The sequence below is a fragment of the Agrococcus sp. UYP33 genome, from assembly GCF_054060915.1.
Window position 1 is genome coordinate 670,464 of sequence record NZ_JBSSDR010000001.1, and the last position, 55,585, is coordinate 726,048.

Here is a 55,585-nt window from a genome sequence, read left to right on the forward strand (position 1 = left end):
CGGGTGGTCAGGACACGCCGCGCGCGCACGCGCTGCGCGGCGCGTCGTGACCACCCGGCTCACGGGCGGGCGGGTGTCAGCGGACGGCGACCAGGTCGCAGACGAAGATGAGCGTCTCGTTCGGGCCGATCGCGCCGCCGGCGCCGCGCTCGCCGTAGGCGAGGTGGGGCGGGATGACGAGCTGGCGGCGGCCGCCGACGCGCATGCCCTCGATGCCCTGCTCCCAGCCCTTGATGACCATGCCGACGCCGAGCGGGAAGTCGAGCGGGGCGCCGCGGTTGTAGGAGGCGTCGAACTCCTCACCGGTGGAGTGCGTGACGCCGACGTAGTGGACGCTGACCTGCTTGCCGGTCACCGCCTCCTCGCCGTCGCCGACGGTGATGTCGGTGATCTGGAGCTCGGTGGGGGCGGGGCCCTCGGGGGCGTCGATCTGGGGCTTCTCAGTCATGCGCCAATCCTCGCACGTTCGCGCGAAGGCAGGCTCAGTGCTCGTCCTCGTCGGCCTGCAGGCCGATCTCCTCGCGGTCGATGATGCGCTGCGCGACCGCGACGGTGCTCGAGTCGAACCGCCCCGTGCGGCGCACGCGGTCGAGCCAGACGCGCTCCGCCTCGATCGCGACGTGGCGCAGGCGCGAGATCTGCGCGACGTCGGTCGACGGGTCGTCCGGGTCGACCTCGGCGACGTGCGCCGCCCAGTCGCGCCGGGCCAGCATCCGTTCGCTCGCGACCTCGACGATCATCTCGTCGATCCCGTTGACCTCGGCCTCCCGGCGCATCGCCTCGATGCCGGCGTCGATCGCCTCGCCGACGAGCGACTCGAGCTCCGCCCGCCGTCGGTCCGAGGCGTTCTTGCCCACGCCCAGCGCGCGCACGAGGAACGAGAGCGTGCCGCCCTGCACGAGCAGCGTCACGATGGCGACGACGAAGGCGGCGAGCACGAGCTCGGCACGCATCGGGGTGTCGGCCGGCAGCGTCTGCACGGCCGCGACCGTGACGACGCCGCGCATCCCGGCCCAGCCGATCGCGAGCGTGTCGCGCCAGCCGAGCCGCTGGTCGCGCAGCGCCGTGATGTCGTGCCCGCGCACGATGTGGGCGTACCGGAGCCTCGCGCCGCGCTTCGTGCTCGTGTCGACGCTGTCGAGCCGCTCGGCGAGCCGCGCGTGCCCGCGCTGCACGCGGCCGGCGTGGTGGCGCAGCCACGCGAGCAGCGGCGGGAGCGCCGCGAGCCGCACGGCGAGCAGCACCGCGCAGAGCAGCAGGCCGACCGCGACGACCCCGGCGAGGTGCCGCTCCCCCGCGTCGACGGCGGTGATCACGGCGGGCAGCTGCATCCCCATGGTCAGGAACACGCCGTTCTCGACGATGACCGAGAAGGTGCTCCAGGTCGCCGACTCCTGCGCGCGACGCGTGGCGCGGATGCGGATCTGGCTGCGGTTGCCGATCACGAGCCCGGTGACCACGACGGCGACGATGCCCGAGCCGCGCAGCGACTCCGCAGCGAGGAACGAGACGAAGGGGGTCGCGATCGAGATCGCCGTGTCGATGGCGCGGTCGCCCGCGAGCTGGCGCACGAGCACCGTCGCGTAGCCGACGACGACGCCGACGACCAGCGCCACGACGACCGCGAGCGCGAAGTCGCCGACGAGCGCGGCGCCCTCGACCTCGGAGCTGCCCGGCCGCTCGATCGCGGCGACGGCGGTCGTGAGCAGCACGAGCGCGGTCGCGTCGTTGAGGAGCCCCTCGCCCTCGAGGATCGTCACGACGCGCGGCGGCAGCCCGAGCCGCTTGCCGAGCGCGGTGGCTGCGACGGCATCCGGCGGGGCGACGACCGCGCCGAGCGCCAGCGCGGCGGCGAAGCCGATGACCGGCCAGATGGACTGCAGCACGAGCGCGACGGCGAGCGCGCTGAGGGCGACGAGCACGACCGAGAGGTAGCCGATCACGCGCAGGTTCCGGCGGAAGTCGACGGCGGGCACCCGCAGGGCCGCGGTGTAGAGCAGCGGCGGCAGGATGATCGTGAGGAAGACCTCGGGCGGCACGACGATCTCGGGCGAGCCCGGGACGAGTGCGATGACGGCGCCGAGCAGCACGAGGAGCAGCGGCGCGGCCACCCCGATCCGGTTGGCGATCGTGGCCACGGCGCCGATGAGCAGGATGCCGACCACGACGACGAGCGTCACCTCGGTCGCCACGTCGTGCATGGAGAGAGGCTATCGGTCGGCCCTATCACGGCATGGCGCTCCGACGTAGCCTGAGGTCAGCGGCCGCATCCGCGGGCGCGCCGACATCAGGAGGAATCTGCATGGCCATCACCTCGAACGCGAGCACGACCTGGACCGGCGGACTGGGCAGCGGCTCGGGCACGACCACGCTCGGCACCGGATCCACCTTCGACCTCACGTGGCGCGCCCGCGCCGAGGAGGGCGGCGCCTCGACGCCGGAGGAGTTCATCGCCGCGGCGCACGCATCGTGCTTCGCGATGGCCTTCTCGCACACGCTCGAGCAGGCCGGCCACGCGCCGGAATCGCTCGACACCACCGCGAAGGTCTCGTTCGTCGCCGGCACCGGCATCACGACGAGCGTCCTCACCGTCTCGGGCGTCGTGCCCGGCATCGATCAGGACCGGTTCGCGGAGCTCGCCCAGCAGGCGAAGGCCGAGTGCCCGGTGTCGCAGGCCCTCGCGGGCATCGACATCCAGCTCGGTTCGGTAGAACTCCGTTCCTGAAGATTTGCTCAGGGAAAACTTTGCTTCCGCAGAAAACCTGATGCATCGACTATAAAAAGATCAGACGATCTTCCGTCCAACCTGAACCTAGAAGGAGCGTCATGAAGTTCAACAAGCCCAGCCGCCGTGGTGACGACTTCATCATCATGGGCGACCTCGTCATCACCGGTGACGACTTCATCATCATGGGTGGCGGCGACCTCTAAGCAGTCGTCCCCTCAACGGCCGCGGCGCCGACTCCCCGAGTCGGCACCGCGGCCGTCGTCTGTTCCGGGGCGGATGCGCGCCGCGCAGATTCGCTCGCGCCCTCAGTCGAACGGCACGCCCGTGAGGGTCTCCGAGATCTCCCACAGCCTGGCGCCCTCCGTGCTTCGCAGCGGCGGCCAGAGCGCCTGGCGTCCGGGAGGGCCGCCGACGCTGCCGGGCCCCTGCGGGCCGTAGAAGCCGCCGTCCTCCGCCCCCGATGCCGTCGCAGCCATGATCACCGGCAGCTTGGCGCTCTCGACGGTGCCGACGAGCAGCCCGCGCGCCGAGAGCCACCGGATCACCCGCACCTGCGGGGTGTCCTGCGCCCTGCCGACCTCCGGGCGTGCCGCGAGCAGGCTCGTCGGCGCGACGCCCGGATGAGAGAGGTTGCTCGTGATGCCCCAGCCACCGCTGCGGCTGCGGCGGCTCAGCTCGAGCGCGAACAGCCCGACCGCGATCTTCGACTGCTGGTAGGCGCGCATGCCGTCGTAGGAGCGCTCCCACTGCAGGTCCTCCCAATGGATCATGCCGCTGCGGGCAGCGATGCTCGCCTGCGAGGTCACGCGCGCACGACCGGCCTTGAGCAGCGGCAGCAGCTGCCCGGTGAGCGCGAAGTGGCCGAGGTGATTCGTGCCGAGCTGCAGCCCGAAGCCGTCGGCGGTCGTCTGCCGCTCGGGCGGCGTCATGACGCCGGCGTTGTTGATGAGCAGGTGGATCGGCTCCCCCTCGGCGCGCAGCCGCTCGCCGAGCGCGGCGATCGAGGCGAGCGACGCCAGGTCGAGCTCGGCGAGCGTGAGCCGCGCATCAGGCTGCTCGGCGCGGATCCGAGCGACCGCCGCCTCGCCCTTCCGCATGCTCCGCACCGGCATGACGACGTCGGCACCGGCGTTGGCGAGCCGCGTCGCGATGCCGAGCCCCATGCCGTCGCTCGCGCCGGTGACGACCGCGCGCCTGCCGGTCAGGTCGGGGATGGTGATGTCGTACGGCGTGCGTGGCATGGGATGCCTCTCCTCACGTGGATGCGGTGCGCCGGCGGGCGCCCTCGTCGATCGTCGCCGCGGCACGCACCCGTCAGCCACGGCCTGACGATCCGTGGCTGCGGCGTCCCACGGCGGGAGAGGATGCTCGCATGATCGATCGCACCGGGCTCGCCGAGTTCCTCCGCCGTCGCCGGGAGGCGCTGCAGCCCGAGGACGTGGGGCTGCCGCGTGGGCAGCGCCGCCGCACGAGCGGGCTCCGCCGCGAGGAGGTCGCGGCGCTCTGCCACATGTCGACCGACTACTACTCGCGCCTCGAGCGCGAGCGCGGGCCGCGACCCTCCGAGCAGATGCTCGCCTCGATCGCGCAGGGGCTCCGGTTGACCCGTGACGAGCGCGACCACCTCTACCGGCTGGCCGGCCACGAGGCTCCCCCTCGCGGTTCGGGCACGGATCACGTCAGCCCCGGCATGATGCGGATCTTCGACCGACTGGGTGACACCCCCGCCGAGATCGTCACCGAGCTCGGCGAGACCCTGCGGCAGACGCGACTCGGTGCGGCCCTCATGGGCGACTCGACGCTATTCACCGGCCCCGCGCGCAGCATCGGCTACCGGTGGTTCACCGACCCGGCGGCCCGCGCGCTCCATCCGCCCGAGGACCACGACTTCTACTCCCGCCTCTACGTCTCGGGCCTCCGAGGCGTGGCGACGCTCCGCGGGCCTGAGTCGAGGGCCGCGCGCCTCGCGCACGAGCTGCACGCATCGAACGCGGAGTTCCGCGCGCGGTGGGAGCAGCACGAGGTGGGGCTCGCGCCGAAGGACGTGAAGCGCTACCAGCATCCGGCGGTCTGCTACCTCGAGCTGCAGTGCCAGGTGCTGCTCGACCCGGCGCAGGCGCACTCGCTGCTCGTCTTCACCGCGACCCCGGGCAGCGAGAGCCACGAGAAGCTGGAGCTGCTGTCGGTGCTCGACGCGGAGCAGGCTGCAGCACGGTGATCGACCGCGCTCACTCCTTCTTATAGAGCGTGCGCCCGGCGACGATCGTCTCGACCACCTGGGCCTCGAGCAGCGACCGCGCGCCGGCCGTGAAGGGATCGCGGTCGAGCACGACGAGGTCGGCGGCGAACCCGACGGCGAGACGCCCGCGCCATCCGCCGTCGCCCACGGAGGCCGCCGCGTCGCGGGTGGCGTGGCCGATGGCGCGCTCGAGCGGCAGGGCGAAGTGCGGATGCACGGCGGGCACGCTGGGATCCAGGGCCGATGCGCGGGTGGCCGCCACGTACATGTTCGCGAGCGCGCCGTGCGGGGCGGTGGGCGCATCGGTCGAGAACGCCAGCAGCGCCCCGGCATCCTCGTACTCGACCCACGGGAACGCGCGCTCGACCCGCTCGTCGCCGAGCATCTCGGCCCAGTTGGCGAAGATCGCCGGGTCGGCGTGCACCGGCTGCATCGACGCCGTGACGCCGAGCCGCGCCATCCGCTCGGCGGTGCCGGGCGCCGCGTACTCGAGGTGCTCGATGCGGTGCCGGCGCGGACGGTCGCCGTTGCTCGCGACGGCACGCTCGATCGCCGTCAGCGCCACGTCGCTCGCGAGGTCGCCGATTGCGTGCATCGCGACCTGCAGCCCCGCCGCGTCGGCCGCGGCGACGACGGGCTCGAGGTGCTCGGCGGGCCAGATCGGGTCGGCGTTCGAGCCGTCGGCGTAGGGATGCCGCATGGCCGCGGTGCACGCGTCGATCACGCCGTCGAGGATGAGCTTGATGCCGACGACCCGCAGCCACGGGGTCGAGGGGTCGGCCGCGAGCTCGACGGCCCGGGCCACCTGCGCGAGGTTCTGCGCCTCGTCGCCGGTGTTGTCGATGAACCAGTGCGCGGCGACGCGGATCGGCAGGTCGCCCCGCCGCTCCTGCATGCGCCGCAGCGCGGCCAGCCCGAGCTCGTCGAACGCCATGTCGACGACGCCGGTGACGCCGGCGGCGAGGTATGCCTCGATGGCTCGCTCGGCCCCGGCATCCCGGTCAGCGTCGATCGTGACCGCGTCGCGATGGGCCCACGCGTGGTGGGTGGCGGCCGTCTCGAGCAGCAGCCCTGTCGGCTCGCCGTGCTCGTCACGGACGATCTCGCCACCGAGCGGGTCGGGCGTCTCGCGCGTGATGCCCAGCTCGGCGAGCGCCGCCGTGTTGACCCAGCACGAGTGGTAGTCGTTGGCGTCGAGGTAGACGGGGATGTCGGGCACCGCGGCGTCGAGCATCGCCGCGGTCGGCCTGCCGCCCGGGATGGACCCGAAGAGCCAGCCGCGGCCCCAGATGGCGGTCGCGCCCGGGTCGGCGGCGCGCGCGTCGCGGAGCAGCGCCTGGATCTCGTCGAGGCTCTGCGCGTCGGTGAGGCCGACCTGGCCGAGCGCTGCGCCCAGCATCAGGAGGTGGGTGTGCGCATCGGTGAAGCCGGGCAGCACCAGGCGTCCCTCGAGGTCGACCGTCTCGTCGGCCTGCGGCGCGTCGGCGTCGGCGCCGACGAACGCGATGCTGTCGCCGTCGACGACGAGCGCCTCGGCCCAAGCGGCGTTCGGATCGGCGGTGAAGATGCGTCCGTTGCGGTAGAGCGTGGTCACGGTCGTCCCTCCTTCGCGAGCGGTGTGCGGAGCAGCACCGCGTAGATCGTCCCGGCGACGAGCATCCCCACCGGCACGGACAGGTCGACGAACCCCGTCGCCTGCGCGACCGGGCCGACCCAGACATCGGTCGCCAGGCACACCGCCGTCGTCGCGCCTCCGGCGAACAGCGCCGCGAGGCCCGGGATGCTCCATCCGCCGGTGTACCAGAACCGGCCACCCCGACGGTCGTCGAACAGGTCGACGCCGTCGTAGGCGTAGCGGCGCAGCAGCACGTCGACGACGAAGATCGCCATCGCCGGCCCCGAGACGATGACGAGGAACTGCAGCATGAGGTTCGCGGCCTCGAGCAGGCTCGACGACAGCACGAGGTAGATCGTGAGCGCGGTGCCCACGATGCCGACGATGATGGCCGCGGGGATGCGGCGGAGCCGGAACCCGATCGCCTGCAGCGCCATGCTCGACGTGTAGGTGGTCATCGCGTTGAGGGCGATCGTGTTGACGACGACGCCGACGACGAGGATGGGCGCGAGCCAGACCGGCAGCAGCTCGAACAGGGCCGCGTCGAGCCCGATCTCGAACGCCGACTCGCTCAGCCCCGTCGCCAGCAGCACGCCGACGCTCGTGAACACGATGAACGGCACCGCGCCGCCGAGCGCCGTCGCGGCTGCGATGTGCGACGGCTTGGTCGAGCGCGGCAGGTAGCGGGCGATGTCCGGGCTGTTGATGAACGACAGCGGCGTCGACCCGAGGATCGTGAAGCCGATCGACAGCGACGACAGCAGCGCGGTGCCCTCGAGCGGCTCGGGGTTGGCGTACGACCAGTCGACCGTCGGCAGGATGAACGCCGTGACCAGCAGGAAGACGACGAACAGCACCGCGGCCATCGCGGGGTAGGCCCGCAGGATGAGCCCGTGGCCGAAGATCGCCACGACGACCGTCACCGTGGAGACCACGAGCGTCACCCCGATGGGCACCCACACCGGGTCGTCGACGCCGAGCCGCCGGAGCAGGTCGGCGCCCATGAACGACGATGCCAGCCAGGTCAGCGACAGGAACACGGCGCCGATGAACCAGCCGACGAAGGCCACGAAGAGCCGGTTGCCGAGGATCCCGTACATCGCGCGCGTCACGACGGAGCCCGAGGTGCCGGCGGCGGGTCCGCTCGCCGCGATGACGCCGGGCAGGACCCAGAGCAGCGACGCGGCGAGGATCACGCCGATCGCCTGCCAGATCTCGAGCCCGAGCAGGATCAGCGTCGCGCCGATGGTGAAGTTGAGGATGCTGACGCCGGGCGCCGCCCACACCAGCACGAGGTCGCGCGCCCGCCCGTGCCGGGCAGCGTCGCCGATCAGCTCGATGCCGCGGGTCTCCGGTCGGGCGGCGGTGTCGACGAACGCCTCCGGGGTGTTCGAGATCTGGGACATGCGCTTCCTCTCCGGACCGAGCGTCGTTGCTATTGGTCATGCGCCCAATGGACTGTTGGTCACACAGTCAATAGCATGGACGGCATGACGTCAAGCACTGCCCAGCGCAGATCCCGGAAGCGGCCGGAGGAGCGGCGCGAGGAGATCCTGGCGGCCGCCGCGTCGATCGCCATCGACGAGGGCCTCGAGCGGATCACGCTCCGCGCGGTCGCGGAGCGGCTCGGCGTGCGCCCCGGGCTCATCACGCACTACTTCCCCGCCGCGGAGGACCTCGTCGTGGAGGGGTTCGCCCGCGCCGCGATCATCGAGCGCGAGCGGTTCTTCCCGGCGGAGGGCGATGCGCTGCGGCGCCTGGCGCACCTCATCGGCTACATCGAGAGCGGCGCGTCGCTGCCGCTCGCGCGGCTGTGGCTCAACGCGCGGCACCTGTCGCGCTTCAGCCCGACGCTCAACCGCACGCTCGACGAGCAGGACCTGCTCGACCGGGCGCGCCTCACGCAGCTGGTCACGGACGGCATCGCTGCCGGCGAGTTCGCCGAGACGGATGCCGAGGCGGCGAGCGTGCGGATCTGGATCGCCATCGACGGTCGCGGCTCCTCCGTCAACAGCGCGATCGAGGAGGAGCACCCCGCCTCCGCGACCTTCGCGTCGGACGTGGCGGAGTGGGCCCTGGCGCTCCCGCCCGGCACGCTGCGGCGAGCGATCGACGACGCACGAGGCGAGTGATCTCGATACGCGTGCGGGCTGCGCCCGCGCCGCTACTCGATCAGCGGGTGGGGGCGCCGCTCGTCGAGCTGCACGCCCTCACACGCTCGTCGAGTAGCACGCCCGGAGGGCGCGCGTATCGAGACGAACCCGCGGTGATCTCGATGCGCGTGCGGGCTGCGCCCCACCCGCGCGTCGAGTAGCACGCCCGGAGGGCGCGCGTATCGAGACGACTCCGGCTAGGCGAAGGGGTTGGGCATGAGGGTGTACTTCGTCTCGAGGTACTCGTGGATGCCCTCCGCGCCGCCCTCGCGGCCGAGCCCGGACTGCTTCACCCCGCCGAACGGTCCTGCGGCGTTGGAGACGACGCCGACGTTGAGGCCCATCATGCCGGTGTCGATGCGGTCGATCATCCGCTGCCCGCGCTTGGTGTCCTCGGTGAACACGTAGCCGACCAGCCCGTACTCGGTCGCGTTCGCGAGCCGCACCGCGTCGTCCTCGGTCGCGAACCGCTGGATCGCCACCACCGGCCCGAAGATCTCCTCGATCGACACCGCCATCTCCGCCGTCACCCCGTCCAGCACGGTCGGCTGGAAGAACGAGCCGGGCCCGTCGATCGCCTTCCCGCCGGTGACGAGGGTCGCCCCGTTGGCGACCGCCCCGTCGACCAGCCGGACCGCGTTGTCGACCGCCTTGTCCTCCACCAGCGGGCCGATCTGCACGCCCTCCTCGGTGCCGCGGCCGATCTTCATGCCCTTGACCGCCTCGCCGATCCGCTTCGAGAACTCGTCGGCGACGGACTCGTGGACGATGAACCGGTTCGCGGCCGTGCAGGCCTGCCCGATGTTGCGGAACTTCGCCAGCAGCGCCCCCTCCACCGCCTTGTCGAGGTCCGCGTCGTCGAACACCACGAACGGGGCGTTCCCGCCCAGCTCCATCGACGCCTTCAGCACGTTGTCCGCCGCCAGCTTCAGCAGCTGCACCCCCACCGGCGTCGACCCGGTGAACGACACCTTCCGGAGGCGCGGGTCGGCCAGCAGCCGCTCCGAGAGCGCCCCGGTGGACTTGGTGGTGATGACGTTCACGACGCCCTTGGGGAGCCCTGCCTCCTCCAGCAGGCCCACGAGCGCGAGCGTCGTCAGGGGCGTGAGGGTCGCGGGCTTCACGACCGCGGTGCAGCCGGCCGCGAGCGCAGGACCTAGCTTCCGGGTCGCCATCGCGAGCGGGAAGTTCCACGGGGTGATGAGGAAGCAGGGACCCACGGGCCGGTGGGTGACGATCATCTGGCCCGTGCCCTCGGGGGTCATCGTGTAGCGGCCATCGATCCGCACCGCCTCCTCCGAGAACCAGCGCAGGAACTCGCCACCGTAGGCGACCTCGCCCCGGGCCTCGGCGAGCGGCTTCCCCATCTCGAGGGTCATGAGGAGCGCGAACTCCTCCTTCCGCTCCTGCAGCAGATCGAACGCCTTCCGCAGGACCTCCCCCCGCACCCGCGCCGGCGTCCGGCCCCACGCCTCCTGCGCCTCGACGGCAGCGTCGAGCGCGCGCACGCCGTCGTCGACCGAACCGTTCGCGATCTGCTTCAGCACCTCCCCGGTCGCCGGGTCGCGCACGTCGATCGTGCCCTGCTCCCCATCGACCCAGTCGCCGCCGATGAACAGCTGGCCGCGGACGGCATCGAGGACCTCGGCCTCGCGGATGGATGTGTCGGTCGTGGTGCTCACGGGTACAGTCCTCTCAGCTTGTGTGCCTGTGCGACTCGCTCCACGGCGAGGCAGGTCGCGGCGGTGCGCAGCGAGACGCCTCGCCGTCGTGCTTCGTCGAGCACGTCGCCCCATGCTCGGGTCATGCGCTCGCCCAGGCGCTCCTGCACGTCGCGCTCGGTCCACCAGTACGACTGGTTGGCCTGCACCCACTCGAAGTAGGAGACGAGCACGCCGCCGGCGTTCGCCAGGATGTCGGGGACGACCAGCGTCCCTCGCGCCTCGAGGATCGCATCCGCCTCGCTCGTGGTCGGGCCGTTCGCGCCCTCGACGATGACGCGAGCTGTGACGCGCGAGGCGTTGCCGGCGTGGAGCACGCCCTCGACCGCGGCCGGGACCAGCAGGTCGACGTCGAGCTCGAGCACGCGCGCCGGCTCGATCGGGTCACCGCCGGGGAACCCGGCGACCGAACCGGTCCGCGCCGCGTAGGCCGAGAGCGCGGCGATGTCGAGACCCGCTGCGCTCGTGACAGCGCCGTCGGCGTCGCTCACCGCGACGATCCGGCAGCCCGACTCGGCGAGGAAGCGGGCGGCGTCGCGGCCGACCTTGCCGAAGCCCTGCACGCTCGCGGTCGCTCCGCGCACCGGGATGCCGACGTGCTCGAGCGCCGCGCGGGCGATGAGGGCGACGCCCGCCGAGGTGGCGCTCGCTCGTCCGCGGGATCCGCCGAGGCTCAGGGGCTTCCCTGTCACGACGCCCGGCACGGTGTGGCCGACGGCCGTGGAGTAGGTGTCCATCATCCACGCCATCGTGCGCTCGTCGGTGCCGATGTCGGGCGCCGGGATGTCGCGGGTCGGCCCGATGATCGGCAGGATCTCGCTCGTGTAGCGCCGCGTGAGCCGCTCGAGCTCGCCGTCGCTCAGCGCGCGCGGGTCGACGGCGATGCCGCCCTTCGCGCCGCCGTAGGGCACGTCGAGCAGCGCGCACTTCCACGTCATCCACATGGCCAGCGCGCGCACCTCGTCGAGGTCGACGGCGGAGCTGTAGCGGAGGCCGCCCTTCGCGGGGCCGCGCGAGAGGTTGTGCTGCACGCGGTGCCCGATGAAGGTCGTGATCGAGCCGTCGTCGCGCCGCAGTGGCACGGCGACGGTCATCTCGCGCCGCGGCACCGCGAGCATCGCGGCGACGCCGTCGTCGAGGCCCAGGATCTCGACGGCGTCGGCCAGCTGCGCGCGCGCCTCGTCGAGCGGCCCGAGCGGGGCCGTGAGCAGGGCGGTCATCCGCGTGCGATCGCGTCGCTGAGGACGTCGAGGCCCTCGCGCAGCAGGTCGTCGCCGATCGACAGCGGCGGCAGGAGGCGGATGACGTTGCCGTCGGTGCCGCACGTGAGCACGATGACGCCTGCCGCGTGCGACGCGGCAGCGGCGCGAGCGGTGAGTGCGGCGTCGGGCCGGCCGGTCACGGGGTCGACGAGCTCGAGCGCCATCATGGCGCCGTGGCCGCGCACGTCCCCGACGCGGGGATCGGTCGCCCGCAGCGCCTCGAGCCGCTCGCGGATGATGTCGCCGATCTCGCGGGCCCGCTCGACCAGGCCGTCCTCGAACGCGGCGATCGAGGCGAGCGCTGCTGCGCACGCGACGGGGTTGCCGCCGTAGGTGCCGCCGAGGCCGCCGGCGTGCGCGGCGTTCATGAGCTCGGCGCGGCCGGTCACCGCCGAGAGCGGCAGGCCTCCGGCGATGCCCTTCGCCGTGACGATCAGGTCGGGCACGATCCCGGAGTGCGTGGACGCGAACATCTCGCCCGTGCGGGCGAAGCCGGTCTGGATCTCGTCGGCGATGAAGACGATGCCGTGGCTCGCGGCCCAGTCGGCGAGCGCCGGCAGGAAGCCGTCGGCCGGGACGACGAAGCCCCCCTCGCCCTGGATCGGCTCGATGATGACGGCGGCGATCTCGTCGAGCTCGACCTGGCGCTCGATCCGCTCGATCGCGATGCGGGCGGCCTCCTCGCCCGTGCGGCCGTCGCGGAACGGGTACGACATCGGCGCGCGGTGCACGTCGCCGGCGAACGGCCCGAAGCCGCGCTTGTAGGGCATCGACTTCGCCGTGAGCGCCATCGTGAGGTTGGTCCGGCCGTGGTACGCGTGGTCGAAGGCGACGACGGTGCTCCGACCGGTCGAGGCGCGGGCGATCTTGATGGCGTTCTCGACGGCCTCGGCACCCGAGTTGAAGAGCGCGCTGCGCTTGGCGTGGTCGCCGGGCGTGATGCGGTTGAGCGCCTCGCACACGGCGACGTAGCCCTCGTAGCCGGTGATGGTGAAGGCGGTGTGCGTGAAGCGGCCGAGCTGCTCGGCGCTCGCTGCGACGACACCGGGGTGCGCGTTGCCGACCGACGTCACGGCGATGCCGGAGCCCAGGTCGATGAGCGAGTTGCCGTCGATGTCGCGCACGATGCCGCCGCCCGCCGCCTCGACGAAGACCGGCAGGGTGATCCCGACGCCGTCCGCGACCGCCTCGCGCTTGCGCGCGAGCATCTCGGTGGAGCGCGGTCCGGGGATGGGCGTGCGCAGCTCGCGGACCTGCGCCAGTGCGGGTCCTCCGACGACGTCGTCGATCGCGTGCATGGTGGGCTTCCGTTCTCTCGGTGTGCTCGCACGCTACGGCGACTCGCACGCAGGCGGGTGTGCCACTGCGGCACGGATCGCTGCCATGATTGCCGCCATGGCAACCGATGGCACCCCCGGCACTGCGACGATCGTCCGCCTCCTGGGGCAGCGGCAGCTCGACGTGCGGTCGCTCGTCGCGGGCGACGCGCGCCGCGACGCACCGATCGCCTGGATCGCGAGCTCCGACCTCGACGACCCCACGCCGTTCCTCTCCCCCGGGCACGTGCTGCTGACGACCGGGCGCCAGCTGCTCGAGCGCGAGGGTTCGGCCGACGCCTACGTCGACGCCCTGGTGCGCGGCGGCATCCTCGGGCTCGGCTTCGCCACCGGCCTGCACGCGCCGGAGGTGCCGTCGGCGCTCGTGGACGCCTGCGCAGCCGCGGAGCTGCCGCTGTTCGAGGTGCCGCTCGCGACACCGTTCCTCGCGATCATCCACTGGTGCGCCGACCTGCAGCGCGACCGCGAGCGGTGGGCGACGAGCGCCCAGCGAGCGGTCGCCGCCGCCGCGCTCGCCCCGACAGGGCACCGCGCGGTCGTGCGGCGGCTCGCGACGGAGCTCGGCGCCGGCGTGGCGCTCCTCGACAGCACGGGGCGGGAGCGGGCGACGAGCCGGACCGCCGTGCCCCCGGCCGCGCTCGCAGCGGCGCGTGAGACGCTGCGCTCGGCGCGTCGCACGACGTCGACCGTCGTGACGGCCGAGGGATCCGTGACCGTCGCGACGCTCGGGTCGGGCGACCGGTCGCTCGGCTGCGTCTGCATCTGGACGCGCGAGCCGCTCGACACCGCAGCGCAGTCGGTCGCGACCGTCGCCGCGGCGTGGCTCGAGTTCTCGCTCGTCAGCGCGGTCGACGCGACGCGGCGGCTCAACGAGCTCGAGGGCGCGCTCGCCGCGCTCGCGCTCGAGGGGCAGGCCGATGCGGTCGGCGCGCTGCTGCTCAAGACGGGTCGCCGGCTGCCGTCCGAGCCGATCGTGGTGGCGAGCGCCGAGACGGCGCTCGCTCGCTACGCCATGGAGGACGCGCTGCGCGACACCGCGGGCGACGTGCTGTGGACGGCCGACGGCGAGCGGCTGCTCTTCGTCGTCTCGCTCGCGGAGCGCGAGCGGCTCGATGCCTTCCTCGCGCGGCTCGATGCCACCGCGGGCGTCTCGCAGCCGTCGTCCTGGCGGCACGCGCCGGTCGCGGCCTCTGAGGCGGCCGCCGCGCTGCAGCGCGCGAAGCGGACCGGCGCGGCGACCGCGACGTTCGAACGAGCGCTCGACGGGTTGCTCGGGATGCTCGACGACCGCGACGCCCGCGATGCCGCCCGCGCACAGCTCTCGCCGATCGCCGCAGAGGCCGACGGCGCGGAGCGCCTCGCGCTCGTGCACACCTGGTTCGAGCAGGACTGCAGCTGGGACGCGACGGCTCGCATCGTGGGGATGCACCGGCACTCCGTGCGCAGCCGCATCCGGGCGATCGCCGAGCAGCTGCAGCTCGATGCCGACGCGTTCGCCGATCGCGCCACGCTCTGGGCGCTGCTCCGGGCCGCCGACGTGCCGCGCTGGCAGCGGCCCTGATCGAGCAGGCGACGGAGGCCGGCGCGTGACAGGAGCACGCTCAATCGTTTAATGTCAGTCGCGACGCCCGCGTGCCATCCCCGGGCGTCGCCGCGCATCCGCCGGTCGCCGTCGACCGCACGATGACGCCAACACCGATCCGAGGAGGAATCGATGAGCGAGAACCAGCTGAGCCACTACCGCGTGACGGACCCGTACACGGGTCAGGTCGTGAAGGAGTTCCCGACCGCGACGGACGACGAGGTGCGTGCCGCGATCGAGCGCGCGCATGCGGCCTATGAGCCGTGGCGGTCGACGCCGCTGGCGGAGCGGGCGGCGGTCCTCGGCCGGGCGGCGGAGGCGTTCGCGTCGCGCAGCCGTGAGCTGGCGGAGATCATCCGCACCGAGATGGGGAAGCCGCTCGCGCAGGGCGTGTTCGAGGCGGAGTTCTCGGGCGAGATCGTGCAGTACTACGCCGACAACGCGGAAGCGTTCCTCGCCGACGAGGTGCTGCAGGTGCGCTCCGGTGTGGATGCGCGGGTGCGGAAGTCGGCGCAGGGCGTGATCCTCGGCATCATGCCGTGGAACTTCCCCTACTACCAGGTGGCGCGGTTCGCGTTCCCGAACCTGATGCTCGGCAACACGGTGCTGCTGAAGCACGCGCCGCAGTGCCCGTGGTCGGCGACCGTGATCGCCGAGATCCTCGCCGAGGCGGGGCTGCCGGCGGGCGCGTACGAGAACATCTTCGCCACCAACGACCAGATCGGCGACATCGTCATCCCCGACCCGCGGGTCCGCGGCGTGTCCCTCACCGGCTCCGAGCGCGCCGGCGCCACGGTCGCCGAGATCGCCGGCCGCCACCTGAAGAAGGTGGTGCTGGAGCTGGGCGGCTCCGACCCGTTCATCGTCCTCTCCACCGACGACATGGACGCGGTCGTGGAGGCGGCGGTCGAGACGCGGATGGAGAACTCCGGCCAGTCCTGCAACGCCTCGAAGCGGTTCATCGTCATCGACGACCTCTACGACGAGTTCACGCAGAAGCTCGCCGCCGCGATCACCGCCCTCCCGGTCGGCGACGCCGACGACGAGGACGCGCTCGTCGGCCCCCTCTCGTCGCAGGCCGCCGCCGACCGGCTGCGGGAGCAGACGGGCGCCGCGGTCGCCGAGGGCGCGCAGGTGCTCGCCGGCACCATCACCGCGACCGGTGACGCGCGCATCACGCCCGCGCTGCTCGGCGGCGTCACCGACGAGATGGACGCGTTCCGCGAGGAGCTGTTCGGCCCCGTCGGCACCGTCTACCGGGCGACGGACGTCGACGACGCGCTCCGGATCGCGAACGGCACCCCCTTCGGCCTCGGCGCACGCCTGTGGTGCACCGACCCGGAGCTCGCCGCCTCCGTCGCCGACCGCATCGACGCCGGCATGGTCTCCATCAACGGCGCCGGCTCCGAGGACTACGACATGCCCTTCGGCGGCACCAAGAGAAGCGGCTTCGGCCGCGAGCTCGGCCCCCACGGCATGGAGGAGTTCATGAACAAGAAGCTCATCGTCGGCTGACGAGCGCAGCCGCACACGACGATGGCCCCGGATCGCTGGATCCGGGGCCATCCTCATGCGGTCATCGCCGCGCGGTCAGGCGCGCGGCTGCTGCTGCGTGATGCAGTGGATGCCACCGCCACGCGCGAAGATCGGCCGCGCGTCGACCGTGACGACCTCGCGGCCGGGGTAGGCCTCGGCCAGCACCTCGCGCGCCCGTGCGTCGGCCTCCGGCTCGCCGAAGCCGCAGACGACGACGCCGCCGTTCACCACCGAGTGGTTGACGTAGCTCCAGTCGACGAAGCCCTCGTCGTCGCGCAGCGTCGCGGGCGCCGGGAGCGCGATGACCTCGATCGCGCGCCCGCGGGCGTCGGTGCTCGCCTCGAGCACCGCGCGGATCTCCTGGCTCACGGCGTGATCGGGATGCGACGGGTCCTGCTGCTCGTGGAGCAGCACCCGTCCGGGCGACGCGAAGGCGGCGACGATGTCGACGTGCCCGTTGGTGCCGAACTCCTCGTAGTCGCGCGTGAGCCCGCGCGGCAGCCAGATCGCGCGCTCGGCGCCGATCGTGCGCGCGAGCTCCGCCTCCACCCGCGCTCGATCCACGTGCGGATTCCGGCGGGGGTCGAGCTGCACGGTCTCGGTGAGCAGCACCGTGCCCTCGCCGTCGACGTGGATGCCGCCACCTTCGTTCACGAGCAGCGAGCCGATGCGCTCGGCGCCGGCGAGCGCGCCGACGGTCGTCCCGAGGGCTGCCGAGAGCTGCCACTCGGCCCACGCCGGTGCGCCCCAGCCGTTGAAGATCCAGTCCACGGCGCCGAGCCGGCCGCCGTCGTCGAGCACGAAGGTGGGGCCGACGTCGCGCATCCAGAACTCGTCGAGCGGCGCCTCGACGACCTCGATCGCACCGTCGAGCATCCGGCGCGCCCGAGCGACTTCGGACGGGTCGGCGACCATCGTGACCGGCTCGAACCCGGCGACGGCGTTCGCCACCGCAGCCCACGCCTCGTAGCCCTCCTGCCGCTCCTCGGCCGTGCCGCCGAGCGTCACGCCCTCCCTGGGGAACGCCATCCAGGTGCGCTCGTGCTCGGCCGTCTCCGCAGGCATCCGCCATGTCATTGCGATCGTCCCTCTCGCCACCTACTATTGACCAAGCGATCAACAGTTGTAGCGACCGTACTGAGGACGATGGCTCCCGTCAATGCCGACCCGCGCGGCGTCCTCCCACCTGCACGACGAAGGAGACACAGGATGAGCAACCACCAGCTCGACGAGCATCGCGAGTGCGACGTCGTCATCATCGGCGCAGGCGTGGCTGGCCTCTCGGCGGCGACGCGGCTGCGCGAAGCCGGGCACGAGGTCGTCGTGCTCGAGGCCCGCGACCGCGTCGGCGGCAGGCTCTGGACCCGTGAGATCGACGGCGCGATGCTCGAGATCGGCGGCCAGTGGGTCTCCCCCGACCAGTCCGCGCTGCTCGAGACCATCGATGCGCTCGGCCTCGAGACCTTCGCTCGGTACCGCGAAGGCCAGAACGTCTACATCGCCGACGGCGGCGAGCGCGTCGAGTTCCTCGGCGAGCAGCTGCCCGTGCCGGCCGAGACCGAGGCCGAGATGGAGCGCCTGACGGTCGTGCTCGACGAGCTCGCCGCCGCGATGGACCCCGATGCACCGTGGGCGCACCCGCAGGCGCGCGAGCTCGACACCGTGTCGTTCGAGGAGTGGCTCGAGGCGCAGACCGACGACGCGCTCGCCCGCCGCCACATCTCCCTCTTCATCGCCGAGGCGATGCTGACGAAGCCCGCCCACGCCTTCAGCGCGCTGCAGGCGGTGTTCATGGCGGCGTCCGCCGGCTCGTTCTCGAACCTCGTCGACTCGGAGTTCATCCTCGACCGCCGCGTGGTCGGCGGCCTGCAGGGCGTGCCGCTCGCGCTCGCCGCGGCGCTCGGCGACCGCGTCGTGCTCGACGCCCCCGTCCGCCGCATCGAGCACGGGGCCGACGGCGTGACGGTCGTCTCCGACCGTGGCACGGTGCGCGGCAAGCGCGTCATCGTGGCCATGCCGCCGAACCTGTTCTCGCGCATCGACTACCAGCCGCCGCTCCCCCGCCGGCAGCACCAGCTGCACCAGCACCTGTCGCTCGGGCTGGTCATCAAGGTGCACGCCGTCTACGACCGGCCGTTCTGGCGCGACAAGGGGCTCTCGGGCACCGCGTTCAGCCCGTACGAGCTCGTGCACGAGGCATACGACAACTCGAACCACGAGGACGAGAAGGGCACGCTCGTCGGCTTCGTCTCTGACGAGCACGCCGACGAGGTCTTCGCGCTCCCGGCCGAGGAGCGCAAGCAGCGCATCCTCACGAGCCTCGTGCACTACTTCGGCGACGAGGCTGGCGAGCCGATCGTCTACTTCGAGAGCGACTGGGGCACGGAGGAGTGGACGCGCGGCGCCTACGCCGCCTCGTACGACCTCGGTGGGCTGACGCGCTACGGCGCGGACCAGCGCACGCCGGTCGGCCCCATCCACTGGGCGTGCAGCGACTTCGCCGGGCACGGCTTCCAGCACGTCGACGGCGGCATCCGCTCGGGCTGGGCGGCGGCGAAGGACGTCATCGCAGCACTGGCCTAGCAGCACGCGATCGGAGGCCGGCGGCGCTACGGGCGCGGCCGGCCTTCGCGCGTGCTGGCCCGGGCGACGAGCGTCGGGCGCAGCGTGCCGGGCGCGACGTCGGGCGCAGCACCGGGCTCCGCACCGCTGAGCGCATCGATGAGCTCGGCCGCACAGCGGGCGCCGTGCTCCCGCTCATGCAGGTCGAGCGCCGTCACCTGCGGCGTCAGCAGCGAGAGCGCCGGCTCGTCGACGTAGGCCGCGAGCAGCAGGTCGACCCCGACCCGGCGCCCGTCGCGCGCAGCGGCGGCCGCGACCGGGCCGGCGGTGCCGCTCGGCACGGTGAGGATCGCGTCGACCGCGGCGTCCTCGAGCAGCCGGCGGGTCGCCGCCTCCACCTCACGGGCGTCGGGCTCGAAGCCGATGGTCGTCATGAGCGCGGGGAGACCGCGCTGCGCGCACCACGCTCGGTGCGCCTCCGCCACCTCCGCGCCCCACGCCGTGTCGGCGGGTGGCAGCAGGGCGGCGATCCGGGCGGCGCCCGCCCGCGACAGGTGATCGAGCAGCTCGACCGTCGCGGAGGCGTGGTCGGCAGTGACGCTCGCGACGAGCGACGGCGCGGCACGAGCGACGCGCTCGCCGCTCACGACGGGCCTGCCGTCATCGAGCAGCGCATCGACCGCCGCGTCGCCGGCGGCGGCGTCGATGATCACGAATCCGTCGACGTGGGCGGCGGCCGGCGCGTCGGCGGCGGGGCGCGGCAGCAGGATGACCGACCACCCGCGCGCGTGGGCGGCGTCGACGACCCCGAACGCGAACTCCGCGTAGTACGGCGAGGTGCCGCCGGTGCTCGGCAGCAGCAGCCCCATCGTCCGGTAGCTCGCGGTGCGGAGGCTCCGCGCGCTCGCGTTGGGCTCGTACCGCAGCTCGCGCGCGGCCTCGAGCACGCGCTCACGCGTCGCGTCCGAGACGCCGGGCAGGCCGCGCAGGGCCATCGAGGCCGCGGCGACCGACACGCCCGTCGCCGCGGCGACGTCGCGGAGCGTCGGGCGGGCGGTGGTCACGCGTCGAGGCTAACCCACCGGCGGGACCCTTGCGCCGTCACCGCTTAATCGTTTAAGGTGACGACGACACCGCCGTCCGGAAGGTCACGCCATGCTCGCTCATCCCGACTCCGACTCCCCCTCGTCTGCCCGCGCGGTCGAGGTGCACGAGGCATCCATCGCGCAGCTGCGCGACTGGCTGGCATCCGGCGCGACCACGAGCGTCGACCTCGTGGAGGCGTACCTCGCGCGCATCGCGGCCTTCGACGAGCCCGGCAGCGCGACGGCGCTCAACGCGGTCGTCGTCCGCAACGAGCGGGCGCTCGACGAGGCGGCCGAAGCGGATCGCCGCCGGGCGTCCGGCCGCACGCTCGGGCCGCTCGACGGCATCCCCTACACCGCCAAGGACAGCTTCCTCGTGCGCGGGCTCACCGCCGCAGCCGGCAGCCCGGCCTTCGCCGACCTGGTCGCGCAGCGCGACGCGGCGACGATCGAGCGCCTGCGCGCGGCGGGCGCCATCTGCCTCGGCCTCACGAACATGCCGCCGATGGCGAACGGCGGCATGCAGCGCGGGGTCTACGGCCGAGCGGAGAGCCCCTACTCCGCGGCATACCTGACCTCGGCGTTCGCCTCCGGATCGTCGAACGGCTCGGGCACGGCGACGGCCGCGAGCCTCGCGGCCTTCGGGCTCGGCGAGGAGACCTGGTCGAGCGGCCGCGCCCCCGCCTCGTGCAACGCGCTGTGCGCCTACACGCCCTCCCGCGGCGTCATCTCGGTGCGCGGCAACTGGCCGCTCGTGCCGACGATGGACGTCGTGGTGCCGCACGCGCGCACCATGGCCGACCTGCTCGAGATCCTCGACGTGATCGTCGCCGACGACCCGGATGCTCGGGGCGACTTCTGGCGCGGGCAGCCGTGGGTGCCGATCCCGTCGGCCTCGACCGTGCGGCCCGACTCCTACCCGGCGCTCGCACCCGTCGACGCCGACGCCGCGCGGGCCGCCCTCGCGGGCAAGCGCTTCGGCGTGCCCCGCATGTACCTCGGCACCGACCCGGAGGCCGGCGTCGGCGCCACCGGCATCGGCGGTCCGACCGGGCAGCGCATCGAGCCGCGCGCGAGCGTGCTCGCGCTCTGGGAGGCTGCCCGTCGCGACCTCGAGGCCGCCGGCGCGGAGGTCGTGGAGGTCGACTTCCCGCTCATCACGAACTACGAGGGCGACCGCGCCGGCGCTCCCACGATCGCTACCCGTGGGCTCGTCTCCGAGGCGTTCCTGCGGCGCGAGATCCTCGACCTCTCGGCCTGGGCGTGGCAGGACTTCCTCGCCGCGAACGCCGATCCCGCCCTCGACAGCCTCGCCGACGTCGATGGCGCCGCGATCTTCCCGCACCCCGGGGGCGCGCTGCCCGACCGCTACGACGGCTTCGACGACGACATCGCCGACTATCCGCGGCATGTGCGCGAGCACCCGGTCGGGTCGTTCCTCGAGATCCCCGAGCTCGAGCAGGGGGTGCGAGGGCTCGAGGAGACGCGCCGGATCGACCTCGAGGCGTGGATGGACGGGCTCGGACTCGACGCGGTGCTGTTCCCGGCGATGGCGGATGCCGGGCCCGCGGATGCCGACGTCGACCCGGCCTCCGCGGCGCTCGCGTGGCGCAACGGCGTCTGGGTCGCGAACGGCAACCTCGCCATCCGCCACCTCGGCGTGCCGACCGTCACCGTGCCGATGGGGACGATGTCCGACATCGGGATGCCCGTCGGCCTCACCTTCGCCGGCCGCGGCTGGGACGACGAGGCGCTGCTGCGCACCGCAGCCGCGTTCGAGGCGACCGGCGATCGCCGGACGGCGCCGCCGCGGACGCCCGCCCTCGGCTGAGGGCGATCAGGCGCGAGCGCTCGCGCCGTCGGCCGCCGCCTCGAGCGCGCCCGGCGCGAGGCCGAGCAGTCCCTCGGCCGCCCGCTTCGTGATCGCGCCCTGCGCGGCGCCGGCGCCCCAGTGGACCAGCTCGTGCGCGTTGAGCCCGTCGATCATCGCGAGCAGGTGCAGGGCAGTGCCGTCGACGTCGTCGCACCGCAGCGCGCCGGCCTCCGCACCCGCGGTGATCGCGTCGCGGATGATCGACAGCCACTCGTCCATCCGCAGCCGCACGGCGGCGGCGAGCGCGGCGTTGTGCCGGCCGAGCGACCACGCCTGCACCCACAGCGACGTGACGTCTTGCCGCTGGGGGTCGAGCGCCGCATCGATGAGCACCACGAGGCCCGCGGTGGCGCTCGGCTCCGCCGCGACGAGCTCCCGCACCTCGCCGATCTCCTCCGCGACGATCTCCGAGAAGGTGTCGGCGACGAGCGCGTCCATGCTCTCGACGTAGTGCGCGACGAGCGCCGACGCCATCGAGGCGCGACCCGCGACGGCCCGCTGGGTCACCGCGTCGAGGCCCTCCTCGAGCGCGATCACCCGGGCGGTCGCCGCGATCTCGGCTCGCCGGTCGTCGGGCGACTTCCGGGTGCGTCGCGGCTTCGTCTCCATGCTCCCCATCCTCCCGCAGACGACGACGCTCCGGCCGAGGCGCAGCCTCGAGCCCGGAGCACCGTGGGGCGTCAGACGCGCGCGATCGGCTCGTCGTCGGCGGCCGCCGTGCCGTCGTGATGCGCGTCGAGCACCGCGGTGTCGGGCGCATCCGGGTCGTCCACCGCGACGGGCAGCACCTCGCCGCGGAAGAAGGCGGGCGCTCGCCGGGCCTGCAGCAGCATGAGCACGACGCCGAGCACGAGGATGCCGATGCTCGCCACGAAGACGAGGCCGACGCCGTCCTGCGCCATGCCGTCGGCATCCCACCGCGTGGCGAAGATCGCCGAGCCGGAGCCGTACGCGGGGTCGATCGAGTCGATCGCGGTCTTGCAGAAGAGCGCGAGCAGGGCGACGCCGCCGAGCAGCGGCAGCACCAGGCGCGTGAGCGCGCTCCGGACGCTGCGGAACCAGGAGCGGCGGAAGAACCAGACCGCGGCGAGGCCGGTGATGCCGTAGTAGAAGCAGACCATCATGCCGAGCGCGCTGATCGTGTCCCAGAGCGCGTTCTCGGAGAGCACCTTCATGACGGCGTAGAGCGCCATCGCGGTGATCGCCGATGCGAGGGTCGCGACCGACGGCGAGCGGAAGCGCGGGCTCACCGTGCTGAAGGTGCGCGGCATCGCGCCGTAGTGCCCCATCGCGAGGATGGTGCGCGAGGGCGAGATCATCGTCGACTGCAGCGAGGCGGCGGAGCTCAGCAGGATCGCGATCGAGATGAGGATCGCGAACGGGCCCATGATCGGCTCGGCGAGCACCGCGAAGATGGACTCCTGGTTCTCCGGGTTGCCCGCGCCGAGGCCGGTCTCGCCGACGCCCGCGTACGCGAGCGTGGCGATGGTGACGAGCAGGTAGAGCGCCATGGTGACGACGATGGTCACGATGGCGGCGCGGCCCGGCGTGCGCTTCGGGTCCTTCGCCTCCTCGTTCATCGTGACGACGGTGTCCCAGCCCCAGAAGAGGAAGATCGCGAGCGAGACGCCGGCCGACATGGCCGAGAGGCTCGACGCCGCGAGCGGGTTGAACCAGTCAGCGGTGACCGGCTGCGGGTCGAACCCGTTGCCCTGCCCCACCGCGACGAACGCGGCGATCGCGTACCAGACGAGCGCGCCGACCTGGAAGACGACCAGGCCGATCTGCACCTTCTTCGTCGCATCGACGCCCCGGTAGCTGATCCATGCGGCGCCCGCGACGAACAGGCCGGTGATGAGGAGGTTGAGCCAGAGGATGCCGGTGAGGTCGGCGAGCGAGTCGTCGCCCGTTACCTGCGCGAGCAGGATGAAGAGGAAGTCGACGGCGACGGCGGCCAGGTTCGATAGCACCAGGATCGTCGACGCGACGAGCCCCCAGCCGGCCATCCAGCCGATCCACGGGCCGAACGCGCGGGTCGCCCAGGTGAAGCTCGTGCCGGAGTCGGGCATCGCGGCATTCAGCTCGCGGTAGCCGAACAGCACGAAGAGCATCGGCACGAACCCGATGAGCAGCACCGCGGGCACCTGCAGGCCGACCTCGGCGACGACCGGCCCGAGCCCCGAGGTCAGCGTGTACGCGGGTGCGACCGCGGAGACGCCGATGATGGCGCCGCCGATGACGCCGACCTTCCCGATGCCCAGTCCCTTGCGCGTGACGCCGCCCTTCGGGGCGGCCTCAGCCGTGCGCTCGATCGATCTCGTCATGGAGGCTCCTTCGCCTGCTCGTCGCCCGCGCCTCAGCGCAGCGGGCGCTCGCGCCATTGTTGACCATGTGGTCGACAAGCGCAAGTGGAGCTCGCCGGTGAAGATCGGCGGCGTGCCGTGCGAGGATCCACCCGGAGCGACGAGCATCAGCGCGGCCGCCCAAGCCCGCCGCACGAAAGGCCGCCCATGCGCCGCACCCTCGCCTCGCTCACCGTCGCCGCCGCCGCGGCGGTCGCCCTCACCGGATGCGTGATCGCGCCGCCCATCCTCGACCCCTACAGCTTCGGCTTCGTGGGCGGGTACGGCCCCTACGATCCCGCGTACGACGACTTCGACCCGGTCGCCGAGGAGCAGTGGCAGGCCGAGAACCGCGCGATGGAGCTCGACTTCGCTGAGGAGGTCGCGCAGGAGCTGCGCGAGGTCGGCTCAGCGCTGCCCCCTGCCGAGGGCGAGTCGCTCGAGGCGTTCCGTCACCTCGCGATCGGCGTGGGCTACGAGTGGTGCGACCTCCTCTACGTCGACGAGGAGCGGATCGGCGACGCCGACGAGCACGCCGAGCAGGCGCAGCGCTACGGCTGGACCACGGAGGAGTACCGCGTCGTCGTCGAGGAGGCGGAGGGCTGGCTCTGCGGGTACTGACACGGATGGGCCTCATGCGCGCGCAGGAATGTCCGCACGAGCGCCAATACCGTCAGCGCATGACCGCTGCAGACAGCACGGATCCCGGCACCTCCCGTGCCGCCGCGCGTCTCCGTCAACTCCTCGACGAGCTCGAAGGCGCCCCCACCGAGCGCGGCGACGATCCCGGCTCACAGCACCAGCTCGACGTGTGCGCCGAGATCGAAGCGATCGTGCTCGCCCGCATCGGCCCCCGCCGCGCTTGACGAGAACGAGCGGACCCGCCTCTGCGCAGGGCAGGACGCTCGTCTCGCGCGGCAGGACGGACGCGCATCGACGCACTCATCGGGCCGTGATCTACCCGCGCGCGGTGCCGACCGCCGGCCCCTTCGGAGCGGCACGCGGACCGTCGCCGGCGATCACCAGTCGTGGACCGTCCCGTCGAGCAGTCGGTTGTAGGGCAGGTATGCCTGCTCGTACGGGTACTTGCCTGCTTCGTCAACGTTGAGCTCGACGCCGAGCCCCGATGGCGGCGCGCGCCTCCCTGCTCCTCGGCGCGGAGCGCGTTATCGTCATCGACCGCTACCAGGAGCGCCTCGCTCAGGTCGAGCAGGTGATCGGCGCCGAGACGATGAACGACGAGGCGAGCGAGGTGCTCGCGGAGCTGCGGGAGACTACCGGAGGTCGAGGGCCCGACGTGTGCATCGAGGCCGTCGGCATGGAAGCGCACAGCGACCGCATCGACTTCGCCTACGACCAGCTGAAGCAGCGGCTGCGGTTGCAGACCGACCGGCCAACCGCCGTCCGCGAGGCGATCTTCGCGGCGCGGAAGGGCGGGAGCATCTTCGTGCTCGGCGTCTTCGGCGGGTTCGTCGACAAGTTCCCACTCGGCCCGATCATGAACAAGGGGCTGACCCTCCGCTCCGCGCAGCAGCACGGGCACCGCTACATCCCGATGCTCCTTGAGCGGATGGCGCGCGGCGAGCTGACCACCGAGCACCTCGCCACGCACGTCATGGCGCTCGACGACGGCCCCGAGGGCTACGCGATGTTCAAGGAGAAGACGGACGGCTGCGTCAGGGCGGTCTTCCGGCCGTGAGAACCAAGAAGGCCACCTACTTCCGCAGGTGGCCTTCTTCACTGTCTCAACACAGTGCGCGCCCGGAGGGATTCGAACCCCCAACCTTCTGATCCGTAGTCAGATGCTCTATCCGTTGAGCTACGGGCGCCTGGCCGAACGGCCAGGGATCAGACTACCTGATCCCTGGCCGTCAGCGCGAATCGAGCCGCGTCACGAGGACGCGACCAGCCTCACAGGGGGCGAATGTTCGCAGCCTGCGGGCCCTTGTTGCCCTCAACGATCTCGAACTCGACTGCCTGAGCCTCTTCGAGGGTCTTGAAGCCATTGGACTGGATCTGGCTGTAGTGAGCGAACAGATCCTTGCCGCCGTCGTCCGGAGCGATGAAGCCGAAGCCCTTGCCGGAGTCGAACCACTTGACGGTGCCGGTTGCCATAATTCCTTCAATCTTGCTGTGTGGCCTGAGCCACGCGAAAAGCGCAGAACAAGAATCGTCCTGCGCCACCTCCACCCTAGCGGTCATGGGCTCCGCGCCCTAGCAAAACTTCTGCGGGCCTGCCGAACCGGCGGGCGGAGGCGCGAGTGCGCGGCCCTCAGGACCGCGCGCTCGCACCCTCAACCGAGGTCGACGACCGGCTCCAGTCCGTCCCACTCGAGGGGCGCGACGTGGAGCGAGCGGTAGGTGTAACTCGGGTCCCAGCCGTGGAAGACGAGCCGCGCTGAGCCATCCGGTGCCGCGACGACGTCCTGCCCTCCCGGGCCCCGCACCTCGTCGCCGGTCGCCGCGGTGGTGAGCAGCGGCTCCTCGGCCTTCGTCCACGGGCCGTCCATCGACGGCGCGGTCGCGTAGCCGATCGCGTACTCGTCGCCACCGTAGGAGTTGGCGGAGTAGAGCAGCGTGAGCCCCTCGTCGTGCACGATGAGCGTCGGCGCCTCGACGAGCTCGCCCTCCCACGCCTGGTCCTGGCGGATGAGCCGCACCGTCTCGCCGTCGAGCGCGAGCCCGTCGTCGGTCAGCGGCGCCGCCTGGATCCAGGTGTCGACGCCGACGGCGTTGCCGTCGTTCTTCCAGACGAGCCATCGCTGCCCGTCGATGACGGCCGTCGACGCGTCGATCGCGCCGCCGTCCTCCGCGGGGCAGACCAGCATCCCGTCGCCCTGCACCTCGAACGGGCCGCCCGCCTCTGGCGAGATCGCGACGCCGATGCACTGCCGGCCCGACTCGAAGTCGGTCGCGGTGAAGTAGAGCGCGAAGCGGTCCGGCCCGAGCGCCGTCACCTCCGGCGCCCACGTCTTCCCCGGGATGACCCAGGACGGCAGCTCCGGCATCGCGTCGCCGCGTCGCTCCCACGTCACCAGATCCTCGGAGAAGGCGGTGGGCACGGTCTGCCGGTTCGACTCGGTCGAGTACGCCCAGTAGCCCTCATCCGTCTGCACGACATCCGGATCGGCGAAGTCGTCCGCGAGCACCGGCTCGGTGGGCGGCGGGCCGCTCGCGCAGCCGGCGAGCAGCCCCGCGGCGACGGCGAGCGCACCGCCCGCCAGCCAGGCACGTGGACGTCGCGCGAGCGTCATCCCTTGATCCCGGACCGCGAGACGCCCTCGACGATGAAGCGCTGCAGCAGCACGTAGAGCAGCAGCACCGGCGCCGACGCGATCACCGCACCCGCCATGAGCAGGTCGTAGCGCACCGCGTTCGCCGACTGCAGCGTCGCGAGGCCGGCGGGCAGCGTCTGCACGTCGGGGTTGAAGAGCACGTACACCGGCCACAGGAAGTCGTTCCAGTTGCCGAGGAACGCCAGCAGCGCGAGCGTCGCGATCGCGGGCTTCGCGAGCGGCAGGATGATGTGCACGAACGTGCTCCACGGGTTCGCCCCGTCGAGCCGCGCCGCCTCCTCGAGCTCGGGCGGCAGGCTCAGGAAGAACTGCCGCATGAGGAAGACGCCGAACGCGCTCGCCGCCGTCGGCACGATGACCGCCATGAGCGAGTTCAGCCACCCGAGCTCGCTCACGATGAGGTAGTTCGGGATGATCAGGATCACCGGCGGCACGAGCAGCGTCGCGATGACCGCGCCGAAGACGATGCCCTTGCCACGGAACTGCATGCGCGCGAGCGGATACGCCGCGAGGGTCGCGGTGACCACGACGAGCGCCGCGTGCAGGGCTGCGGCGAGCATGCTGTTGAGGAACCACGTGAACACCGGGGTGGCCGTGGCGCCGAGGATCGACTCGTAGGCCTGGAGCGTCCACTCCTCCGGCAGCCACTGCGGCGGCAGGCTCGTGGCGTCGGCCCGCGTCTTGAACGACGTGAGCAGCATGAACACGAGCGGGCTGATGAAGAGCAGCGCGATCACCACGAGCACGAGCCAGCGGGCCCACATGCCGGCGCGCTGCCTCGGCGGCCGGCGTCGGCTCGCTGCCGGCTTGGGTGCAGGCGTCGGTGCCGGTGCCGGTGCTGGCGTCGGTGCCGCGGTCGCTGTGCTCATGATTCCTTCTCCTTGCGCTCGCGGAAGAGCCAGAAGACGATGACGCTCAGCAGCACGAGCGCGACGGTCAGCACGTAGCTCATGGCGGCGGCGCTGCCCATCTGGAAGTTGCGCAGCCCCTCCTCGGCGATCAGGTAGATCGCGGTGCGGGTCTCGCGGCCCGGTCCGCCCTGCGTCATCAGGAACGACTGGCCGAACATGTTGGCCGAGGCGATGATCGTGTTGATCATCACGAACATGAGCACGGAGCGCAGCCCCGGGAGCGTGACCGCCCAGAACTGCTGCCAGGCGTTGGCGCCGTCCATGCGCGCCGACTCGTACAGGTCGGCCGGGATGTCCTGCAGGGCCGCGAGGTAGATGACGGCGTTGAGGCCGAGCGTCCACCACACGGTGACGCCGACGAGCGACGTCCACGCCGGGATCGTCGATGTGAGCCACGCGGTGTCGCCGGGCAGGCCGAGCAGCTCGAGGTAGTAGTTGACGAGGCCGATGTTGGTGTCGAGCAGGTAGCGCCAGAGCACCGCGACGACCGCGACGCCGAGCACGTACGGCGCGAAGTAGACGGCCCGGAAGAAGTTGCGGCCAGGGAAGCGGCCGTTCATCAGCATCGCGACGAGCAGGGGCACGACGAGCAGCAGCGGCACCGAGAGCACCATGAAGACGCCGGTCGCCTGCATGGCCTGCCAGAACGGCCCGAACGTCGTCGATCCGGGATCGAGCAGGTCGGTGTAGTTCTCGAGCCCGACGAAGGGCTTGCGCGGCAGCGTGTAGTCCCAGCGGTGCAGGCTCATCCAGAGGCCGAGCACCACCGGGAGCGCGACGAAGCCGCCGAAGATGAGCAGGTAGGGCGCGAGGAAGAGCCAGGGCGTCGCGCGCCCGTGGCTCTGCAGCCCCCGCCTGGTCGGCGCCCGCCCCGCAACGGGGAGGACGCCGGCTGGGTTGGTGGAGGTCATCGGGTCACTCCCCGAACGCCTCGAGGTTCTCCTCCATCAGCTGCGTCGCCGTGCCCTGCGCGGCCTCCAGCACCGCCGCGGGCTCGCCCTGCCCGAGCACGCCCTCCGCGACCGCGACCTCGACGGTCTCGGTCTGCACCGTGCCGATGCCCGGCGTCGTCGGGATGAACCGCATGGCGTCGAGCGACTCGGCGAGCGGCTCCTGCGGCGTGCCCTCGAGCGCGCCCTCGTCACGCACCGACTGGCGTGCCGGGATCATGCCCGCCTGCGCCCAGTCGGCCGAGTGCTCGCTCATCCAGGCGATGAAGACCTTCGCCGCGTTGATGCGGTCCGGGTCGTCCTGCCGGGGCAGGAAGAACTGGTGCGACGAGGCCCACGCGGCCTGCTCGCCGCCGATGGCCGGGATGGGCGCTGCCGCGTAGGGCAGGCCCGACGCGTCGAGGTCGTTGAACTGCCAGATGCCGTCCCACGTGATCGACGTCTCGCCGTTCTTGAAGGCGACGTACTGCGCGTCCTGCGCCACGTCGGCGGGGCTGTAGCCCTGCTCGACCATGCTGCGCATCCACTCGAGCGACTGCACCCCGGCCTCGTCGCCGAACGTGGCGGCCGTGCCGTCGGCCGCGTACGGCTCGCCGCCGTGCTGCCAGTCGAGCGTGAGGAACATCAGGTGCGCCGGCCACCGCGACGGCATCCAGAACGGCGTCTCGTAGCCCGCAGCCTGGAGCGCGTCGAGCGCGGCCTGGAACGACTCGGCGTCGGTGGGCGGCTCGGTGATGCCGGCCGCCTCGAAGTGCTCGGTGTTGTAGTACATCGCGAGCGAGTGGATGTCGAGCGGGATGCCGTAGCGCTGGTCGCCGTAGACGCCTGCCTCCCACACCGCCTCGGTGAAGTCGTCGGCAGTGAGCTCGAGCTGCTCGGCCATGTCGTCGAGCGGCATGATGACCTGCCGTGCGGCGTTCGAGCCGAGCTGGTCGAAGTGCATGACACCGACGTCGGGACCCTCGCCCGCCGTCACGGCCGCGGGGAGCCGCTGGTAGTAGTCGGACCACTGCATGGTGTTCGACTCGACCGTGATGTTCTCGTGCTCCTCGTTGAACTGGTCGACCAGCCCCTGCATGAAGGGGCCGTCGCCACCGGTGAAGCCGTTCCAGAACGACAGCGTAACGGCCGGGCCGTCGTACTCGCCGGTGAACTCGCCACCGGGCGTCTCGCCCGGTCCTGCGCTGCAGCCGGCGAGCAGCGCCACGGCCGCGGCAGCCGCGACCGTGACCGTGGTGCGCCGGGAGCGGCGCGGGGAAGTCGTGAGCACTTGATCCTCCTCGTTGAAAACAAGTGGGCACCAGCACGCGGCACCGTGCCGACAACGTACAGCGCTGTAAAGCCGCTGTCCAGTCCCCCGATCGCGGCTTAGGATGGCGGCGGCCCACCGGGCCGCGAGAGGGGCAGCATGACGCGCGTTCGACTCACCGACGTCGCCGCCCGCGCCGGCGTCTCGATGAAGACCGTCTCGAACGTGGTGCACCACCATCCGCACGTCTCCCCCGCCATGCGTGCCCGCGTGCAGGAGGCGATCGACGAGCTCGGCTACCGCCCGAACCTCACGGCGCGCCGGCTCGCCACCGGGCGCACGGGCATGATCGCGCTCGCGATGCCCGAGATCGACCACCCGTACTTCTCGGAGCTCTCCCGCTCGATCGCCGAGGTCGCCGCCGAGATGGGCTACCGGGTGCTCATCGAGCAGACGCTCGGCGAGGCGGAGGCGGAGCGCGCGGTGATCATGGACCGCGAGGCCGGCCTCGTCGACGGCGTCATCTTCCACCCGGTGAGCATGACGACGGTCGAGATCGGCAAGCTGCGCCGCGATCTGCCGCTCGTGCTGCTGGGCGAATCGGCGCGGCCGCTGACCACCGACCACGTGATGATCGACAACGTGCGAGCGGCGCGCGACGGCACCGAGCTGCTCCGCCGCACCGGCCGACGCATCGCCTTCCTCGGCACCGTCTCGCACGACGTCACCGGCTCGACCGCCCAGCGGCTGCACGGCTACCAGGAGGCGCTGGAGCGCGCCGGCGTGCCGGGCGACACCTCGCTCGTGCTGGAGACCGGCGGCTTCCGCGTCGAGGACGCCCGCGCCGCGCTCTCGGCCGCGCTCGCGCGCGGGCTCGACATCGACGCCGTCCTGTGCCGCGACGACCGGTTCGCGATCGGCGCGCTCCAGGCGCTCGCGGAGGCCGGACTGTCGGTGCCGGACGACGTGGCCGTGCTGGGCTGGGACGACACCCACCTCGCGACGATCAGCACGCCGACGCTCAGCTCGATCGCGCCGGACAAGCGCGGGATCGCTCGCATCGCCCTCGAGCTGCTCATCGAGCGGATCGGTGGCCACCAGGGGGTGGGTCGGCACCGCATCGCGCCGCACGGCATCGAGCAGCGCCAGAGCACCGCGGGACGCTGACCCGGACGCCTCGGCTTTACAGCGCTGCAAGCCTTGCTCCATGATGGGGCGCATGACCACCGACGCGCTGCCCCGGGCCACCGCGCAGACCGGGACGCATCCGCGCCCCCAGCTGCTCCGGTCCGCCTGGACCGACCTCAGCGGCCCCTGGGGCTTCGAGCACGACGACGACGACGCCGGCGTGCGCGAGGGCTGGGCTCGGCCCGGCCGCACCGCAGCGCGGACGATCGTGGTGCCCTTCCCGCCCGAGTCGGACGCATCCGGCATCGGTGAGCGCGACCACCACCCGGTGGTCTGGTACCGCCGCACCGTGACCGTCGACGAGGTGCGCGCCGCCGGCTGGCAGCCCGGGATGCGCCTGCTCGTGCACTTCGGTGCCGTGGACTACCGCGCGACGGTGTGGGCCGACGGGGCCATGCTCGGCGAGCACGAGGGCGGCCACACGCCGTTCGCGGTCGACGCGACGGATGCGGCACGCGAGGAGCGGCCGTTCGAGCTCGTCGTGCGGGCGGAGGACGACCCGCTCGACCTCGAGCAGCCGCGCGGCAAGCAGGACTGGCTGCCCGAGCCGCACGTGATCTGGTACGACCGCACGACCGGCATCTGGCAGCCCGTGTGGCTCGAGGCGGTGCCGGAGACGAGCATCGACCGCCTCGGGTGGTCGAGCGACCTGCCAGCCGCGCGCGTCTCGCTCGAGCTCGGGCTCTCACGCCGTCCGGCCGCCGGCACCTCCGTGCGAGTGCGCATCGCCGACGAGGACGGCGAGGAGCTCGCCGCGGTGACGCAGCGCGTGCAGTCGCCGCGCGCGCGCATCGACCTGCCCGTGCACGCGCTGCAGAACGGCCAGGGCTACGAGTCGATGCTGTGGTCGCCGGAGCATCCGCGACTGCTCGACGCGACGGTCGAGCTGCTCGACGCGAGCGGCGCGCCCATCGACGCGGCCGCGTCCTATCTCGGGCTGCGCAGCGTGAGCGCCGCGGGCGGCCGCTTCCTGCTCAACGACCGGCCGCATCCGGTCATCGCGGTGCTGGAGCAGGGCTATTGGCCGGAGAGCCACCTCGCGGCGCCGAGCGCCGACGCGCTGCGCGCCGAGGTGGAGCTCATCAAGGCGCTCGGCTTCACGACCGTGCGGGTGCACCAGAAGATCGAGGACCCGCGCTTCCTCTTCTGGGCGGACCGGCTCGGCCTGCTCGTCTGGGAGGAGATGCCGAGCGCGTACGCGTTCTCGGCGACGAGCGTCGAGCGTCTCAGCCGCGAGTGGCAGGAGGCGATCGAGCGCGACCGCTCGCACCCGTGCATCGTCGCCTGGGTGCCGGTCAACGAGAGCTGGGGCGTGCAGCACATCGCGCACGACGAGCGGCAGCAGCAGCTCGTGCGGGCGCTCTTCCACCTCACGAAGGCGCTCGACGACACGCGCCTCGTCATCTCGAACGACGGCTGGGAGCACGGCGACTCCGACCTGCTGACGATCCACGACTACGAGCAGGATCGCGAGCGCCTCGCGGCGTCGTACCGCGATGCGGCCGCGATCGAGCGCACCGCGGCGGGCATCGGCCCGGCTGGCCGCCGCATCCGCGTGCTCCCGGATGCCGCGTCGCCCGGCCTCGCGGATGCGCCGGTGATCGTCAGCGAGTTCGGCGGCGTCACCTGGGCGCCCGACGCCCCGATCGCCACCTGGGGCTACGGCGTCGCGTCGTCGCCCGAGGACTTCGAGCGCAGGCTCCGCGACGTCTTCGGCGCGCTGCACGGCGGCGCGCTCGCCGGCCTCTGCTACACGCAGCTGACCGACACGCTGCAGGAGGCGAACGGGCTCGTCGACGAGCACCGGCGCCCGAAGCTGCCGCTCGAGGTGCTGCGAGCGATCGTCACCGACGCGCCGCGCTGAGCCCTCGCCCCTGCGCGAGCACGCCGCAGACGCTCACGGCGCGGGCTTGCGGTCCCTCGACGGGCCGATCTCGAGGCTCCGATCGACGACGCCCTGGGCCACCGTGAGCAGCTCGAGGTTGTGCTTGCGGGCGTGGTCGCGGAGCATTCGGAACGCTCGATCCATGTCGACGTCGGCCGATGCGGCGATCACGCCCTTCGCCTGCTCGATGCAGACGCGGCTGTCGAGCGCATGCTGCAGCTGCTCTGCGAGCAGACCGCTCTCGCGGATCGCTCGCTCCTGGAGGATCCCGATCGACGCGAGGTTCGCGAGCGCGCGAGCTGCGGCAGCGTCAGCACGGCTCAGCGCGCCGGGAACCGTCCGGTACAGGCCCATGCTGCCGATGACCTCGTCGCGCGCGCGCAGCGGCACGGCGTGCACGGCCCGGTAGCCGTAGCCGAGCGCGGTCTCGCGAAACTCCGCCCAGCTGCCGCTCACCTGCTCGACGTCGGCGACCGAGACCGTCGCGCCGGTCCGCGCGGCCTCGACGCACGGACCATCCCCGGCGTTCAGCTGCATCACCTGGACGAAGTTCACCCCCTCTTCCGAGGAGGCGACGAGCTCGGGCCGCCCGTGCGCATCCTTCAGCAGCAGTCCCCCGGCGCCAGCATCCACCAGCTCGACGCACTCGCTCACGACGGTGCCCAGCATCTGTAGGACGTCGTACTCGGAGGTCAGCGTCTCGGCGAGCGTGGCGAGCGCCTCGCCGAGCCGCTCCGCCGTCAGCATGCCGTCCATGGCACCCGTCCTCCTGCTACCGCAGCGGTCGAGGAGGGATCCCCTCGACGCGGGCCCGCGCGGAGCTTCGCAGCTCGCCACCTGATCGTTCGCGACCGACTCTAGGACTGGCAGCGCGGCGGCGCCAGCGGGGTGATGGTGCATCTAGGCGACCCACAGGCACCTCGACCCGCGCCGTCAGGGACGTGGGCTACCGTGGCCACCGCACCACCACGCACAGCAAGAGCGTCCCGCCGGCCTGGTCCCCGCCTGCGGGCGCTCGCCAAGGCACCGCTTGTCGCGACCCGCGCGCGCATGTGCTCGCCGCCCAGCCCACGGTCGGTCGACGACGCGCATCCCCGCCGGACATGCGAATGCCCCTTCGTGGCGAGACGAAGGGGCAGACGTGGAGACGGAGGGATTTGAACCCTCGGTCCCCTAATGGGGACTCCACCTTAGCAGGGTGGTGCACTCGGCCGGACTATGCGACGTCTCCTCGGCCCACCTGCTGGCAGGCCGACGGCAACTCTACCAAACGCGCGAGCCTCGGACGTGCGGCCCGGGGAACGGCCCGATCAGGAGCCGAACGGGACGACGCACGACTCCTGCGACGCGTCCTGCCCCACGACCCCGTCGAGCTCGTCCGTCGGCGTCGGCGTCGGGGTCTCGGTGGCTGCGGGCGTCTCGGTGGGCACCGGCGTCTCCGTCGCGCCCGGCGTCTCGTCGGTCGAGCCGACGCCGAGGGAATCGTCTCCCAGCTCGATCGGCAGGTCCTGGCGGATGCGGCGCATCAGCTCGTCCGCGCGCTCCTCGTCGGGCACGACGCGCGCCCCGGAGTAGACGTTGGGGTAGAGCACGAACTGCATCGTCTCGAGCGGGATGTCAGCGAGCACGCGTGCCATCGACACCATCGTGCCCACGTCGCCGAGGCCGGATGACAGCGTCATGTTCTCGATCGCGACCTGCGCGATCGCGTAGAGCTTCGTGACGTCGGTGAGCACCGCATCCGACTGCAGCGTGCGGATGAGCGACGACAGGAACACCTGCTGCGACGAGATGCGCGCGAGGTCGGAGCCGTCGCCGACGCCGTGGCGCGAGCGGAGGAACGCGAGCGCCTGCGCGCCCTCGAGGTCGTGGGTGCCGGCCGACTCGATGACGAGCCCCGTGTAGGGGTCGTCGATCGGACCGGCGAAGCACACCGGTACGCCGCCGACGGCGGTCGACATGCTGATGACGCCCTGGAACGTGATCATCGCGGCGTAGGGCACCTCGATGCCGGTGAGGTCGGAGACCACCTCGGCGACGCACGAGAGCCCGCCGCGGCCGAGCGCCTGATTGAACTGCACGTTGTTGGCGGCCGGCACGGTGTCGCCCGTCTCCGGGTCCTCGCAGGCCGGGAAGTCGACCATCAGGTCGCGCGGGAACGAGACGACGCGCGCGAGCTGGTGGTCGTCGCTCACGTGCAGCAGCATCGTCACGTCGTTGAGGCTGCCGCCGTCGTAGGCGGACTCGCCGAACTCCTCGCCCTGGCCCTCGCGCTGGTCGGACCCGACGAGCAGGATGTTGAAGCCGCCCTCGTACGGGGCGAAGCCGGCCTGCGCGGGCGGCACGTCGGCCACGAGGTCGACCGTCTGGATGCCCGTGGTGAAGCGCAGGATCGAGAATCCCACGACGCCGACCACGGCGACGAGCACGGTCGCCAATCCGAGCGCGATCCAGCGGAAGACGTGCGCGACGCCCGAGTGGCGGCGCAGCCGTCCATGCCGCGGCGACATCGACGTGGTGTCGACGACGCTCCCGGTGCGCTCGGTTGCCATGCGTTCTCCTTCTGCCGCGGAGGGCGTGGGATTCGAACCCACGAGACATCTCTGCCCACCGGTTTTCAAGACCGGCTCCATCGGCCGCTCGGACAGCCCTCCCGTGCCCTGAGCGCTGGGGGCGCGCGGCGGGCCTTCGGACGATCATAGAGCGACACCGGATGCGCGGCCTTCGACGGCGCTCGCAGCCGCCTGTGGGCGGCGCTGGAGTCGGGACCCGCTCAGGCCCGGACGAGCAGCTCCTCGAGCACGAGCGCGAGCCCGTCGTCCTCGACGGTGGCGGTGACGTCGGTCGCGGCCTGCTTGACCTCGTCGGGCGCCTGCCCCATCGCGACCGCCCGGCCGCCGCCCTCGGCGACCCAGCGGAACATGTCGATGTCGTTGCGACCGTCGCCCACGACGACGATGCGGTCGCGCGGGATCTCGAGGGCCTCGGCGACCCGCTCGAGGCCCGTCGCCTTGTTCACGCCGTCGGGCGCGATGTCGAGCCAGGACGAGAAGCCGATCGCGTACGAGACCTTGTGCAGGCCGAGCGACTCGACGATCTCGAGGAACTCGTCGACCTCGTGGTCGGGACTCATCACGACGACGCGCATCGCGGGCTGCGCGAGCAGGCCCTCGAAGGGCACCATCTCGGCGTCGTCGAGGTTCCAGTCGACCATGCCGTTCGTGTAGCGGCGGTGACCGCTCGGGTCCTCGACCATATACGAGCCCTTCGGCAGCACCGCCGAGATCGCGGTGAGCGCCTCGGACGGGTCGAAGGTCTCGACGTGCACCTGCTCATAGGCGTCGCCGCGGCGCTCGAGCACGAGGGCGCCGTTCGCCGAGACGAGGTGGCTCGGCTCGATGCCGAGCCGCACCGCGGTCGACTCGGTGGTCGCCTGCGAGCGGCCGGTGGCGAGCACCACGACGTGGCCGGCGTCGACGACGGCGCGCACCGCCTCCAGCACGCGGGGCGCGAGCGAGTCGTCCTCGTGCACGACGGTGCCGTCGATGTCGAGGCCGATGAGCAGCGGCTGCATCAGGCCGGCTCGATCGTGCTGATGCCGCCGAGGTAGGGCTGCAGGGCCGAGGGCACGCGCACCGACCCGTCGCGCTGCTGGTGCGTCTCGAGGATCGCGACGAGCCAGCGGGTGGTCGCGGCGGTGCCGTTCAGCGTGGCGACCGGTGCGGTCTTGCCGGACTCCGTGCGGAAGCGGGTGCCGAGCCGGCGCGACTGGTAGGTGGTGCAGTTCGAGGTCGAGGTGAGCTCGCGGTACTGCTGCTGCGACGGGATCCACGCCTCGATGTCGAACTTCCGGGCCGCAGAGGAGCCGAGGTCGCCGGCCGCGACGTCGATGACGCGGTAGTCGAGCTCGCAGGCCTGCAGCATCCGCTCCTGCAGGGCGCGCATCCGCTCGTGCTCCGCCTCGGCGTCGTCGGGCTTGACGTAGGAGAACATCTCGAGCTTGTTGAACTGGTGCACCCGCAGGATGCCGCGGGTGTCGCGGCCTGCGGAGCCAGCCTCGCGCCGGTAGCAGGTCGACCAACCGGCGTAGCGGAGCGGCTGCGCGAGGTCGACGATCTCGTCGGCGTGGAAGCCCGCGAGCGCCACCTCGCTCGTGCCGGTGAGGTAGAGGTCGTCGGCGGGCAGGTGGTAGACCTCGTCGGCGTGCTCGCCCAGGAAGCCGGTGCCGCGCATGATCTCGGGGCGCACGAGGGTGGGCGTCGTGAGCGGCGTGAAGCCGTCGGCGAGCACCTGGTCGAGGCCCATGAGCATGATCGCGAGCTCGAGCCGCATGCCGATGCCGGTCAGGTAGTAGAAGCGGCTGCCCGCGACCTTCGCGCCGCGCACGATGTCGAACGCCTTGAGGCTCTCGCCGAGCTCGACGTGGTCGCGCGGCTCGAAGTCGAAGGAGCGCTCCTCGCCGTGGGTCGAGAGGGTGACGAAGTTCGCCTCCTCGCCGGCCGGCACGTCGGGGTGCACGAGGTTGCCGAGCTTCGAGACGGCCGCGTCGAACGCCGCCTCCGCCTCGGTGACGCGCGCCTGCGCGTCCTTCACGCCGGCGGCGAGCGCGCGGCCCTGCTCGATGAGCGCCGGCCGGTCGTCCTTGGCAGCGGCGCCGACGAGCTTGCCGTGGGCGTTCTGCTCGGCGCGCAGCCGCTCGAACTCGGTGATGGCGGCACGGCGGGCGCTCTCGGCGCCGAGCGCGTCGTCGACGTAGCCGACCGGGTCGCCCCGGCGCTCCTGGCTTGCCTTCACGAGGTCGGGCTGCTCGCGCAGCAGCTGAGGGTCGATCACGCCGACCATCCTACGAGCGCTCAACGGCGCGCACCTGCGCGCGGGATGCGGACCACCTCGGGTCTTGCGGCAGATCCGCCGGTACAGTGCGAGGATGCGCGCTGCCATCGTCTACAACCCGTCCAAGATGGACCGCGACACGCTCGCGCCCCAGATCGAGTCGGCGCAGCCGCTCGACTGGTCGGAGCCGTTCTGGATCGAGACGGATGCGGACGACGCGGGTGAGGCCGCGGTGCGCACCGCGCTCGAGCAGGGCGTCGACCTGCTGCTCGTCGCCGGCGGCGACGGCACGGTGCGGGTCGCGGCCGACGCGGCGACCGGTGCTCGCGTGCCGCTCGCGATCATCCCCGCGGGCACGGGCAACCTGCTGGCGCGCAACCTCGGCATCGACGTCACGAACCTGCGGAACGCGGTGCAGACGGCCTTCGACGGCGAGGAGCGCGAGATCGACCTCGGCGAGCTCGAGATCGAGGCGCCGGACGGCAAGCGCTCGAAGCACGCCTTCGCCGTCATGGTCGGCTTCGGGCTCGACGCCGAGATGATCGACAAGACCGACGAGGACCTGAAGAAGAAGGTCGGCTGGCTCGCCTACGTCGACGCCGCGGGCCGGGTGATCTCGAGCCTCGACAAGGTTCGTGTGAGCGTGCGCCTCGACGGCGGCCGCACGGTGCGATCGACGGTCAACACGATGCTGATCGGCAACTGCGGCACCGTCACGAACGGCATCATCATCCTCCCCGACGCGGCCGTCGACGACGGGATGCTCGACATCGCGCTCGTGCGCCCCCGCGGCGTGCGCGGCTGGCTGCAGCTGAGCGGCTACATCGCACGCAACAACATGCTCGTCACGAAGCTGCTGCGTCGCCGAGGTCGTCTCGGCCGCCAGCGCAGCGGCGCGGCGCTCGGCTACGGCCAGGCGAAGGAGACGCAGGTGCGGCTCGAGGAGCCGCGCGCCGTGCAGGTGGACGGCGACGTCGTGGGCGAGGCGATCGCGCTGCGCGCGGGCATCCGCCAGGACGCGCTCGTCGTGCGGGTGCCCAAGGAGCACGCGCGCGACGCCGGCCCCGCCATCTGAGCGGAGCCTGAGCGGTCGCGGAGCCTGAGCGGTCGGGACCGGTCGGTCAGTCGGCCGAGCGGGCGCCCGGCTCGCCGGCGATGAGCCCGCGCAGCCAGTCGCGCGCGTCCTCGAACGAGCGGTCGGAGTAGCGGCGCTCCACCCGGATGTGCTGCTGGTCGGCGCGCGGGTAGGAGCCGAGGAACGTCACCGACGGGCTGAAGCGCGCGAGGCCGAGCAGCGCATCCGCCACCCGCTCGTCCCGGATGTGGCCGTCCGCGTCGATCACGAAGCGGTACCGGCCGAGCCGGTCGCCGATCGGCCGCGACTGGATGAGCGAGAGGTTGACGCCGCGGGTCGCGAACTGCTCGAGCATGTCGAGCAGCACGCCCGGCTCGTCGCTCGGCAGCTCGACGACCAGGCTCGTCTTGTCGGCGCCGGTCGGCTCCCCCGCCTCGCCGGCGCGACCGACGAACAGGAAGCGCGTCACGGCATCCGGGTTGTCGCCGATGCGGTCGGCGAGCACGTCGAGGCCGTCGACCCAGTGGCCGATCGTCGGCGTCGAGAGCGCCGCCTGCGCCGTGCCGGTGGTGAGGTCGGCGGCCGCGGTGACGTTCGACGCGGCCGGCAGGTGCGCGCGACCCGGCAGCTCGCGCTGCAGCCACCCGCTGCACTGCGCCCACGCGACGGGGTGGGCGGCGACGACGCGCACGTCCTCGATGCGCGTGCCGGCGGGTGCGACGAGCGAGAAGTTCACGCTCACGACGTGCTCGGAGAGGATGCGGATGCCCGGGGTCGCGGCGAGCGCGTCCTGCGCGGCGGTGACGCCGCCCTCGATCGAGTTCTCGATCGCGATCATGGCGGCGTCGGAGCGGCCCTCGGAGACGGCCGAGAGCGCCTCGGCGACGTTGGCGACCGGCACGCGCTCGGTGGTCTCGAGCCCCGGCACCTGCTCGAGCGCGGCCTCCGTGAACGTGCCGCGAGGGCCGAGGAACGTGACGACGCGGGGCTGGACCATGGCACCAGCCTAGGCTCGCGCCCGACGGGCGGCTCCGCCTCCGCGCGGCGATGAGCGCGCGCCCTAGAGCACAACGCAAGCCCAGCCAGCGGTTCTGGCGGCTCCGAGTCCTGGTCGGCCATCCGCCGCCATCCCGGCCGGTAGGGCTTGCGTTGTGCGGAGGGCGCTGCAGCCCGGCGGCCGCGGCTGCGGCTCCGGCTGCGGCTCGGGGGCCGCAGACCATCCGGGCCGCCGCTCCCCTCCCGCTCGCACAACGCACGCCTGGCCAGCGCAAGTGACGGCGGCTGGGCGACGCTCGCCGCCTGCGCCGCGCCAACCCGCCCGCGGGCTTGCGTTGTGCATCGGGGCACTCGCGGATGCCGACGGCAGGGGATGATCGGCGGCTGGCGGCGCGGACACCAGGTGCTCGTCCGGACGGGCGGCCAGGGCAGGCTGCCGGGCAGACGGGACTACGCGGGGACGAGCGAGCGGATCGCGGCCAGCGTGCGCTCGACGTCGTCCGGCGTCGTCGCCCACGACGACATCGAGCAGCGCTGCGTCGCGTGCCCGCGCCACTCCGCGCCGGTCACGACCGCAGTGCCCTCGGCGAGCAGCGCCGCGCCGAGAGCGCGCGTCTCGTCGTCCGTGCCGAGGCGGAACATCACCTGCGTGTAGACGACGTCGTTCACGACCTCGACGCCGTCGATCGCGGCGAGCCCATCGGCCATCGCGACGGCGTGCTCGTGCAGTCGGTCGATGAGCGCCGCCACCCCCGACCGGCCGAGGCTGCGCAGCGCCGCCCAGGCGGGCACGCCGCGCGCCCGGCGCGAGAGCTCGGGCGTCACGTCCCACGGGTCGAGCCCGGTGTAGACGAGGTAGTCGCCGCCGGTGCGGAACGCGGCGATCGAGTCGGCCGGGTCGCGCACGATCGCCATGCCGCAGTCGTAGGGCACGTTGAGCGTCTTGTGCGCATCCGTCGCCCAGGAGTCGGCCGCCTCGAGGCCCGCCGTCAGGTGCCGGAGCGCCGGCGACGCGGCGGCCCAGAGGCCGAAGGCGCCGTCGACGTGCACCCACGCGCCGTTGCGATGGGCGATCGGGATGAGCGCGGCGAGGTCGTCGAAGGCGCCGGTGTGCACCTCGCCGGCCTGCAGGCAGACGATCAGCGGGCCCTCGCCACGCTCGAGCGCGCGCTCGAGCGCCTCCGGCCGCATCCGCCCCTGGTCGTCGGCATCGACGACCACGATCTCGGCGCGGCCGATGCCGAGGAAGCGCGCGGCGCGATCGATCGAGCCGTGGCGGTCGGCCCCGACGACGAAGCGCACGGCGGGAGCCGAGCGGAGCCCGCGCTCCGCGAGGTCCCAGCCGGCGCGCGCGAGCACCGCGTGCCGCGCGGTGGCGAGGCACGTGAAGTTCGCGATCTGGCCGCCCGTGACGAAGCCGACGCTCGCGGTCTGCGGCAGGCCGAGGAGGTCGAGCATCCAGCGACCGGCGACGCGCTCGAGCGCCACCGTGGTCGGGGTGAGCATCGCGGAGCCGGAGTTCTGGTCCCACGCGGAGACGAGCCAGTCGGCCGCGAGCGCCGCCGGCAGCGTGCCGCCGATCACGAAGCCGAAGAAGCGGCCGCCCGGGATGCCGACGAGGCCGGGATCCGCGCCCGCGGCCATCTGCTCGACGACCTCGACGGGATCGAGGCCGTCATCGGGCAGGGGGCCGCCGAAGGTGACGAGCATGTCGTCGAGGGTCGCTCGGGGCCACACCGGCCGCTCGTCGAGGGTGCCGAGGAAGGCCATCGCGCTGCGGTGCGCGGCGTCGAGAGCACGGCCACGATCGTCCACGAGCGCCAGTGTTCCACCGGCCCCCGGGTGGGGCAACGGGTCTTCTCGGGCCGCCCATCGCTCCGGGAGCCGCTCGATGCTTGGATGGAGCCATGACCCGAGCCGGCACCGTCGCCCAGCCCCAGGACCTCATCGATGTCGCCGCGCTCGAGCGCGCGTACTTCGAGCTCGTCCCCGACGTCTCGAACCCCGACCAGGCGGTCGCGTTCGGCACGAGCGGCCATCGCGGCAGCGCCTTCGACACCGCCTTCAACGAGGCGCACATCCTGGCGATCACGCAGGCGATCTGCGAGTACCGCGCCGGGCAGGGCATCACCGGCCCGCTGTTCATCGGCCGCGACACGCACGCGCTGTCGCTGCCGGCCGAGCGCACGGCGCTCGAGGTGCTCGTCGCGAACGGCGTGCGGGTGTGCGCGGATGCCCGTGGCTCGGTGACGCCGACCCCGGCGGTCTCGCGCGCGATCCTCGCCTACAACGCCACGGCATCCGCCGACGACCAGGCAGACGGCATCGTGGTCACCCCGTCGCACAACCCGCCCCGCGACGGCGGCTTCAAGTACAACCCTCCGCACGGCGGACCGGCCGACTCCGACGCGACCGGCTGGATCGCGAAGCGCGCGAACGAGCTCATCGCCGCCGGCCTCGAGGGGGTGCAGCGCGCCGACGTGACGGGCGGCAGCGACACGCGCGTCGAGCTCTACGACTTCCGCGAGGCGTACGTGAACGCGCTCGGCAGCGTCATCGACTTCGACGCGATCAAGGCGTCGGGCATCCGGATCGGCGCCGACCCGCTGGGCGGCGCCGCGGTCGACTACTACGGCGCGATCGCCGAGCGCTACGGCATCGACCTGACGGTCACGAACCCCATCGTCGACCCCACCTGGGCGTTCATGACGCTCGACTGGGACGAGAAGATCCGCATGGACTGCTCGAGCCCCAACGCGATGGCGTCCGTGCTCGCCCGCCGGGATGAGTTCGACATCCTCACCGGCAACGACGCCGACGCCGACCGGCACGGGATCGTCACGCCCGACGGCGGCCTGATGAACCCCAACCACTTCCTCGCGGTCGCGATCGAGTACCTCTACGCGCACCGGCCGCAGTGGCGGCCCGACGCGGCGATCGGCAAGACCCTCGTGTCGTCGTCGATGATCGACCGGGTCGCGGAGGCGCTCGGCCGCCGCCTCTGGGAGGTGCCGGTCGGCTTCAAGTGGTTCGTGCCGGGGCTCGTCGACGGCTCGGTCGGCTTCGGCGGCGAGGAGAGCGCGGGGGCGTCGTTCCTGCAGTCCGACGGCACCGTCTGGACGACCGACAAGGACGGCATCCTGCTGTGCCTGCTCGCGTCCGAGATCCGCGCCGTCACCGGCAAGAGCCCGTCGCAGCTGTACGGCGAGCTCACCGAGCGCTTCGGCGCCCCCGTCTACGAGCGGGTGGATGCGCCGGCGTCGCGCGAGCAGAAGGCGCGGCTCGGCAAGCTCACCGGCGACGCCGTGACCGCGACCGAGCTGGCCGGCGACCCGATCGTCGCCAAGCTCACGGAGGCGCCCGGCAACGGCGCCGCGATCGGCGGCCTCAAGGTCGTCACCGAGCGCGCGTGGTTCGCGGCGCGGCCGTCCGGCACCGAGGACGTCTACAAGATCTACGCCGAGTCGTTCGCCGGCCCGGAGCACCTGCGGCAGGTGCAGGCCGAGGCGAAGCGGATCGTCGACGACGCGCTGGGCGCGTAGGCGGCGGCGTCCGCGGTTGGGCGGCGAGGTGGGCCCGGCCTTGACGGGTGGGCCCGGCCGTGACGGGTGGGCCCGGCCGTGACGGGTGGGCCCGGCCGTGACGGGTGGCGCTGCCCGTGACGGGTGGGCCCGGCTGTGACGGGTCGGCCCGCCCGTCGCAGGTGGGCCCGGGCCGTGACGGGTGGGCCCGCCCGTGAGAGGTGGGGCTGCCCGTGAGAGGTGGGGCTGCAGCACCACCGCTCCCGGGCAGCACCACCTCTCGGCACGGATGATCCCGAGCGCCGGTCGGCACTGGGCACGACGGGTGGGGCTGCCCGCGGCAGGTGGGGCTGCAGCGCCACCCGTGGCGGGCAGCGCCACCCGTTGCGGGCAGCGCCACCCGTGGCGGGCAGCGCCACCCGTGGCGGGCAGCGCCACCCGTGGCGGGCAGCGCCACCCGTGGCGGGCAGCGCCACCCGTGGCGGGTAGCGCCACCTGTGGCCGGTAGCGCCAGCCGTCGCGGGCAGCGCCTCCTGGCGCCGGATGCGGCGACACGGATGTCGGCGGACGCGCGTAGGTTCGCTCCATGAGCGAGCCCTTCGCGTTCCGCGCCTCCGACGACGAGCTCGAGCGGCTGCGGCGCCGGCTCGACGAGAGCATCGTGCCCGACCCGACTCCCGGCGCGCACGGCATGCCGATGCCCACGCTGCAGCGCCTGCTCGACCGCTGGCGCGACGACTTCGACTGGCGCGCGGTCGAGGCGCGGCTCCTCGCGCACGACCACCGCATCGCGACGATCGAGGGCACGCGCATCCAATTCCTGCACCTCCGCGGTGGGCAGCCCGGCCGACTGCCGATCGTGCTCTCGCACGGCTGGCCCTACTCCTTCGCCGAGATGCTGCCGCTCGCCGAGGCGCTCCGCGGCGAGCTCGACGTCGTCATCCCGTCGCTGCCGGGCTTCGGGTGGTCCGAGCCGCTGGCCGAGCCGTTCACGGATGAGGCCGTCGCGCGGCGCTGGCGCGCGCTCATGGTCGACGAGCTCGGCTACGACCGCTTCCTCACCTACGGCGAGGACGTCGGCACCGGCGTGAGCGACTGGCTCGCGGGAGGCCACCCCGACGTCGTCGCCGGCCTCGTCGCGACGCACGCGTCGTTCGGCGTGCGCGACCGCGGGGAGCCGATGGATGCGGCCGAGACGGCGTTCTTCGCGCGCATGGACGCCGAGGGTCCGCTCGCGGGCGGCTACGCGCACCAGCAGGGCTCGCGCCCCGACACCACGGCGGCCGCGCTGCTCGACTCCCCCATCGGGCTGCTCGCGTGGGTCGGCGAGAAGCTGCTCGAGTGGGCCGGGGACGACGGGCTCGCCGACGACGTCGTGCTCACGACCGCCACGCTCTATTGGCTGTCGCGCTCGATCGGCACGTCGTTCCGGCCCTACAGCGACAGCGGCGGCCGACCGCATCCGCTCGTCGACGTGCCGGTCGCGGTGCGCGTGCAGCGCCGCGAGCGCGACTACCCGCGCTCGCTCGCCGAGCGCAGCTACCGCGACCTGCGATCGTTCTCGGTGCTCGAGCGCGGCGGGCACTTCCCCGCGCTCGAGACCCCCGACGAGGTGGCGGCCGCGGTGCTTGAGCTCGAGGCGCTCGCGCGCTAGGGCCAGCGCCACTCGAGCTGGTGCAGGGCCCGGCACCGAGAGGTAGCGCGCCGCGCGAGAGGTTCCCGCGCGCCGCTACCCCTCGGGCGCAGGGCTACCCCTCGGGCCCAGCACTTCCCCTGGGGCCCCGCGCTACCCCTCGAAGCTGTGGGTCACGATCCGCACGTCGGGGCCGAGCACCTCGGTCACGAGCGCGACGCCCGACTCGACCGTCAGCTCGTTCCGCCAGGCAGACCGGGTGATCGGCTCTGCCGCGTCGACGAGCGGGTGCAGCTGCAGGTTGCGGCGGTGGATCCAGTCCTGCGAGACGAACTGCTGCGGCGTCAGGTCGAAGTGCATGTACAGCGGCACCGCGGCGGGGTCGACGACCTCCACCTCGCCGCCGGGCATGCCGACGAGGTCGAACTGCGCCACCGCGCTCACCACCCGTGGGATCGCCATCTGCGTCGTGAGGGCGTTGCCGATCGAGTAGTAGACGAACGCGCGCGAGCCGTCGGCACGCTCGAGCCACTCGGCCTCCTGCAGCACATGCGGGTGCGTGCCGATGATGACCTCCGCACCGAGGTCGGCGAGCCGCTGCGACTGCTCGCGCTGCCGATCGTTCACGACCGCCGAGTACTCGTCGCCCCAGTGCACCGCGACGATCGTCGCGTCGGCGATCTCCTCGGCCTCGGCGAGCTGCTGCTCGACGAGCGGGTCGTCGAGCCACGTGACCACGTAGTCGTTCGTGGGGGTGTTCGAGAGGTCGACGAAGTTGAGGAACGCGACCGTGAGGCCGTTCACCTCGGCGGTCGGCACCGCCATCCGCTCCTCCTCCGAGCGGAACGCGCCCGAGATCAGCAGCGGGTCGAGCTCGTCCCACACCGCGCGCGTGCGGTCGACGCCCTCCTGCCCGCGGTCGAACGTGTGGTTGTTGCCGAGGCCGATCGTGTTGCAGCCGGCCGCGTCGAGGCCCTGCGCGAACTCGACCGGCGCGTTGAACGCCGGGAAGTAGGTGAGCCCCAGCTCGACGCCCGCCGAGGGCGCCTCCTGGTTGCAGTAGACGAGGTCGCTGTCTGCCCAGATGGGGCGCGCGGCGTCGAAGAACTGCCCGTAGTCGTAGCTGCCGTCGGGCTGCTGCGCGTCGAGCGTCACCGAGTCGTGCGGCAGCATGTCGCCCATCGCCGAGACCGAGACCGTGCTCGGCTCCGGGGTGGGCGTCGGGGTCGGCGCGGATGCGCTCGGCTGCGCCGCCGGATCGCTCGCGCTGGGCGCGGGCTGGAGCGATCCCTGCGTGCAGCCGGTCAGCAGCAGTCCGGCTGCCGTCGCCAGCACGACCGCGGCACGGGCGCCGCGTCGCCGGGCAGCGCCTCGCGGGGCCGCCCCGACCGTGCTCGTGCGTCCCCTACGCGCTGCGGGGCGCGCCGCCGCTCCGCTGCTGGCTGCCGTCTCCATGGCACCAGGCTAGGGCCGCGGGCGCCCGATCAGCTGCCGGCGAAGATCGCGAAGAGCACGAGCAGGATGACGATCGCGACGGCGGCCATCACCCAGTCGGTGCCGGTGCCCGACGAGCCGCTCGAGCCGGAGTGCCGGTACGAGTTCGACCCCGAGCTCGAGCCCCATCCCCACGAGCTGCCGGAGCCCGACGACGACCGGGATCCGCCGCCGAAGGAGCCGCCGCCACTCGACCGCGACCCGCCGCCGAAGAAGCTGCGCGAGCCGCCGCCGAAGCCGCCACCGCCGCCGCTCCTGCCGCTGCTCTTGAAGCCCCCACCGGATCGTCCTGCTTTCGCCATGCGGGCAGGCTACGACCCGTTCCTGCGTGCGCGCCTCGCATCGGCGCGCGCGTCGGCTCAGCCGTAGTCGGGGGCGCTGCCGGTGCCGGCGTACTCCTCGAACGTCGCGATGCCCTGCTCGTGCATCGCCGTCGCGACCTCGGCGCCGACGAAGCGCACGTGCCACGGCTCGAAGTGGTAGCCGGTGATGCCCTGCAGCCCGTCGGGGTAGCGGACGATGAAGCCGTGCTCCCAGGCATGCTCGGCGATCCATCGCCCGGCCGCGGTTCCGCCGAAGCACACGTCGAGGCGGCAGGCGCCGCCGGTGCCCATGACGTCGACCGAGAGCCCCGTCTGGTGCTCGCTGTGCCCGGGCCGCGCGCTCGTGGTGTCGGCCTGCGCCTGCCCGTACTGCGCCACGTAGCCGTTGTAGAGCTGCGTCTGCCGCGCGTAGCCGCGGTACGACGAGAAGACGTGGATGCCCTCGCCGATCTCGGCCTGCATCGCGGCCGACATCTGCGCGAGCGCCGCGTCGACCTCGGGGCGCACCGCCTCGTCGCCGTCCTGCGCGATCGAGACGGGCACGAGCACCGGCTGGTAGTCGGCGGGCACGAGCGGCCGGCGCTTGTTGACGAGCACCTGCAGGCTCGCCGCCGAGTCGATGTCGACGCCGGCGGTGCTGGGCGGCTGGGGCGCGGCGGTCGCGGGCGCGGCGGCCGGCTCGGTCGTCGCGGCCGGCTCAGGGGTGGCGGTCGCCGTGGGCGTCGGCGTGGACGTGGGTGTCGGCGAGTCGCTGGAGGCCGTGGGCGACGCGGACGCGGACGACGCGTCCGGCGTCGCGACGGGCGCGCATCCGCTCACCAGCAGCACGGCCGCGAGCACCACCATCACCCTTCGCACCCGTCCATCGTCGCATGCGCGCGCTGGCCGCACGTGCCGCCGCGACATGCGACGCGCCAGTGGCGAAGAGGGCAAGCCATTCGCTAGACTAACGATCTCTCTACCGAAGGATCCATCCATGCCGCAGCGCGAACCGCGCTCCGTCGAGCCGCGCGAGCCCGACGAACCCCTGATGTCCCACCGCCAGATCATGCTCGTGCTGGTCGGCCTGATGATGGCGATGTTCCTGTCGTCGCTGTCGCAGACCGTCGTCGGCACCTCGATGCGCACGATCGCCGACGACCTCCACGGCCTCGACCTGCAGGTGTGGGTCGTCACCGCGTTCCTCATCGTCTCGACGATCGTCACGCCCATCTACGGCAAGCTCAGCGACATCTTCGGGCGCCGACCGCTGTTCATCATCGCGATCGTGCTCTTCCTCGTCGGCTCGATCCTCTGCTCGTTCGCCCAGGACATGGTGCAGCTGGCGGCCTTCCGCGCCCTGCAGGGCCTCGGCGCAGGCGGCCTCATGTCGCTGCCGCTCACGATCATGGGCGACGTGCTGAGCCCCCGCGAGCGCGCCAAGTACCAGGGCTACTTCCTCGCGGTCTTCGGCATCTCGTCGATCCTCGGCCCGCTGATCGGCGGCGTCCTCGCCGGCGCCGACCAGCTGCTCTTCCTCGAGGGCTGGCGCTGGGTCTTCCTCTTCAACCTGCCGATCGGTGCCGCGGCGCTGTGGATGGTGTGGCGCTACCTGCACCTGCCCGCGCACCACGAGCGCGTGCGCATCGACTGGTGGGGCGCCGCGCTGCTGGCCGTCGGCGTCGTGCCGCTGCTGCTCGTCGCCGAGCAGGGCCGCGAGTGGGGCTGGGGCTCGCTCATGGCGATCGCCTGCTACGTCGTCGGGGCCGTCGGCATCGTGCTCTTCATCGTCGTGGAGCGGCGGATGGGCGACGCCGCGCTGATCCCGCTGCAGCTGTTCCGCAACCGCACGTTCTCGATGGCGACGGTGCTCGGCGTCTTCACCGGCTTCGGCATGTTCGCCGGCATGATGATGATCCCGTTCGTCCTGCAGATCGTGCACGGCATGAACCCGACCGAGGCGGGCCTGTCGACCCTGCCGATGATCCTCGGCCTCATGATCGCGTCGATCGGCTCCGGCCAGGTCATCGCCCGCACCGGCCGCTACAGCTTCTTCCCCGTGATCGGGCTCGCCGTCATGGCGATCGGCTACGGCGTGCTCGTCACGCTGCAGTTCGACACCCCGCTGTGGATGCTGCTGCTCGGCCAGCTGCTGCTCGGCCTCGGCCTCGGCCAGCTCATGCAGACGCTCACGATCGCCTCGCAGAACGCGGTCGACCCGAAGGACATGGGCGTCGCGACGAGCTCGGCGACCTTCTTCCGGCAGCTCGGCGGCACCGCGGGCGTCGCGGTGGTGTTCTCGATGCTCTACTCGCGACTCCCGGAGACGCTGCAGGCCGCGTTCGGCCGGCAGGACCTGCGGGCCGACCTCGCGAGCGCCCTCGAGGACCCGAGCGTGCTCGCCGATCCCGGCAACGAGCGCATCCTCGGCATCCTGCAGAACCCGGCCCAGATCGGCGGCGCCCTCAACGAGGACTCGTCGTTCCTCAACACGGCCGACCCGCGCCTCGCCGCGCCGTTCCTCGACGGCTTCTCGAACGCCACCACCGGTCCGTTCTGGGCGGCGCTCGTCGTCGTGCTCGTCGCGCTCGTGCTGGCGCTCTTCTTCAAGGCGCCGCCGCTGCGGCAGAAGTCGGCCATGGAGGAGGCGATGCAGCAGCGCGCCGAGCGGGCGCAGCTCGAGGCGGATGCGTCGGCACCCGGCTCGGTCGCGCGCCCGGTCACGGCGTCGAACCCGATCGTGTCGGAGGGCGCGGGACCGCGGGACGGCGGGCGGTCGGGGACGTCCTGACGGCTCTCAGGTTGTCCGCCTAGCGTTGATCGAGGAGCAACCAGCTCCCGACGATAGGAGGTTCAGATGGGTCTCGACGACAAGATCTCGAACGCAGCCAAGGACGCCGTCGGCAAGGCCAAGGAAGGCCTCGGCGACGCCACGGACAACGAGCGCCTGGAGGCCGAGGGTCACAAGGACCAGGCCACGGCGAACGCCAAGCAGGCCGGTGAGCACGTGAAGGACGCCGCGGACGACGTCCGCGACACCTTCCGCTGAACCGATCCGACCGCGAAGGGCGGGGCGCATCGCGCCCCGCCCTTCGTCGTGCCGGCTAGTAGTTGAGGCTGCCGAGCTCCGCGGCATCCGCCTCGATGCCGAAGTCGCGCGCCTGCGTCTGGATCTTCTGGGCGCGGGCGAGGCGGGGCAGGTCGCTGCCGTCGGTGATCTTGCCGCCCGACTCCTCGAAGGCCCGCACGAAGCCGTGCGCCCACGCGACGTCCTCCGGGCTGGGCGCGAGACCGGCGTTGATCGTCGCCGCCTGCGTGTGCGTCAGGCACAGCTTGCCCGACATGCCCATCTCCTTCGCGAGCCGGGTGCCGTCGACGAGCGCCTCGGCCGAGAGCGTCGGCCCGTCGATGGGCGCCGGCAGCCGCGCCGCGCGCGAGGCGATCACGAGCTGCGAGCGCGCGTAGGCGAGCGCGACCGGGTCCTCGCCGGTTGCGGTGTCGCGCTTGAAGTCGCCGGTGCCGAACGCGATGCGGAAGGTCGACGGGGCGTTCGAGATCTGCTCGACGTGCAGCACGCCGCGTGCGGTCTCGACGAGCGCGAGGATGGGCATGCCCTCGGGCAGGCGGTCGGCGGTGTCGTTGACGTGGCTCGCGGACTCCGTCTTCGCGAGCATCACGCCCTCGAGTCCCGGCACGTCCTTGAGCGCGGCGCAGTCGGTGCTCCAGAACTCGCTCGCGGCATCGTTGATGCGCACCCACGCGCGGTGCCCGCTCGAGAGCCACGCGACCGTGTCGTCGCGCGCCTGCGCCTTGTCCTTCGCGGCGACGGCGTCCTCGATGTCGATGATGATCGCGTCCGCCTCGCTCTCCTGCGCGATCTGGAAGAGCTCGGGCTTCGAGGCCGGGACGAGCAGCCAGGAGCGGGCGATCAGGGGCGAGACGTCGGTGGAGGGCACGCGCTCCAGCCTAGCCAGCCCTGCGTGCGAGGTCTCGGGCCGCCATGAGCCGCGCGTGAGAGGCTGACGCCATGGCGACCGCGTTCCCGTTCCTGCTGCTCGTCGGCGCGCTGCTGCTGGGCGTCCTCGTCATCCTCGTCGGCGTCGCACTGCTCGTCGGCGGGCGGCGCCGCGGCCCGGACGGCGGCGCCGGCTCCGCGATGCTGACCTTCGGCATCACCGCGCTCGTGATCGGCTGCGTCATCGCCGTGCCGCCCGCGATCTGGCTCGTCATCGGCACGCCCTGACGGTCAGGATCCGGCCCGGGAGGGTCCGGCCACCGCTCAGGGTCGGCTCCTAGCCTTGCCGCATGAACGCGATCTTCGGCATGGGCCAAGGGGTCTCCACGGTGCTGCTCGCGCTGAGCGTGGGTGCGCTCGCGCTCGGCATCTTCCAGCTGTCCGCAGGGCAGCGGCGCAACCGTCCGGAGGAGCGGCCGCGCCGCCGAGGGATCGCGATCGCGCTCATCGTGGTCGGGGTGCTGCTCGGCATCGTCGCGGGCATCGCGCTCGTGACAGCGCTCACCGCGGGCGCCTGAGTCGGAGCCGCCGGGCCACGGCGGTGTGCTTCACTCGAGCATGCCTGCGCCGCTCGTCGCCATCCTCATCGTCCTCGCCGTCGCCGTCGTGCTCGCCGTCGTCGGCCTCGTGCTGAGCGTCAAGGGCACGGGCTCGGTGCCGAAGGTCGGCGGATGGCTCGCGATCATCAGCGGGCTCGTCGCCGTCTGCTTCGCGGTCGTGGTCGTCGTCGCGCTCATCGGTGCGGCGATGGACGACGTGCCCGGCCTCTGGTAGCCGGCTCAGTCGATCCGGCCGCGCAGCCGGTCGATCTCGCGCCGCTCCCGGCTCGACGGCCGACCGGAGCCCTTGTCGCGCCGCGGCACCTGCGCGGCGTCGATGGCGGTCGGTCGGGCCGGCGACCGGTCGTCGTACGCGTCGACGGCGATCGCGGCGCCGACCCGCTTCGCGAGCAGCTGCTGCACGCCGACGATCCGGTCGAAGCCGGCGATGCGCACCCGCACCTCGTCGCCGACGCGCACCGGCTGGGAGGCCTTCGCCGCCTGGCCGTTGAGCTTCACGTGGCCGCCGCGGCACGCGGCCGTCGCCGCCGCACGCGTCTTCAGCAGCCGGACGGCCCAGATCCAGACGTCGAGCCGCACGGAGCCCGACGCCGATCCCGGCCGCGACCCCGCCGTGCCCTGCCCGCTCACGCGGCCGCCAGCACCTCGAGCACGGCGTCGCCGTAGCGCTCGAGCTTCGACTCCCCCACGCCCGAGATGGTCGACAGCTCGACCATCGTCGCGGGCCTGCGCTCGGCGATCGCGGCGAGCGTCTTGTCGTTGAACACGACGTAGGCGGGCACCGCCTGCTCCTTGGCTGTCGCCGCGCGCCACGTGCGCAGCGCCTGGAACCGCTGCTGCTGCACGTCGTCGAGCTGCATCGTGCTCTCGGAGCGCCGCGCGGCCTTCGCCGGCGCCTTCGCCTCGTGCCGCAGCCGCACCTCGCGCTCGCCCGCGAGCACCGCGGCCGACGCCTCGGTGATCGCGATCACGCCGTACTCGCCCTGCACCTTGAGCAGTCCCTGGGCGAGCAGCTGCCGCACGATGCCGCGCCACTGCGCGGCCGGCAGGTCGCTGCCGATGCCGTAGGTCGCGAGCCGGTCGTGGCCCTGCGTGCGGATGCGCTCGGTGTCGGCGCCGACCAGGATGTCGACGAGGTGGCCTGCGCCGAACGCCTGCCGCCGCTCGCGCTGCAGCCGCACGATCGTCGAGAGCAGCTTCTGGGCCGGCACGGTGCCGTCGTAGGAGTCGGGCGGCGTGAGGCAGGTGTCGCAGTTGCCGCAGCGCTCGCTCGGCTCGCCGAAGTAGGCCAGCAGCTGCTGCCGACGGCACTCGACCGTCTCGCACAGCGCGAGCATCGCGTCGAGGTGCAGCGTCTGGTTGCGCTTGCGCTGGGCGTCGCCCTCGCCCTCGGCGATCATCCGCCGCTGCTGCACGACGTCCTGCAGCCCGTAGGCGAGCCACGCGGTCGACGGCTCTCCGTCGCGGCCGGCGCGACCGGTCTCCTGGTAGTAGCCCTCGACCGACTTGGGCAGGTCGAGGTGCGCCACGAAGCGCACGTCGGGCTTGTCGATGCCCATGCCGAACGCGATCGTCGCGACCATCACGACGCCGTCGTCGCGCAGGAACCGCTGCTGGTTCGCGGCGCGGACGCTGCCGTCGAGGCCCGCGTGGTACGGCAGCGCGTCGACGCCCTGCGTCGTCAGCCATGCGGCGGTCGCCTCGACCGACTTGCGCGACAGGCAGTAGACGATGCCGGCGGCACCCGGGTGCTCGTCGCGGATGATGCGCAGCAGCTGCGCCTTCGCGTCCTGCTTGGGCGCGATGCGGTACTGGATGTTGGGCCGGTCGAAGCTCGAGACGAACACGCGCGCGCCGTCGAGCCCGAGCCGCTCGACGATCTCGGCGCGGGTCTCTGCCGTCGCGGTCGCGGTGAGGGCGATGCGCGGCACGTCGGGCCACCGCTGGCCCAGCACCTGCAGCTGCAGGTAGTCGGGGCGGAAGTCGTGGCCCCACTGGCTGACGCAGTGCGCCTCGTCGATCGCGAACAGCGCGATCGGGGCCGCGTCGAGGAGGCCCTGCGCGACGGGCAGGCGCTCCGGCGCGAGGTAGAGCATGTCGAGCTCGCCTGCGAGCAGCCGGCGCTCGACGTCGCGGCGCTCGTCGATCGACTGGGTGGAGTTGAGGAAGGCGGCGCGCACGCCGAGCTGCTCGAGCGCATCGACCTGGTCGTGCATGAGCGCGATGAGCGGGCTGATGACGACGCCGGTGCCCTCGCGCACGAGCGACGGGATCTGGTAGCAGAGGCTCTTGCCGCCGCCGGTGGGCATGAGCACGACCGCGTCGCGGCCGGCGACGAGCTCGTCGATGATCTCGGCCTGCTCGCCGCGGAACGCGTCGTAGCCCCAGACGCGGGTGAGCGCCTCGAGCGGCGTCGCGGCCTTGGCCGTCGCCGCGATGCCCGGCGCACGGGCGGCCGAGGGACGGGCGAGCGTGCCTGTGCTGCTGCTGCGCGCGCTGCTGCGGGCACTGCTTCGAGCAGCGCCTCGGCCCGCCGACGACCCGGCACCCGCGAGCGGCGCGTCGTCGTCGGAGGGCGGCACCCAGCCGTCGTCCGGCGCGTCCTGCCACGCGTCCCAGGGCTCGGGAGCGTCGTCATCGCTGGGCGGTGCCCACTCGTCGTGCCTCGCGTCCGTCACGCGTCCCCCTTCGCGTCCCCGCCCATCCAGCCTAAGCCGCGCGGCGGACACGACGTGCCGGGGGCGGCGGCCCTGGGGACCGGTCGCGGACGGACTGCTCAGCGATCAGGGCGCCGGGCCGCCTGCCTCGCGCGCTCGGCCGCGAGCGCGAGCATCGGCACCATGCGCTCGGCGTCGTCGGCACCCGCGAGCTCGCGCTGCGTGAGCCAGACCGCCACCTGGTTTGCGGCCGGGTAGGCGTACAGCGCGGTGCCCGAGCCGCCGATCCAGCCGTAGCGCCCGAGCACCTCCCAGAGGTGCCGCTCGACGACGTCGACGCTGCCGCCGAACGACCACGACTGCCCTTCGAGGAACACGTTGTCGGGCGCCGAGGGCTCGCCGGGCGCGAGCATGCGCGCGACGGCCGAGGGGCTCAGCACTCTGCCGCCACCGGCGGCCGGCGCGGCCTCGCCCCCTGCCAGCAGCATCCACCCGAAGGCGAGCAGGTCGTCGACGGTCGACACGAGGCCGCCGGAGCCCGACTCGAACGCGATGTCGCCCGCCCACGCGCCGTCCGGCCGGTCGATCGGCTCCAGCCCGGAGCCCTGCGCCGCGTAGGCCGTGGCGGTGCGCGGCACCTGCTCGGGGCGCAGGCGAAAGCCGGTGTCGGCCATGCCGAGCGGGTCGAGCAGCGTGTCGGCGAGCACTGCGCCGAGGCTCCGGCCCGCGGCACGCGCGAGCAGCACGCCGACGATGTCGTAGCCGGTGTTGTAGGTCCAGCCGTCGCCCGGCTGGTGCGCGAGCGGCAGGCTGGCCGCCTCGGCGAGCCAGGCGTCGGGGTCCGGCCAGCCGGCCGGGTCGTCCCTGCCCTGCCGCAACCGGTCGGTGAGCGCGGCGGCGAGCGGCGTCCCCATGTCGTCGGTGAAGCCCAAGCCGCCGGTGAGCGCGAGCAGGTGCTCGACGAGCAGCGGCCGCTCGGCGGGCA

General features: G+C 72.6%; 50 protein-coding genes and 3 tRNA genes (1 of these 53 running past the window's edge). 20 read left to right on the plus strand and 33 right to left on the minus strand.

All coding sequences use genetic code 11. From position 1 onward, the window contains the following. Positions 1-76: 76 nt before the first annotated feature. Both ACVWW9_RS03250 and ACVWW9_RS03255 read right to left on the minus strand, forming a co-directional pair. Positions 77-448 (minus strand): FKBP-type peptidyl-prolyl cis-trans isomerase, encoded by a 372-nt coding sequence (locus ACVWW9_RS03250; RefSeq protein WP_123696280.1) that lies wholly within the window; start codon positions 446-448, stop codon positions 77-79. A 34-nt stretch (positions 449-482) separates the two neighbouring features. Then, positions 483-2,201 (minus strand): cation:proton antiporter, encoded by a 1,719-nt coding sequence (locus ACVWW9_RS03255; protein ID WP_456514350.1) that lies wholly within the window; start codon positions 2,199-2,201, stop codon positions 483-485. Positions 2,202-2,302: 101 nt separating this feature from the next. On the opposite strand from ACVWW9_RS03255, the gene ACVWW9_RS03260 reads away from it, so the two are divergent. Beyond that, entirely contained in the window at positions 2,303-2,725 is a 423-nt protein-coding gene (locus tag ACVWW9_RS03260; RefSeq protein WP_354258519.1) for an OsmC family peroxiredoxin, read from the plus strand. A 308-nt stretch (positions 2,726-3,033) separates the two neighbouring features. On the opposite strand, the gene ACVWW9_RS03265 is transcribed toward ACVWW9_RS03260, so the two are convergent. Next, the gene (locus ACVWW9_RS03265; RefSeq protein ID WP_456514351.1) at positions 3,034-3,969 is read right to left on the minus strand and encodes an SDR family oxidoreductase; all 936 of its coding nucleotides are present in this window, start codon (positions 3,967-3,969) and stop codon (positions 3,034-3,036) included. A 131-nt stretch (positions 3,970-4,100) separates the two neighbouring features. On the opposite strand from ACVWW9_RS03265, the gene ACVWW9_RS03270 reads away from it, so the two are divergent. Continuing rightward, entirely contained in the window at positions 4,101-4,946 is an 846-nt protein-coding gene (locus tag ACVWW9_RS03270; RefSeq protein ID WP_456514352.1) for a helix-turn-helix transcriptional regulator, read from the plus strand. Between the two features lie 10 nt (positions 4,947-4,956). Here ACVWW9_RS03270 and ACVWW9_RS03275 read toward each other — a convergent pair whose 3' ends face one another. Both ACVWW9_RS03275 and ACVWW9_RS03280 read right to left on the minus strand, forming a co-directional pair. Beyond that, positions 4,957-6,561, minus strand: a complete 1,605-nt coding sequence (locus tag ACVWW9_RS03275; protein ID WP_456514353.1) for an amidohydrolase — start codon at positions 6,559-6,561, stop codon at positions 4,957-4,959. Then, the gene (locus tag ACVWW9_RS03280) at positions 6,558-7,988 is read right to left on the minus strand and encodes a purine-cytosine permease family protein (protein ID WP_456514354.1); all 1,431 of its coding nucleotides are present in this window, start codon (positions 7,986-7,988) and stop codon (positions 6,558-6,560) included. The genes ACVWW9_RS03275 and ACVWW9_RS03280 overlap by 4 nt, the downstream gene beginning before the upstream one ends. 84 nt (positions 7,989-8,072) lie before the next feature. On the opposite strand from ACVWW9_RS03280, the gene ACVWW9_RS03285 reads away from it, so the two are divergent. Beyond that, entirely contained in the window at positions 8,073-8,714 is a 642-nt protein-coding gene (locus ACVWW9_RS03285; protein ID WP_354258506.1) for a TetR/AcrR family transcriptional regulator, read from the plus strand. A 218-nt stretch (positions 8,715-8,932) separates the two neighbouring features. Here the strand turns inward: ACVWW9_RS03285 and ACVWW9_RS03290 are convergent, their stop codons facing one another. Genes ACVWW9_RS03290 through gabT form a run of 3 tightly spaced genes read right to left on the minus strand, consistent with a single transcriptional unit; the run spans position 8,933 to position 13,016 of the window. Then, entirely contained in the window at positions 8,933-10,417 is a 1,485-nt protein-coding gene (locus ACVWW9_RS03290) for an NAD-dependent succinate-semialdehyde dehydrogenase (RefSeq protein ID WP_456514355.1), read from the minus strand. Further along, on the minus strand, positions 10,414-11,676 hold the full coding sequence (locus ACVWW9_RS03295; protein ID WP_456514356.1) for a Glu/Leu/Phe/Val family dehydrogenase: 1,263 nt from the start codon (positions 11,674-11,676) through the stop codon (positions 10,414-10,416). Before ACVWW9_RS03295 ends, ACVWW9_RS03290 begins: the two co-directional genes overlap by 4 nt. Next, the gene (gene gabT / locus ACVWW9_RS03300) at positions 11,673-13,016 is read right to left on the minus strand and encodes a 4-aminobutyrate--2-oxoglutarate transaminase (protein ID WP_456514357.1); all 1,344 of its coding nucleotides are present in this window, start codon (positions 13,014-13,016) and stop codon (positions 11,673-11,675) included. The genes ACVWW9_RS03295 and gabT overlap by 4 nt, the downstream gene beginning before the upstream one ends. Before the next feature lie 97 nt (positions 13,017-13,113). On the opposite strand from gabT, the gene ACVWW9_RS03305 reads away from it, so the two are divergent. Beyond that, entirely contained in the window at positions 13,114-14,616 is a 1,503-nt protein-coding gene (locus ACVWW9_RS03305) for a PucR family transcriptional regulator (protein WP_456514358.1), read from the plus strand. Between the two features lie 153 nt (positions 14,617-14,769). Further along, on the plus strand, positions 14,770-16,152 hold the full coding sequence (locus tag ACVWW9_RS03310; RefSeq protein ID WP_456514359.1) for an NAD-dependent succinate-semialdehyde dehydrogenase: 1,383 nt from the start codon (positions 14,770-14,772) through the stop codon (positions 16,150-16,152). Positions 16,153-16,227: 75 nt separating this feature from the next. Here the strand turns inward: ACVWW9_RS03310 and ACVWW9_RS03315 are convergent, their stop codons facing one another. Beyond that, on the minus strand, positions 16,228-17,250 hold the full coding sequence (locus ACVWW9_RS03315; RefSeq protein WP_456514360.1) for an agmatine deiminase family protein: 1,023 nt from the start codon (positions 17,248-17,250) through the stop codon (positions 16,228-16,230). 132 nt (positions 17,251-17,382) lie between these two features. Between ACVWW9_RS03315 and ACVWW9_RS03320 the strand changes: the two genes are divergently transcribed. Next, complete coding sequence (locus ACVWW9_RS03320; RefSeq protein WP_456514361.1) at positions 17,383-18,756, plus strand: flavin monoamine oxidase family protein; 1,374 nt, start codon at positions 17,383-17,385, stop codon at positions 18,754-18,756. Positions 18,757-18,782: 26 nt separating this feature from the next. Here the strand turns inward: ACVWW9_RS03320 and ACVWW9_RS03325 are convergent, their stop codons facing one another. Continuing rightward, positions 18,783-19,799, minus strand: a complete 1,017-nt coding sequence (locus ACVWW9_RS03325) for a LacI family DNA-binding transcriptional regulator (RefSeq protein ID WP_456514362.1) — start codon at positions 19,797-19,799, stop codon at positions 18,783-18,785. Positions 19,800-19,890: 91 nt separating this feature from the next. Here ACVWW9_RS03325 and ACVWW9_RS03330 point away from each other — a divergent pair, with 91 nt between their 5' ends. Beyond that, positions 19,891-21,651, plus strand: coding sequence for an amidase (locus ACVWW9_RS03330; protein WP_456514363.1), 1,761 nt, complete (start codon positions 19,891-19,893; stop codon positions 21,649-21,651). A gap of 6 nt (positions 21,652-21,657) precedes the next feature. Here ACVWW9_RS03330 and ACVWW9_RS03335 read toward each other — a convergent pair whose 3' ends face one another. Continuing rightward, the gene (locus ACVWW9_RS03335) at positions 21,658-22,302 is read right to left on the minus strand and encodes a TetR/AcrR family transcriptional regulator (protein WP_456514364.1); all 645 of its coding nucleotides are present in this window, start codon (positions 22,300-22,302) and stop codon (positions 21,658-21,660) included. Between the two features lie 71 nt (positions 22,303-22,373). Continuing rightward, positions 22,374-24,017, minus strand: a complete 1,644-nt coding sequence (locus ACVWW9_RS03340) for an APC family permease (protein WP_456514365.1) — start codon at positions 24,015-24,017, stop codon at positions 22,374-22,376. Between the two features lie 186 nt (positions 24,018-24,203). On the opposite strand from ACVWW9_RS03340, the gene ACVWW9_RS03345 reads away from it, so the two are divergent. The 3 genes from ACVWW9_RS03345 (at position 24,204) to ACVWW9_RS03355 (ending at position 25,734) form a co-directional block, all read left to right on the plus strand. Continuing rightward, a complete protein-coding gene (locus tag ACVWW9_RS03345; RefSeq protein WP_456514366.1) occupies positions 24,204-24,656 on the plus strand; it encodes a hypothetical protein in 453 nt (150 codons plus the stop codon). 59 nt (positions 24,657-24,715) lie between these two features. Further along, the gene (locus tag ACVWW9_RS03350) at positions 24,716-24,901 is read left to right on the plus strand and encodes a hypothetical protein (RefSeq protein WP_456514367.1); all 186 of its coding nucleotides are present in this window, start codon (positions 24,716-24,718) and stop codon (positions 24,899-24,901) included. 260 nt (positions 24,902-25,161) lie between these two features. Continuing rightward, the gene (locus ACVWW9_RS03355) at positions 25,162-25,734 is read left to right on the plus strand and encodes a zinc-binding dehydrogenase (protein WP_456514368.1); all 573 of its coding nucleotides are present in this window, start codon (positions 25,162-25,164) and stop codon (positions 25,732-25,734) included. Between the two features lie 57 nt (positions 25,735-25,791). Here the strand turns inward: ACVWW9_RS03355 and ACVWW9_RS03360 are convergent. The 6 genes from ACVWW9_RS03360 to ACVWW9_RS03385 form a co-directional block, all read right to left on the minus strand. Then, positions 25,792-25,864 (minus strand) — tRNA-Arg (locus ACVWW9_RS03360). Positions 25,865-25,946: 82 nt separating this feature from the next. Then, positions 25,947-26,150: a cold-shock protein gene (locus ACVWW9_RS03365; protein WP_092666090.1), complete on the minus strand. Its 204-nt coding sequence runs from the start codon at positions 26,148-26,150 to the stop codon at positions 25,947-25,949. 179 nt (positions 26,151-26,329) lie between these two features. Then, positions 26,330-27,289: a glycoside hydrolase family 43 protein gene (locus ACVWW9_RS03370; protein ID WP_456514369.1), complete on the minus strand. Its 960-nt coding sequence runs from the start codon at positions 27,287-27,289 to the stop codon at positions 26,330-26,332. After that, on the minus strand, positions 27,286-28,200 hold the full coding sequence (locus tag ACVWW9_RS03375; protein WP_456514370.1) for a carbohydrate ABC transporter permease: 915 nt from the start codon (positions 28,198-28,200) through the stop codon (positions 27,286-27,288). The genes ACVWW9_RS03370 and ACVWW9_RS03375 overlap by 4 nt, the downstream gene beginning before the upstream one ends. Then, entirely contained in the window at positions 28,197-29,153 is a 957-nt protein-coding gene (locus tag ACVWW9_RS03380) for a carbohydrate ABC transporter permease (protein WP_456514371.1), read from the minus strand. The genes ACVWW9_RS03375 and ACVWW9_RS03380 overlap by 4 nt, the downstream gene beginning before the upstream one ends. A 4-nt stretch (positions 29,154-29,157) precedes the next feature. Next, positions 29,158-30,462 carry an ABC transporter substrate-binding protein gene (locus tag ACVWW9_RS03385; protein ID WP_456514372.1) on the minus strand — a complete coding sequence of 435 codons (1,305 nt, stop codon included), beginning with the start codon at positions 30,460-30,462 and terminating at the stop codon, positions 29,158-29,160. Positions 30,463-30,600: 138 nt separating this feature from the next. On the opposite strand from ACVWW9_RS03385, the gene ACVWW9_RS03390 reads away from it, so the two are divergent. Then, positions 30,601-31,608, plus strand: a complete 1,008-nt coding sequence (locus ACVWW9_RS03390) for a LacI family DNA-binding transcriptional regulator (protein WP_456514373.1) — start codon at positions 30,601-30,603, stop codon at positions 31,606-31,608. A gap of 52 nt (positions 31,609-31,660) precedes the next feature. Next, positions 31,661-33,493 carry a sugar-binding domain-containing protein gene (locus tag ACVWW9_RS03395; protein WP_456514374.1) on the plus strand — a complete coding sequence of 611 codons (1,833 nt, stop codon included), beginning with the start codon at positions 31,661-31,663 and terminating at the stop codon, positions 33,491-33,493. 33 nt (positions 33,494-33,526) lie between these two features. On the opposite strand, the gene ACVWW9_RS03400 is transcribed toward ACVWW9_RS03395, so the two are convergent. The 6 genes from ACVWW9_RS03400 to serS all read right to left on the minus strand — a co-directional run bounded on the left by ACVWW9_RS03400 (position 33,527) and on the right by serS (position 38,347). Beyond that, positions 33,527-34,270, minus strand: coding sequence for a GAF and ANTAR domain-containing protein (locus ACVWW9_RS03400; RefSeq protein WP_456514375.1), 744 nt, complete (start codon positions 34,268-34,270; stop codon positions 33,527-33,529). A gap of 386 nt (positions 34,271-34,656) precedes the next feature. After that, positions 34,657-34,745, minus strand: a tRNA-Ser gene (locus ACVWW9_RS03405). 79 nt (positions 34,746-34,824) lie between these two features. Next, positions 34,825-36,066, minus strand: coding sequence for an LCP family protein (locus tag ACVWW9_RS03410; protein ID WP_354258443.1), 1,242 nt, complete (start codon positions 36,064-36,066; stop codon positions 34,825-34,827). A gap of 17 nt (positions 36,067-36,083) precedes the next feature. Further along, a tRNA-Ser gene (locus ACVWW9_RS03415) sits at positions 36,084-36,168 on the minus strand. A 119-nt stretch (positions 36,169-36,287) separates the two neighbouring features. Beyond that, on the minus strand, positions 36,288-37,088 hold the full coding sequence (locus tag ACVWW9_RS03420; RefSeq protein ID WP_456514376.1) for an HAD family hydrolase: 801 nt from the start codon (positions 37,086-37,088) through the stop codon (positions 36,288-36,290). Continuing rightward, positions 37,088-38,347: a serine--tRNA ligase gene (gene serS, locus ACVWW9_RS03425; RefSeq protein WP_456514377.1), complete on the minus strand. Its 1,260-nt coding sequence runs from the start codon at positions 38,345-38,347 to the stop codon at positions 37,088-37,090. Before serS ends, ACVWW9_RS03420 begins: the two co-directional genes overlap by 1 nt. A gap of 94 nt (positions 38,348-38,441) precedes the next feature. Here serS and ACVWW9_RS03430 point away from each other — a divergent pair, with 94 nt between their 5' ends. After that, complete coding sequence (locus ACVWW9_RS03430; RefSeq protein ID WP_456514378.1) at positions 38,442-39,422, plus strand: diacylglycerol/lipid kinase family protein; 981 nt, start codon at positions 38,442-38,444, stop codon at positions 39,420-39,422. Positions 39,423-39,468: 46 nt separating this feature from the next. Here the strand turns inward: ACVWW9_RS03430 and pheA are convergent, their stop codons facing one another. Then, complete coding sequence (pheA, locus tag ACVWW9_RS03435; protein ID WP_123696327.1) at positions 39,469-40,419, minus strand: prephenate dehydratase; 951 nt, start codon at positions 40,417-40,419, stop codon at positions 39,469-39,471. Between the two features lie 449 nt (positions 40,420-40,868). After that, entirely contained in the window at positions 40,869-42,233 is a 1,365-nt protein-coding gene (locus ACVWW9_RS03440; protein ID WP_456514379.1) for a pyridoxal phosphate-dependent decarboxylase family protein, read from the minus strand. A 92-nt stretch (positions 42,234-42,325) separates the two neighbouring features. Here ACVWW9_RS03440 and pgm point away from each other — a divergent pair, with 92 nt between their 5' ends. Together pgm and ACVWW9_RS03450 are read left to right on the plus strand one after the other, a co-directional pair. Then, positions 42,326-43,960, plus strand: a complete 1,635-nt coding sequence (gene pgm, locus ACVWW9_RS03445) for a phosphoglucomutase (alpha-D-glucose-1,6-bisphosphate-dependent) (RefSeq protein ID WP_456514380.1) — start codon at positions 42,326-42,328, stop codon at positions 43,958-43,960. Positions 43,961-44,525: 565 nt separating this feature from the next. Beyond that, the gene (locus tag ACVWW9_RS03450) at positions 44,526-45,593 is read left to right on the plus strand and encodes an epoxide hydrolase family protein (protein ID WP_456514381.1); all 1,068 of its coding nucleotides are present in this window, start codon (positions 44,526-44,528) and stop codon (positions 45,591-45,593) included. Positions 45,594-45,725: 132 nt separating this feature from the next. On the opposite strand, the gene ACVWW9_RS03455 is transcribed toward ACVWW9_RS03450, so the two are convergent. From ACVWW9_RS03455 to ACVWW9_RS03465, 3 genes are read right to left on the minus strand one after another with little or no spacing between them, the layout of a single operon-like run. Further along, the gene (locus tag ACVWW9_RS03455) at positions 45,726-47,027 is read right to left on the minus strand and encodes a CapA family protein (protein WP_456514382.1); all 1,302 of its coding nucleotides are present in this window, start codon (positions 47,025-47,027) and stop codon (positions 45,726-45,728) included. Positions 47,028-47,056: 29 nt separating this feature from the next. Next, positions 47,057-47,368: a hypothetical protein gene (locus ACVWW9_RS03460; protein WP_123696332.1), complete on the minus strand. Its 312-nt coding sequence runs from the start codon at positions 47,366-47,368 to the stop codon at positions 47,057-47,059. A gap of 57 nt (positions 47,369-47,425) precedes the next feature. Then, positions 47,426-48,247 carry a M15 family metallopeptidase gene (locus ACVWW9_RS03465; protein ID WP_456514383.1) on the minus strand — a complete coding sequence of 274 codons (822 nt, stop codon included), beginning with the start codon at positions 48,245-48,247 and terminating at the stop codon, positions 47,426-47,428. 118 nt (positions 48,248-48,365) lie between these two features. On the opposite strand from ACVWW9_RS03465, the gene ACVWW9_RS03470 reads away from it, so the two are divergent. After that, the gene (locus tag ACVWW9_RS03470) at positions 48,366-50,159 is read left to right on the plus strand and encodes an MDR family MFS transporter (RefSeq protein ID WP_456514384.1); all 1,794 of its coding nucleotides are present in this window, start codon (positions 48,366-48,368) and stop codon (positions 50,157-50,159) included. A gap of 66 nt (positions 50,160-50,225) precedes the next feature. Then, on the plus strand, positions 50,226-50,417 hold the full coding sequence (locus ACVWW9_RS03475; protein WP_354258414.1) for a CsbD family protein: 192 nt from the start codon (positions 50,226-50,228) through the stop codon (positions 50,415-50,417). 55 nt (positions 50,418-50,472) lie between these two features. Here the strand turns inward: ACVWW9_RS03475 and ACVWW9_RS03480 are convergent, their stop codons facing one another. Further along, the gene (locus ACVWW9_RS03480; RefSeq protein WP_245989724.1) at positions 50,473-51,324 is read right to left on the minus strand and encodes an HpcH/HpaI aldolase/citrate lyase family protein; all 852 of its coding nucleotides are present in this window, start codon (positions 51,322-51,324) and stop codon (positions 50,473-50,475) included. Between the two features lie 71 nt (positions 51,325-51,395). Between ACVWW9_RS03480 and ACVWW9_RS03485 the strand changes: the two genes are divergently transcribed. The 3 genes from ACVWW9_RS03485 to ACVWW9_RS03495 all read left to right on the plus strand — a co-directional run bounded on the left by ACVWW9_RS03485 (position 51,396) and on the right by ACVWW9_RS03495 (position 52,157). Further along, positions 51,396-51,611, plus strand: a complete 216-nt coding sequence (locus tag ACVWW9_RS03485) for a hypothetical protein (protein WP_456514385.1) — start codon at positions 51,396-51,398, stop codon at positions 51,609-51,611. Between the two features lie 62 nt (positions 51,612-51,673). Continuing rightward, the gene (locus ACVWW9_RS03490; RefSeq protein ID WP_456514386.1) at positions 51,674-51,901 is read left to right on the plus strand and encodes a hypothetical protein; all 228 of its coding nucleotides are present in this window, start codon (positions 51,674-51,676) and stop codon (positions 51,899-51,901) included. A 40-nt stretch (positions 51,902-51,941) separates the two neighbouring features. Next, positions 51,942-52,157, plus strand: coding sequence for a hypothetical protein (locus ACVWW9_RS03495; RefSeq protein WP_456514387.1), 216 nt, complete (start codon positions 51,942-51,944; stop codon positions 52,155-52,157). A 5-nt stretch (positions 52,158-52,162) separates the two neighbouring features. Here ACVWW9_RS03495 and ACVWW9_RS03500 read toward each other — a convergent pair whose 3' ends face one another. From ACVWW9_RS03500 to ACVWW9_RS03510, 3 genes are all read right to left on the minus strand, one after another. Continuing rightward, a complete protein-coding gene (locus tag ACVWW9_RS03500) occupies positions 52,163-52,573 on the minus strand; it encodes an RNA-binding S4 domain-containing protein (protein WP_456514388.1) in 411 nt (136 codons plus the stop codon). Next, complete coding sequence (gene recQ / locus ACVWW9_RS03505) at positions 52,570-54,621, minus strand: DNA helicase RecQ (RefSeq protein ID WP_456514389.1); 2,052 nt, start codon at positions 54,619-54,621, stop codon at positions 52,570-52,572. Before recQ ends, ACVWW9_RS03500 begins: the two co-directional genes overlap by 4 nt. A gap of 98 nt (positions 54,622-54,719) precedes the next feature. Beyond that, a protein-coding gene (locus tag ACVWW9_RS03510; RefSeq protein ID WP_456514390.1) for a serine hydrolase domain-containing protein crosses the window boundary here: on the minus strand, positions 54,720-55,585 show its 3' portion. Its footprint extends 319 nt past the window's final position; only the last 866 of its 1,185 coding nucleotides appear in the window; the start codon falls outside the window, past its right edge — the gene reads right to left on this strand; it ends in the stop codon at positions 54,720-54,722.

What these genes read in the sequence shown, in the direction of transcription:
- ACVWW9_RS03250 (WP_123696280.1), bottom strand. Translation starts at nt 448, where the DNA reads ATGACTGAGAAGCCCCAGATCGACGCCCCCGAGGGCCCCGCCCCCACC.
- ACVWW9_RS03340 (WP_456514365.1), bottom strand. Translation starts at nt 24,017, where the DNA reads ATGACGAGATCGATCGAGCGCACGGCTGAGGCCGCCCCGAAGGGCGGC.
- ACVWW9_RS03395 (WP_456514374.1), top strand. Translation starts at nt 31,661, where the DNA reads ATGACCACCGACGCGCTGCCCCGGGCCACCGCGCAGACCGGGACGCAT.
- ACVWW9_RS03355 (WP_456514368.1), top strand. Translation starts at nt 25,162, where the DNA reads ATGGCGGCGCGCGCCTCCCTGCTCCTCGGCGCGGAGCGCGTTATCGTC.
- ACVWW9_RS03320 (WP_456514361.1), top strand. Translation starts at nt 17,383, where the DNA reads ATGAGCAACCACCAGCTCGACGAGCATCGCGAGTGCGACGTCGTCATC.
- ACVWW9_RS03400 (WP_456514375.1), bottom strand. Translation starts at nt 34,270, where the DNA reads ATGGACGGCATGCTGACGGCGGAGCGGCTCGGCGAGGCGCTCGCCACG.
- ACVWW9_RS03375 (WP_456514370.1), bottom strand. Translation starts at nt 28,200, where the DNA reads ATGAGCACAGCGACCGCGGCACCGACGCCAGCACCGGCACCGGCACCG.
- ACVWW9_RS03330 (WP_456514363.1), top strand. Translation starts at nt 19,891, where the DNA reads ATGCTCGCTCATCCCGACTCCGACTCCCCCTCGTCTGCCCGCGCGGTC.
- ACVWW9_RS03390 (WP_456514373.1), top strand. Translation starts at nt 30,601, where the DNA reads ATGACGCGCGTTCGACTCACCGACGTCGCCGCCCGCGCCGGCGTCTCG.
- ACVWW9_RS03460 (WP_123696332.1), bottom strand. Translation starts at nt 47,368, where the DNA reads ATGGCGAAAGCAGGACGATCCGGTGGGGGCTTCAAGAGCAGCGGCAGG.
- ACVWW9_RS03475 (WP_354258414.1), top strand. Translation starts at nt 50,226, where the DNA reads ATGGGTCTCGACGACAAGATCTCGAACGCAGCCAAGGACGCCGTCGGC.
- gabT (WP_456514357.1), bottom strand. Translation starts at nt 13,016, where the DNA reads ATGCACGCGATCGACGACGTCGTCGGAGGACCCGCACTGGCGCAGGTC.
- ACVWW9_RS03455 (WP_456514382.1), bottom strand. Translation starts at nt 47,027, where the DNA reads ATGGAGACGGCAGCCAGCAGCGGAGCGGCGGCGCGCCCCGCAGCGCGT.
- ACVWW9_RS03485 (WP_456514385.1), top strand. Translation starts at nt 51,396, where the DNA reads ATGGCGACCGCGTTCCCGTTCCTGCTGCTCGTCGGCGCGCTGCTGCTG.
- pheA (WP_123696327.1), bottom strand. Translation starts at nt 40,419, where the DNA reads ATGGTCCAGCCCCGCGTCGTCACGTTCCTCGGCCCTCGCGGCACGTTC.
- ACVWW9_RS03310 (WP_456514359.1), top strand. Translation starts at nt 14,770, where the DNA reads ATGAGCGAGAACCAGCTGAGCCACTACCGCGTGACGGACCCGTACACG.
- ACVWW9_RS03470 (WP_456514384.1), top strand. Translation starts at nt 48,366, where the DNA reads ATGCCGCAGCGCGAACCGCGCTCCGTCGAGCCGCGCGAGCCCGACGAA.
- ACVWW9_RS03315 (WP_456514360.1), bottom strand. Translation starts at nt 17,250, where the DNA reads ATGACATGGCGGATGCCTGCGGAGACGGCCGAGCACGAGCGCACCTGG.
- ACVWW9_RS03410 (WP_354258443.1), bottom strand. Translation starts at nt 36,066, where the DNA reads ATGGCAACCGAGCGCACCGGGAGCGTCGTCGACACCACGTCGATGTCG.
- ACVWW9_RS03260 (WP_354258519.1), top strand. Translation starts at nt 2,303, where the DNA reads ATGGCCATCACCTCGAACGCGAGCACGACCTGGACCGGCGGACTGGGC.
- ACVWW9_RS03305 (WP_456514358.1), top strand. Translation starts at nt 13,114, where the DNA reads ATGGCAACCGATGGCACCCCCGGCACTGCGACGATCGTCCGCCTCCTG.
- ACVWW9_RS03265 (WP_456514351.1), bottom strand. Translation starts at nt 3,969, where the DNA reads ATGCCACGCACGCCGTACGACATCACCATCCCCGACCTGACCGGCAGG.
- ACVWW9_RS03495 (WP_456514387.1), top strand. Translation starts at nt 51,942, where the DNA reads ATGCCTGCGCCGCTCGTCGCCATCCTCATCGTCCTCGCCGTCGCCGTC.
- ACVWW9_RS03335 (WP_456514364.1), bottom strand. Translation starts at nt 22,302, where the DNA reads ATGGAGACGAAGCCGCGACGCACCCGGAAGTCGCCCGACGACCGGCGA.
- ACVWW9_RS03255 (WP_456514350.1), bottom strand. Translation starts at nt 2,201, where the DNA reads ATGCACGACGTGGCGACCGAGGTGACGCTCGTCGTCGTGGTCGGCATC.
- ACVWW9_RS03380 (WP_456514371.1), bottom strand. Translation starts at nt 29,153, where the DNA reads ATGACCTCCACCAACCCAGCCGGCGTCCTCCCCGTTGCGGGGCGGGCG.
- ACVWW9_RS03270 (WP_456514352.1), top strand. Translation starts at nt 4,101, where the DNA reads ATGATCGATCGCACCGGGCTCGCCGAGTTCCTCCGCCGTCGCCGGGAG.
- pgm (WP_456514380.1), top strand. Translation starts at nt 42,326, where the DNA reads ATGACCCGAGCCGGCACCGTCGCCCAGCCCCAGGACCTCATCGATGTC.
- ACVWW9_RS03295 (WP_456514356.1), bottom strand. Translation starts at nt 11,676, where the DNA reads ATGACCGCCCTGCTCACGGCCCCGCTCGGGCCGCTCGACGAGGCGCGC.
- ACVWW9_RS03280 (WP_456514354.1), bottom strand. Translation starts at nt 7,988, where the DNA reads ATGTCCCAGATCTCGAACACCCCGGAGGCGTTCGTCGACACCGCCGCC.
- ACVWW9_RS03420 (WP_456514376.1), bottom strand. Translation starts at nt 37,088, where the DNA reads ATGCAGCCGCTGCTCATCGGCCTCGACATCGACGGCACCGTCGTGCAC.
- ACVWW9_RS03430 (WP_456514378.1), top strand. Translation starts at nt 38,442, where the DNA reads ATGCGCGCTGCCATCGTCTACAACCCGTCCAAGATGGACCGCGACACG.
- ACVWW9_RS03490 (WP_456514386.1), top strand. Translation starts at nt 51,674, where the DNA reads ATGAACGCGATCTTCGGCATGGGCCAAGGGGTCTCCACGGTGCTGCTC.
- ACVWW9_RS03350 (WP_456514367.1), top strand. Translation starts at nt 24,716, where the DNA reads ATGACCGCTGCAGACAGCACGGATCCCGGCACCTCCCGTGCCGCCGCG.
- ACVWW9_RS03285 (WP_354258506.1), top strand. Translation starts at nt 8,073, where the DNA reads ATGACGTCAAGCACTGCCCAGCGCAGATCCCGGAAGCGGCCGGAGGAG.
- ACVWW9_RS03370 (WP_456514369.1), bottom strand. Translation starts at nt 27,289, where the DNA reads ATGACGCTCGCGCGACGTCCACGTGCCTGGCTGGCGGGCGGTGCGCTC.
- ACVWW9_RS03450 (WP_456514381.1), top strand. Translation starts at nt 44,526, where the DNA reads ATGAGCGAGCCCTTCGCGTTCCGCGCCTCCGACGACGAGCTCGAGCGG.
- ACVWW9_RS03365 (WP_092666090.1), bottom strand. Translation starts at nt 26,150, where the DNA reads ATGGCAACCGGCACCGTCAAGTGGTTCGACTCCGGCAAGGGCTTCGGC.
- ACVWW9_RS03345 (WP_456514366.1), top strand. Translation starts at nt 24,204, where the DNA reads ATGCGCCGCACCCTCGCCTCGCTCACCGTCGCCGCCGCCGCGGCGGTC.